46 protein-coding genes and 3 pseudogenes (1 of these 49 running past the window's edge) are annotated in these 57,671 nt (G+C 41.3%); 20 read left to right on the forward strand and 29 right to left on the reverse strand.

Annotation, left to right across the window (positions count from 1 at the left end):
• Positions 1–1,546, reverse strand: a 1,546-nt coding sequence (locus tag IQ246_RS04055; RefSeq protein ID WP_194000364.1) for a penicillin-binding protein 1C, incomplete at its 3' end; no start/stop codon positions are given.
• Between the two features lie 381 nt (positions 1,547–1,927).
• Here IQ246_RS04055 and IQ246_RS04060 point away from each other — a divergent pair.
• A pseudogene (locus tag IQ246_RS04060) lies at positions 1,928–7,432 on the forward strand (alpha-2-macroglobulin).
• Positions 7,433–7,580: 148 nt separating this feature from the next.
• Positions 7,581–8,048, forward strand: coding sequence for a hypothetical protein (locus IQ246_RS04065; protein WP_194000366.1), 468 nt, complete (start codon positions 7,581–7,583; stop codon positions 8,046–8,048).
• 185 nt (positions 8,049–8,233) lie between these two features.
• Here IQ246_RS04065 and IQ246_RS04070 read toward each other — a convergent pair whose 3' ends face one another.
• From IQ246_RS04070 to IQ246_RS04100, 7 genes are all read right to left on the reverse strand, one after another.
• The gene (locus IQ246_RS04070) at positions 8,234–8,899 is read right to left on the reverse strand and encodes a phosphoribosyltransferase (protein WP_194000368.1); all 666 of its coding nucleotides are present in this window, start codon (positions 8,897–8,899) and stop codon (positions 8,234–8,236) included.
• A 245-nt stretch (positions 8,900–9,144) separates the two neighbouring features.
• Positions 9,145–9,321 carry a hypothetical protein gene (locus IQ246_RS04075; protein WP_194000370.1) on the reverse strand — a complete coding sequence of 59 codons (177 nt, stop codon included), beginning with the start codon at positions 9,319–9,321 and terminating at the stop codon, positions 9,145–9,147.
• Between the two features lie 78 nt (positions 9,322–9,399).
• Positions 9,400–9,738 (reverse strand): hypothetical protein, encoded by a 339-nt coding sequence (locus IQ246_RS04080; protein WP_194000373.1) that lies wholly within the window; start codon positions 9,736–9,738, stop codon positions 9,400–9,402.
• A 368-nt stretch (positions 9,739–10,106) separates the two neighbouring features.
• On the reverse strand, positions 10,107–11,366 hold the full coding sequence (locus tag IQ246_RS04085; RefSeq protein ID WP_194000375.1) for a hypothetical protein: 1,260 nt from the start codon (positions 11,364–11,366) through the stop codon (positions 10,107–10,109).
• Between the two features lie 77 nt (positions 11,367–11,443).
• Positions 11,444–13,639, reverse strand: a complete 2,196-nt coding sequence (locus IQ246_RS04090) for an ATP-binding protein (protein ID WP_244141921.1) — start codon at positions 13,637–13,639, stop codon at positions 11,444–11,446.
• Positions 13,636–14,154 (reverse strand): hypothetical protein, encoded by a 519-nt coding sequence (locus IQ246_RS04095; protein ID WP_194000376.1) that lies wholly within the window; start codon positions 14,152–14,154, stop codon positions 13,636–13,638. Before IQ246_RS04095 ends, IQ246_RS04090 begins: the two co-directional genes overlap by 4 nt.
• A 93-nt stretch (positions 14,155–14,247) precedes the next feature.
• Positions 14,248–14,610, reverse strand: coding sequence for a Lin0512 family protein (locus IQ246_RS04100; RefSeq protein WP_194000454.1), 363 nt, complete (start codon positions 14,608–14,610; stop codon positions 14,248–14,250).
• A 53-nt stretch (positions 14,611–14,663) separates the two neighbouring features.
• Here IQ246_RS04100 and IQ246_RS04105 point away from each other — a divergent pair, with 53 nt between their 5' ends.
• Positions 14,664–15,053 carry a hypothetical protein gene (locus tag IQ246_RS04105; protein WP_194000378.1) on the forward strand — a complete coding sequence of 130 codons (390 nt, stop codon included), beginning with the start codon at positions 14,664–14,666 and terminating at the stop codon, positions 15,051–15,053.
• A 306-nt stretch (positions 15,054–15,359) separates the two neighbouring features.
• Positions 15,360–16,997, forward strand: a complete 1,638-nt coding sequence (locus IQ246_RS04110; protein ID WP_194000380.1) for an alpha-D-glucose phosphate-specific phosphoglucomutase — start codon at positions 15,360–15,362, stop codon at positions 16,995–16,997.
• A 60-nt stretch (positions 16,998–17,057) separates the two neighbouring features.
• Here IQ246_RS04110 and IQ246_RS04115 read toward each other — a convergent pair whose 3' ends face one another.
• Entirely contained in the window at positions 17,058–17,429 is a 372-nt protein-coding gene (locus tag IQ246_RS04115) for a hypothetical protein (RefSeq protein ID WP_194000382.1), read from the reverse strand.
• Between the two features lie 436 nt (positions 17,430–17,865).
• Positions 17,866–18,930, reverse strand: coding sequence for a YheT family hydrolase (locus IQ246_RS04120; protein ID WP_194000384.1), 1,065 nt, complete (start codon positions 18,928–18,930; stop codon positions 17,866–17,868).
• Positions 18,931–19,084: 154 nt separating this feature from the next.
• On the opposite strand from IQ246_RS04120, the gene IQ246_RS04125 reads away from it, so the two are divergent.
• A complete protein-coding gene (locus IQ246_RS04125; protein WP_194000386.1) occupies positions 19,085–19,828 on the forward strand; it encodes a response regulator transcription factor in 744 nt (247 codons plus the stop codon).
• 293 nt (positions 19,829–20,121) lie between these two features.
• Here IQ246_RS04125 and IQ246_RS04130 read toward each other — a convergent pair whose 3' ends face one another.
• The 3 genes from IQ246_RS04130 to IQ246_RS04140 form a co-directional block, all read right to left on the reverse strand.
• The gene (locus tag IQ246_RS04130; RefSeq protein WP_194000388.1) at positions 20,122–20,364 is read right to left on the reverse strand and encodes a hypothetical protein; all 243 of its coding nucleotides are present in this window, start codon (positions 20,362–20,364) and stop codon (positions 20,122–20,124) included.
• Between the two features lie 22 nt (positions 20,365–20,386).
• Positions 20,387–20,839: a hypothetical protein gene (locus tag IQ246_RS04135; protein WP_194000390.1), complete on the reverse strand. Its 453-nt coding sequence runs from the start codon at positions 20,837–20,839 to the stop codon at positions 20,387–20,389.
• 61 nt (positions 20,840–20,900) lie between these two features.
• Positions 20,901–21,683 carry a leucine-rich repeat domain-containing protein gene (locus tag IQ246_RS04140; protein WP_194000392.1) on the reverse strand — a complete coding sequence of 261 codons (783 nt, stop codon included), beginning with the start codon at positions 21,681–21,683 and terminating at the stop codon, positions 20,901–20,903.
• A 754-nt stretch (positions 21,684–22,437) separates the two neighbouring features.
• On the opposite strand from IQ246_RS04140, the gene IQ246_RS04145 reads away from it, so the two are divergent.
• From IQ246_RS04145 to IQ246_RS04155, 3 genes are all read left to right on the forward strand, one after another.
• Positions 22,438–22,578: a hypothetical protein gene (locus IQ246_RS04145; RefSeq protein WP_194000394.1), complete on the forward strand. Its 141-nt coding sequence runs from the start codon at positions 22,438–22,440 to the stop codon at positions 22,576–22,578.
• A gap of 133 nt (positions 22,579–22,711) precedes the next feature.
• Positions 22,712–23,932, forward strand: a complete 1,221-nt coding sequence (gene chlP, locus IQ246_RS04150; protein WP_194000396.1) for a geranylgeranyl reductase — start codon at positions 22,712–22,714, stop codon at positions 23,930–23,932.
• 832 nt (positions 23,933–24,764) lie between these two features.
• Positions 24,765–25,535 carry a pentapeptide repeat-containing protein gene (locus tag IQ246_RS04155; protein ID WP_194000399.1) on the forward strand — a complete coding sequence of 257 codons (771 nt, stop codon included), beginning with the start codon at positions 24,765–24,767 and terminating at the stop codon, positions 25,533–25,535.
• A gap of 135 nt (positions 25,536–25,670) precedes the next feature.
• Here IQ246_RS04155 and IQ246_RS04160 read toward each other — a convergent pair whose 3' ends face one another.
• Together IQ246_RS04160 and IQ246_RS04165 are read right to left on the reverse strand one after the other, a co-directional pair.
• The gene (locus IQ246_RS04160) at positions 25,671–26,114 is read right to left on the reverse strand and encodes a type II toxin-antitoxin system PemK/MazF family toxin (RefSeq protein WP_194000401.1); all 444 of its coding nucleotides are present in this window, start codon (positions 26,112–26,114) and stop codon (positions 25,671–25,673) included.
• The gene (locus IQ246_RS04165; RefSeq protein WP_194000404.1) at positions 26,108–26,350 is read right to left on the reverse strand and encodes an AbrB/MazE/SpoVT family DNA-binding domain-containing protein; all 243 of its coding nucleotides are present in this window, start codon (positions 26,348–26,350) and stop codon (positions 26,108–26,110) included. Before IQ246_RS04165 ends, IQ246_RS04160 begins: the two co-directional genes overlap by 7 nt.
• A gap of 167 nt (positions 26,351–26,517) precedes the next feature.
• On the opposite strand from IQ246_RS04165, the gene IQ246_RS04170 reads away from it, so the two are divergent.
• Entirely contained in the window at positions 26,518–27,141 is a 624-nt protein-coding gene (locus tag IQ246_RS04170; protein ID WP_194000406.1) for a TenA family protein, read from the forward strand.
• A gap of 330 nt (positions 27,142–27,471) precedes the next feature.
• On the opposite strand, the gene IQ246_RS04175 is transcribed toward IQ246_RS04170, so the two are convergent.
• The 3 genes from IQ246_RS04175 to IQ246_RS04185 form a co-directional block, all read right to left on the reverse strand.
• Positions 27,472–28,140 carry a glutathione S-transferase family protein gene (locus IQ246_RS04175; RefSeq protein WP_194000408.1) on the reverse strand — a complete coding sequence of 223 codons (669 nt, stop codon included), beginning with the start codon at positions 28,138–28,140 and terminating at the stop codon, positions 27,472–27,474.
• A gap of 205 nt (positions 28,141–28,345) precedes the next feature.
• Positions 28,346–29,446 carry a magnesium-protoporphyrin IX monomethyl ester (oxidative) cyclase gene (gene acsF / locus IQ246_RS04180; RefSeq protein WP_194000409.1) on the reverse strand — a complete coding sequence of 367 codons (1,101 nt, stop codon included), beginning with the start codon at positions 29,444–29,446 and terminating at the stop codon, positions 28,346–28,348.
• Between the two features lie 361 nt (positions 29,447–29,807).
• Positions 29,808–30,692 carry a LysR family transcriptional regulator gene (locus tag IQ246_RS04185; protein ID WP_194000411.1) on the reverse strand — a complete coding sequence of 295 codons (885 nt, stop codon included), beginning with the start codon at positions 30,690–30,692 and terminating at the stop codon, positions 29,808–29,810.
• A gap of 305 nt (positions 30,693–30,997) precedes the next feature.
• On the opposite strand from IQ246_RS04185, the gene ilvD reads away from it, so the two are divergent.
• Together ilvD and IQ246_RS04195 are read left to right on the forward strand one after the other, a co-directional pair.
• Complete coding sequence (gene ilvD / locus IQ246_RS04190; RefSeq protein ID WP_194000413.1) at positions 30,998–32,689, forward strand: dihydroxy-acid dehydratase; 1,692 nt, start codon at positions 30,998–31,000, stop codon at positions 32,687–32,689.
• A gap of 92 nt (positions 32,690–32,781) precedes the next feature.
• On the forward strand, positions 32,782–33,528 hold the full coding sequence (locus tag IQ246_RS04195) for a hypothetical protein (RefSeq protein WP_194000415.1): 747 nt from the start codon (positions 32,782–32,784) through the stop codon (positions 33,526–33,528).
• Here IQ246_RS04195 and urtE read toward each other — a convergent pair.
• The 7 genes from urtE to IQ246_RS04230 form a co-directional block, all read right to left on the reverse strand.
• Positions 33,491–34,189 (reverse strand): urea ABC transporter ATP-binding subunit UrtE, encoded by a 699-nt coding sequence (gene urtE, locus IQ246_RS04200; RefSeq protein ID WP_194000417.1) that lies wholly within the window; start codon positions 34,187–34,189, stop codon positions 33,491–33,493. The genes IQ246_RS04195 and urtE overlap by 38 nt on opposite strands.
• A gap of 10 nt (positions 34,190–34,199) precedes the next feature.
• The gene (locus IQ246_RS04205) at positions 34,200–34,421 is read right to left on the reverse strand and encodes a hypothetical protein (protein ID WP_194000419.1); all 222 of its coding nucleotides are present in this window, start codon (positions 34,419–34,421) and stop codon (positions 34,200–34,202) included.
• Between the two features lie 191 nt (positions 34,422–34,612).
• Entirely contained in the window at positions 34,613–35,359 is a 747-nt protein-coding gene (gene urtD, locus IQ246_RS04210; protein ID WP_194000421.1) for an urea ABC transporter ATP-binding protein UrtD, read from the reverse strand.
• Positions 35,334–36,455 (reverse strand): urea ABC transporter permease subunit UrtC, encoded by a 1,122-nt coding sequence (gene urtC, locus IQ246_RS04215; RefSeq protein ID WP_194000423.1) that lies wholly within the window; start codon positions 36,453–36,455, stop codon positions 35,334–35,336. Before urtC ends, urtD begins: the two co-directional genes overlap by 26 nt.
• Positions 36,456–36,473: 18 nt before the next feature.
• Entirely contained in the window at positions 36,474–37,634 is a 1,161-nt protein-coding gene (locus tag IQ246_RS04220; protein ID WP_194000425.1) for a branched-chain amino acid ABC transporter permease, read from the reverse strand.
• A gap of 67 nt (positions 37,635–37,701) precedes the next feature.
• Positions 37,702–39,018: an urea ABC transporter substrate-binding protein gene (gene urtA, locus IQ246_RS04225; RefSeq protein WP_194000426.1), complete on the reverse strand. Its 1,317-nt coding sequence runs from the start codon at positions 39,016–39,018 to the stop codon at positions 37,702–37,704.
• Between the two features lie 177 nt (positions 39,019–39,195).
• Positions 39,196–40,347 (reverse strand): FAD-binding oxidoreductase, encoded by a 1,152-nt coding sequence (locus IQ246_RS04230; protein ID WP_194000428.1) that lies wholly within the window; start codon positions 40,345–40,347, stop codon positions 39,196–39,198.
• 344 nt (positions 40,348–40,691) lie between these two features.
• Between IQ246_RS04230 and IQ246_RS04235 the strand changes: the two genes are divergently transcribed.
• The 4 genes and pseudogenes from IQ246_RS04235 to IQ246_RS04245 all read left to right on the forward strand — a co-directional run bounded on the left by IQ246_RS04235 (position 40,692) and on the right by IQ246_RS04245 (position 42,717).
• Positions 40,692–41,198, forward strand: coding sequence for a GNAT family N-acetyltransferase (locus tag IQ246_RS04235; RefSeq protein ID WP_194000430.1), 507 nt, complete (start codon positions 40,692–40,694; stop codon positions 41,196–41,198).
• A 153-nt stretch (positions 41,199–41,351) separates the two neighbouring features.
• Entirely contained in the window at positions 41,352–41,516 is a 165-nt protein-coding gene (locus IQ246_RS30145; protein WP_244141922.1) for a helix-turn-helix domain-containing protein, read from the forward strand.
• An 11-nt stretch (positions 41,517–41,527) separates the two neighbouring features.
• Positions 41,528–41,632: pseudogene (locus tag IQ246_RS30150) on the forward strand (IS607 family transposase); the annotation flags it as partial.
• Complete coding sequence (locus IQ246_RS04245) at positions 41,632–42,717, forward strand: RNA-guided endonuclease TnpB family protein (protein ID WP_194000432.1); 1,086 nt, start codon at positions 41,632–41,634, stop codon at positions 42,715–42,717. The pseudogene IQ246_RS30150 and the gene IQ246_RS04245, both read left to right, overlap by 1 nt.
• Positions 42,718–42,841: 124 nt before the next feature.
• Here the strand turns inward: IQ246_RS04245 and IQ246_RS04250 are convergent, their stop codons facing one another.
• Positions 42,842–43,513: a TetR/AcrR family transcriptional regulator gene (locus IQ246_RS04250; protein WP_244141923.1), complete on the reverse strand. Its 672-nt coding sequence runs from the start codon at positions 43,511–43,513 to the stop codon at positions 42,842–42,844.
• A 95-nt stretch (positions 43,514–43,608) separates the two neighbouring features.
• Between IQ246_RS04250 and IQ246_RS04255 the strand changes: the two genes are divergently transcribed.
• Together IQ246_RS04255 and IQ246_RS04260 are read left to right on the forward strand one after the other, a co-directional pair.
• The gene (locus tag IQ246_RS04255; protein WP_194000434.1) at positions 43,609–44,403 is read left to right on the forward strand and encodes a glutathione S-transferase family protein; all 795 of its coding nucleotides are present in this window, start codon (positions 43,609–43,611) and stop codon (positions 44,401–44,403) included.
• 200 nt (positions 44,404–44,603) lie between these two features.
• A complete protein-coding gene (locus tag IQ246_RS04260; protein ID WP_194000436.1) occupies positions 44,604–44,909 on the forward strand; it encodes a helix-turn-helix domain-containing protein in 306 nt (101 codons plus the stop codon).
• Positions 44,910–44,985: 76 nt separating this feature from the next.
• Here IQ246_RS04260 and IQ246_RS04265 read toward each other — a convergent pair whose 3' ends face one another.
• From IQ246_RS04265 to IQ246_RS04270, 3 genes and pseudogenes are all read right to left on the reverse strand, one after another.
• A complete protein-coding gene (locus tag IQ246_RS04265; RefSeq protein ID WP_244141924.1) occupies positions 44,986–45,150 on the reverse strand; it encodes a hypothetical protein in 165 nt (54 codons plus the stop codon).
• The gene (locus tag IQ246_RS30770) at positions 45,119–45,244 is read right to left on the reverse strand and encodes a hypothetical protein (protein ID WP_255515448.1); all 126 of its coding nucleotides are present in this window, start codon (positions 45,242–45,244) and stop codon (positions 45,119–45,121) included. Before IQ246_RS30770 ends, IQ246_RS04265 begins: the two co-directional genes overlap by 32 nt.
• Before the next feature lie 81 nt (positions 45,245–45,325).
• Positions 45,326–45,724, reverse strand: a pseudogene (locus IQ246_RS04270) (glutathione synthase); the annotation flags it as partial.
• 1,268 nt (positions 45,725–46,992) lie between these two features.
• On the opposite strand from IQ246_RS04270, the gene IQ246_RS04275 reads away from it, so the two are divergent.
• The 3 genes in view from IQ246_RS04275 to IQ246_RS04285 are tightly spaced (at most 14 nt apart) and all read left to right on the forward strand, a layout consistent with a single transcriptional unit that may run on beyond the window.
• Positions 46,993–49,164: an AMP-binding protein gene (locus IQ246_RS04275; protein ID WP_194000438.1), complete on the forward strand. Its 2,172-nt coding sequence runs from the start codon at positions 46,993–46,995 to the stop codon at positions 49,162–49,164.
• Between the two features lie 13 nt (positions 49,165–49,177).
• A complete protein-coding gene (locus tag IQ246_RS04280) occupies positions 49,178–50,440 on the forward strand; it encodes a cytochrome P450 (RefSeq protein WP_194000440.1) in 1,263 nt (420 codons plus the stop codon).
• 14 nt (positions 50,441–50,454) lie between these two features.
• Positions 50,455–57,671 carry the 5' portion of a non-ribosomal peptide synthetase/type I polyketide synthase gene (locus tag IQ246_RS04285; RefSeq protein WP_194000442.1) on the forward strand. Its footprint extends 1,783 nt past the window's final position, so 7,217 of the gene's 9,000 nt are visible here — the first part of the coding sequence; it begins with the start codon at positions 50,455–50,457; its stop codon lies off the right edge, out of view.

Raw genomic sequence — 57,671 nt, forward strand, 5'->3', positions numbered from 1 at the left:
ATAGGGCATGGGGCATGGGGCATGGGGCATAGGGCATGGGGGATGGGGCATGGGGAATTGTTGTTACTAATGGGGTGGCTTCTCCAAGTCGTGCAAGGGTGACGTAAGCTCTAGCTAATTCCCATAAACTGACTTCGCCACTACCAAGAGTCAGCCCTAAACCATAATGTTCTGCGGTTTGATTGAGGTGTTCAAACCCCAGTTGATGCAGATGTTCCAGGAAAGTCTGCACACCTACTTTTTCTAAAACTCTCACTGCTGGGACATTTAGGGAATTGGCTAAAGCGACTCGCACCCGTACAGGGCCAAGAAAACTTTCGGTGTAATCTGTGGGGCTATATAGTTTTGCGCCGGGAATGGCGTAGTGAGCAGGTACATCTGCCAGAATGGTATGTGGGCGAATTATACGTTTTTCTAAAGCTAATTCATATACAAAAGGCTTGAGGGTAGAACCTGGTTGACGCAAAGATTGTACTCCATCATTGCGTCCCAGTTTTGCTTCATTGAAGTAATCAGGCGAACCGACATAAGCTAAAACTTCGCCCGTGTGGTTGTTAATTACTAAAGCAGCTGCATCATGGACGTTGTTAGCCGCAAGGGAAGAAATTACTTGCTGCACTTGTGCTTCTACAAACTGTTGCAAGGGACGATTTATAGTAGTGCGGATGGGGGAGGAAATTTCTGGGGTTTGCGTCTCAGACAATTGACTGGCTAACCAAAATAAAAAATGTGGTGCAGCAATAATTCCTCGCTGACGAGACTGAAACACAACCTTTTCAGCGGATGTTCGTGCGATTAGGGGAGTAATATATCCATCTTGTACCATACGATTGAGGACATATTTCTGGCGTTGCTTCAACCGTTCCCAATGCCTATAAGGATTAAAGTAAGTGGGATTATTGGGAATAGCAGCCAGAAGAGTAGATTGAGCGAGGTTTAATTCACTGGCTGGGATGGAGAAATAAATACGGGCTGCTGCTTCCACACCATATATATTCCCTCCCATTGGCAGCCGATTGATGTATGCAGTAAGAATTTCATCTTTGTTCATCCCTGCTGCTAAGCGCCAAGATAACCAAATCTCACTCATTTTACCTGATAGAGTGCGAGGGACGGGATTTAACATCCGCGCTAACTGCATGGTAATTGTGGAAGCACCAGAAACTATTCTTTTGGCGTGAATGGCTTCTTTAATGGCGCGGATAATTGCTTTCATATCCAACGCCCCGTGTTCATAAAAGCTACCATCTTCGGCGGCTAAAATCGCATGGATAAACTGGGGGGAAACTTGATTTAGGGGTACTACTGCTGTATGCTCTTGGTCACGAGTGAGCAATGTTCCTAATGATAGTCCATTGCGATCGCTAAACTGCATTGCCAGCTGATTTTGTACAATGTCTGTGGCACGAATGGGCGCAAAATAAGGAAATAGGCGTACTACTAAGCAAATTAGTAGGATAGCCAGGATAACTTTACTAGTTTTGCGATTTATTTGATGCCTAAGTTTGTGCTTAATATAGATTAGCGATCGCGAAGTTAGTTTCATTAGATAATTCCCTAACTAAGAGAATTTACCTTAATTTTGACGCAGCGATTACAGATGTATCAGGCAATATGTCAAATAATTAACAATTCATTTTTAATACCTTTGTAGATAGAAATTATTATTTACACAAATTTATAGTCGTTCTTGTTTTGATGCAATACGCTGTACTAGCACACAGCTATGCGCCCTAACTTACATCATTAAGAATTGTAATTATTTTTAGGAACAAACATACTAGACTAGTTATCTATGTAAATAACGATAGTGTACTCAAAATTTAGGCACTTATAATTAGTCATATCGTAGTAGCTTAAGCATTGATCAAGCAATCGATAAATGCTAATTTTTGCTGACTATTTTTTTTGAATTAATTAAATAAATATGATTATCAGAATTTTAATCCAGTCTCTATTGCTCATTACACTTTTACTGGGAATATCAGGATGTAACTTGCTTAGTATTTCGCCAGGTAAGGAACAATTACCAGCAGTTTCGCCACTCACACCACCAAAGTTACCAGACTGGATTGAACAAATTAGTCCGATTGGAGATACTAAACCTCTTAATCAAATTCGCATCCGGTTTAAAGAGGCTTTAATACAAGTTGAGAGTCTTGATAGTCCAGAACAACAAAAGCTATTACAAAAATTTGAGCTTTGGCCGCCTTTACCCGGTCAATTTCGATTTTTGACACCGCGCATGGTGGGATTCCAAGCTGATAAAGCATTACCAAAAGCTACCCGATTTCAAGTTACTCTCAAAGCAGGTTTGGCAGATTTAACAAATCATCGATTAGATAAAGATTTAGCTTGGACTTTTAATACTGAACCTATCAAGCTGACTAATTTACCTGGTGTTAATCCTATTGAAAAAGCTGATGCTGAACCAATTGATTTACAGCAGAAGTTGCAATTTAACTCGAATGTAGAGCTAGATTTAGCTTCCGTACAAGAACATTTACGGTTTATTTCAGAAGGTAAAAATAAGAATGTGCGTTTCCAAGTTGAATTAGCTAAAGAAGAGGCATTAGAAAATGAAGACCCTTTAGAAAAATTTGACCCCTCGGCACATAATTGGATTTATAATCTTATTCCCCAGCCAAATCTTGAAAAAGCAACACGTTATCGCCTAGATTTTTCTCCGGGGATACTTCCAGCTTATGGCAATATACCCACAGATAAACAGTTTGCTAGTAAGTTAACCACTTATTTTCCTTTGACATTTCAGGGAATTAAGTTTTATGGACAGCCTGATGCTGCGGGAACCTATGGAAGATTTATCAAAGGTAGCCCTCAGCTAGAATTTAATAACATCCTAATAGCAAATGCAGCTAGAGAAAATATTAAAATTGAGCCAACGCCAAAAGCCATTCCGCGAATTGTAGAAGTAAATGATGAAGATAGAATTGTCAGTATTAACCCTTATGCTTTAGCCCCAGCCACTACTTATACAATTACTATTGGCGCAAATCTTAAAGATAAATTTGGTCAGACTTTGGGTAAACCTCTCACAATTAAATATGATAGTGGAGATTTAGCTGGGGATATCTGGACACCATCAGATTTGAATATTTTCCCCGCGGGGAAAGATTTGCAGCTAAATATTAGTACAGTAAATTTGCCAGAATCAAATTACAAAGCTGCTTATAAAGTAATTAAACCGACAGATTTAATTTATTTAAATTACGGTAATGATTTCTTACCAAAACCTTCTGAATGGCAAAGTTTCAAATTAGCAGGTAAGAAAAATCAATCAGTTGACGTTACAGTTCCTCTCCGAGAAAAAATAGGTGCTGCTACGGGAATGTTAGCTTATGGAGTGCAAGCACGCACTAATAAATATCAAGAGAATGGTAAAGAACTATGGCGTGAACCTGTGACTTATGGTTTGGTTGAATTGACAAATTTGGGCATATTTAGCCAATGGTTTCCAGAGTCAGGATTAATTCGCGTGAGTCATCTTAGTGATGGTTCGCCAGTTAAAGCTGCTGCTATCGAAATTTATCAATCAAAATTACAGGCAAAATCTCGCCCTGAACCAGTACCTTGTGCAACAGGTAAAACTGATGAAAATGGAACTTTTAGAATTAATCGTCAAGATTTACAGCAATGTTATCCAGGAAATAAAAGCTCTGTTAAATTACCTCAACTGTTAGTAATTGCGCGTGAAAATCAAGATTGGGCGTTTACTAGAACTGAGGAATATAGCGGTGTTTATGGATATGGTATTGATGCAGGTTGGCAAGATAGTAAGCCAGAATCGCGTGGGGTAATCTTCTCAGATAGACAGTTATATCAACCAGGAGAAAAAGCTTGGTTGACTGGTTTTGCTGACTACTTGCAAAATGGCACAATTCAACAAGATAAAAAAGCTGTTTACCAATTAACTTTGGTAAATTCCGATGGTAAAAAAACTGATTTGGGTACGCAAACTACAAACGAGTTTGGTACATTTTCTTTAGAATTGCCAATCAACAAGACTCAGCCTTTAGGGTACTATACAATTCAGGCTAAAGGTAAAAATGGGCAAGAAATTACTGGAGAATTTCGCATAGCTGAGTTTAAGCCCCCCAATTTTAAAGTCGAACTCAACTTAGATAAAGAATTTGCCTTGATTGACGAGAAAGTAGAGGCTAAAGCTACAAGTAATTATCTATTTGGTGCGCCTGTGGAAGGAGGTAAAGCTAAGTATTTTATTACTCGCCAGCAGACTAATTTTATCCCCAAAGGGTGGCAAGAATTTGCTTTTGGCAGGCAATGGTTATGGCCAGAGGAAAGTCCTTCTGTCCCTAGCGATGTGTTGCAAACTGATGCCCAGTTGGATGCTAATGGTAATATTAGTCAAACGGTAACTGTGGCTAAAGATTTGCCTTATCCGATGCTTTATCGGGTAGATGTGCAAGTTGCAGATGTTTCTAATCTATCTGTAGCGAATTCTCAAACTTTTACAGCGTTACCAAGTAATCGGCTTATCGGGTTAAAAAGTAATTTTGTTGCTGATCCGGGTAAAGCTTTTTCTCTTGAAGTTATTGTTACTGATCCTACAGGAAAACCAATAACAGGTCAACGGGTGCGCTTGGAATTACAACAAATGAAATATAGCAGTGTCACGCAATTAGTTGAAGGTAGCCGCACACTAAAAAATCAAGTTGAATATAAAACGGTAGGACAAACAGAAGTTATATCTGCTAGCAATCCACAATCAGTAACTCTTACACCAACTGAATCAGGTTCGTACCGCATTCGAGCTAATTTTAGCGATGGTTGTAGAGACGCTACATGTAATGTCTTTACAGATTTACAAATTTGGGTAACTGGAGGAAATCCCGTATTTTGGGGTTCGAGAGAGCGAAACATCCTGGAAGTTAAGCTTGATAAAACAGAGTTTAAACCAGGTGAAACTGCTACTGCACTAATTCAATCTCCCTATCCAGATGCCGAATTGTACTTTGCTATTGTTAAAGACAAACCTCTTTATCAGCAAATTACCAAAGTTAAGGGAGGAGCGCCACAAATTCAGTTTGAAGTAACACCAGAAATGCTGCCAAATGCGGCTTTTGAAGCTGTGTTGGTAAGACAAGGTACACCTATTAGCCAGGTAGAAGCTGGAAGTTTAGATAACTTGGTACGCATTGGCTTTGCACCCTTTAAAATCAACTTGGAAGATAAGTATTTAAAACTGCAAGTTAAGCCAGTGCAAACATCATTAGAACCTGGTGGAGAGGAAACGGTACAACTGGAACTTCAGGATAATCAAGGTAAACCCACCCAAGGACAGTTTACAGTCATGGTGGTGAATGAAGCGGTGCTACAACTTTCTGGTTATCGTCCTCCAAATTTAGTAGATACGGTTTATGCAGAACAACCGATATCTACTCGCTTTAGCGATAATCGATCGGATGTAATCTTACAACCCCAAGATGTCGCGAAACCCAAAGGCTGGGGTTATGGTGGTGGGTTGTCAACAGGTGCAGCAAATACGCGCGTCCGCAGAGATTTTCAAGCCTTAGCTTACTACAATGGTTCTGTGATTACTGATGCTAATGGTAAAGCACAGATTACCTTTAAATTACCGGATGACTTAACTACATGGCGAGTGATGGCTGTCGCCACTGATGGAAATCTGCGTTTTGGCAATGGCGATGCGACGTTTATCACAACTAAGCCACCCAGCTAAATGATACAGCAGATGCTTTTGAAGTACCTTTGGAAATTAAGCCGCTGGAAATTACAGAACAAGTTGTTGAAACTGGTGTCACCGAAAAACAAGTAAAGATTCCGCTGAATGTCGATAAAAATATCTTCCCGGAAGCCGGAGGTTTAAATATTCAATTAGCGAGTACCTTAATACCTGAGATTAAAGCACCAGCACAGCAGGTTTTAGCAGATGATGATTTACCATTTGCAGAACCAGCAGCAAGTCAACTAATAATTGCGGCTAATCTACAAACTCTTGGACAAAAATGGGGACTGGGGACTGGGGACTGGGAAATCTTCCCAATCCCTTTTGTCAGAATTTAATCCTAGCAACCAGGCAAATATAGCACTAGAAAAACTCCAAAAACTTCAAATATCAGATGGTGGTTTTGCTGCTTTCCCAGAACAAGAAAAATCCGACCCTTGGGTTTCTTCCTATGCAGCAGAGTCTTTGGTTAAAGCAAGTCAGGAATTCCCTGGTTTGGTAGATTCTGGAATACTTTCGCGCCTGAAAGGTTATTTGCAAAAAGTTCTAGCTAACCCCGGACAATTTGATTTTTGCAAACAGCAACTATGCAAAAATCAATTACAACTTAATGCCTTAATAGGCTTAGCAGAATTGGGAGATAAACGCAATAGTTTCCTAGCAGATATTTATCAACAGCGTAATAACTTTGATTTAGTAACTCAAATTAAACTAGCGCGATACTTATCTCAATTCTCAGAATGGCAAGATGAGTCACAACAAATGTTGACCAAGTTACAACAAAATATATATGAAACTGGTCGCACAGCAGTTATAAGTTTACCCCGTAGTTGGGGATGGATGAGTTCATCTACTACAGCACAAGCGCAAGCTTTACGCCTATTGATAGCCAAGCAAAGTAAACCAGAAATTATAGATAAGTTATTCCAAAGTCTTTTGGCATTGCGACGGGATGGTACATGGCAGACTAACTATAATAATGCTCAAGCTTTAACAGCTTTGGTTGAATATAGCCAACTACAACCGACACCGCCTAATTTTTTCACCACAGTCCAATTAGCTGGTAAGAAGTTAGGAGAAAATCGCTTTGATGGCTACCAAAATCCTAGCTTACAAATAAATGTGCCAATGAATAATTTACCCCGAGGGCGTCATGATTTACTACTAAAAAAAGCAGGTAAAGGCGCTTTACATTATTTAGTTGCCTATAATTATCGCTTGCAAGGAAATCAACCAGGCAGGTTTAATGGTTTACGAGTATCACGAGAAATTCGCAGTGTGAATCAGGAAAAAGTATTGCAAAAGTTAGGTCTTTATGCATTTGATAAACCATTAACTTTAGAAAGTGGACAGGTGTTTGATATTGGATTGGAAATTATTGTCGATCACTCTGTAGATCATTTAGTAATTAAAGACCCTTTACCAGCAGGATTTGAGGCGGTGGATGCAAGTTTTCAAACTGCTACAGCAGCATTACAAGCAAAAGCAGATAGCTGGGAACTTGGGTTTAAAATTATCCATCGCGATCGCATTATCGCCTACGCTGACCACCTGGAACCAGGTGTTTATAGCCTGCATTACTTAGTACGTTCTGTTACTCCCGGTACATTCCTTTGGCCTGGTGCTGAAGTTCATCTGCAATATGCACCAGAAGAATTTGGGCGATCGGCTGAGTCTACACTAATACTGGAGGAGCGTAATTAACTCATAATTGAAGGCGATCGCGCATATAGAATAATTGTGATCGCCTATGCAGAATCGAAACCAGTAAGGCGTAGAAAAGTGTATTGTAGTGTGTTTAACTTTAATGTATAATTCCATTAATTCCTTTGACTTAGTAGGAGAACTTACTATGTTCAATAAGTATTTCGGATTACTTATTACAGTTGCCCTTACTTCCGCCCCATTGTCAGCATTTGCACAGCAAGTTGATGATGCGAACACTCAACAAGAGATTAACTATCTCACTGAGATGTTACAGGGCGCGATGAACGGCACACTTCCTATCGATGGTTCCTATCGTCCTGCTGGCTCGCCCATACAACCAACTAACAATGCGGTGGGGAACTTTAACCAATCCTCTCAATCGATTATTGACAACTACCAAAGAACTGTAAATAACATTGAAGCACAATCTGCTGCTTCTCCTGGCTATCAAGCCCCATCAACTACATGTAACTTCAACGTACATACGCCATCCGCTAACAATAGCACTTCTACCAATGCTGCATTTTCCTGGGTGAACGCGTTTAATAATTTTGGAGGTAAATGGATGCCTCGCATTACGGGTAAAACAACACAACAACTATACGGCTGTTAGTGTATAAAATACTTTTAGAGCGGGTAATGCGGGGTTTTGTCAAATTAAACTCTCAATCGCTCTCTCTGGGTTCGGCAGTTGGTGCAACATAATGCGATCGCATATCGCCTACGCTGTCTATAACCAGGAGTTTATAGCCTGAATTACTTAGTAAGTTCCTGTTACTCCCAAGCGCCAAAGTTTATTTACTTCCCTGAAGATAATAATTGATAGTTGTTCGTAGCTTTGGTAAGTAGGTTACGAACTTCTTCATCTGTGGTTTGGGGAAAATTGTCGTACCAGAGACTAACGCTGTAGAAGGGGCTAGGTGTCGCAATATATACCATTTCATCTACCTCAGCTTCCAACACTTGGCAGGTTTCGAGTGCAGCCACCGGCACAGCAACTACAATCTTAGCGGGTTGCTGTTTTCGCACAGCTACAATAGCAGCCCACATAGTTGCACCTGTTGCTAAGCCGTCATCTACCAAGATGACAGTGCGTCCCCATAAATTTACATCGGGTTTATCGCCCCGATATAGGCGTTCCCGGCGCTCTAGCTCTCGTTGTTCTTGCACCGCAATCCTGGCTATTACTTCATCGGATATCTTGACTTCGTTGACAATATACTCATTCAGTATCTGCACACCACCAGAGGCGATCGCCCCCATTGCAAGTTCCTCTTGCTCCGGTACACCTAATTTCCTTACCACCAAAACATCTAAGGGAGCATTTAACGCTTGGCAAACCTCAAAGGCAACGGGTACGCCACCCCTCGGCAGCCCTAATACTACCACGTCTGGACGGTTAGCATAAGCCGCTAACTCCCCAGCTAAAAACTCACCCGCTAACCTTCGGTCTTGGAATAACATGGTATGACACTCCTATAAGTTATCTTAAATAAATTAAATATTTACACGCACTTTTCCTGGCCTCCCTGCTTCAAACAACGAGTCGAATGATGGTGGGAATTCAGAGAAAGCCAAAAGAAGTTTACTAATGTCAGTCGTTTTTGATATTCTGAACTAATTTTAGAAAGTTACAAATTCTGTGCCCTCTGACTAACGAGGCGACATCTTCAATATACCGTTCTGCCTAACGGATGAGTTAGTTATGGTCAACGGTCATCTTCACATCTTGATTGAAAGCGACGGGAACTCCATCCCCAGGTGTCTGTAGAGAGATAGTCGCCCCGCTGTTTTGGGCGAATGGCACTTGTACTGAGCGACTCGTGCCGAGCAAAGCCCAGGTAAGCCAAGTATAGGGCATTGGTAGCTTCTTTCCCATGCCCCATTGCCCCTTATCCCCAGAGAAGGCCCCGAGTTTCCCATGCCCAAAAACTCCATCTACTAGTGGATGGACTTTTTCATTTTTAGTCTTCGTCAAGTGCTGGAAAAGCTTCCTCAAACTGCCACAACCTATCTTTATTTTCGACGAACCAAATGCGGGTTTCTGGAGTTAATTGACTCCAAATGATTTCAACAGGAATGTGAGGAGAAGCATATTGGTATTGCTCACCAAGTGATTTTAAATTGTCTGCTACATCATCAGGAATCCCGAATTGATGCCAGTCAACTTCTATATTTCTTCCTGAGACTCCCGCTGTGGGATCGAAAATCAATTGTGCAGCTCTAACTAAGTCAGCAAAGTGCTTCAGTTTAAGTTTGGTTATTTGCTGAACGTGGAGTGATTGGTTATGCTCTTGAGACATGTCGCTGGAGTGATGAAGATTAATGGTGTCTTGAACTTACTGCCAGAGATTTTTATCCCAATAGCTCTATTCTAAGTTACTAGGCAATAGTTACCAAAGCAACTGCGAACATAAAAGCAAAAACTATCGCTATTTCTATCTTAGAACTATTTGCAAGTATCGCTACAGCAGTTATAGCGAAAGACTTAGATTCCCGACTTCTCTAATAAGTCGGGAATCTTGTTGTTCACAAATGCTCTGAATCTAAAACTAATCTAAAGCTGCTATAAGTTGTTAAGTAATCGGACAGCAATATTTACACATTAGGTTTTAGGCTACATAAGGGTTTCAGGTCGAAATTTGTGTAATTAGTTTTGTCTTACTACTTATCAATCACCACGCCCAGGAATTCTAGGTGGTTGCCGACGACGAAAGGGATCAAAAGAACCAAAAGGATCAAAAGGAGTAATAGTAGGCTCAGGAGTAGCTCGCTCAGCAGACTGACAGAAATCTGAGCGATAACCTTGCAGTTGATTGTTAACCTCCTGTGGCCAGTTGTCACTGTTTAAGAACTCCTGAACTGGCTGCGATTTAAGTCTACTAGAACAGTCTGTGATCTTAGTAACAGTATTTTCCCGTAGGCGATATCTGAACCCTTTTTGTACCTTTAATCCATTTGGTTTTGCAGTCGATACGATGTTGACAGAGCCAACCAAAACATTAATTTCTACATTGCCACCGATATCATTAGTTTGGATTAAGGTAAGCTCATCCTTAGCGGGTGAAACAATCAGTTCGTTAGGGTGGTAGATACCAGCCACACAGTTAATACCTCTAACAGCTTGAGACATCTGCTCTAGTTCTGACAGCAATTTATCTATCACCGAGCCATTACCTCGGTCAGTACGTGCCAAAATCTCAGTAGTTTTATTACTAGCGCACTGCATCGATACTACTAAATCAGGATCTTTGACACTCCACTCGCCCAAGCTCGCCACTACACATTTGCTACCTGTACTTGCTTCACATTTTTGGGTTGCTTCCTGACAAGCAACATCTGGTGAAAGTAAACCTGCTGAAGTAATCCACTGACCTATTTTTGAGTTTGCTACTGTACTACAGTAATATTTGACTAAATCAGTAGAAGCTTGAGCTTTCAGGAGATTTTTAGAGGCTATGGCAGTGTCAGTATTTGAAGATGGAACTTTAGAGCCTTGCAACTCCGGGCCTACTGGTACTACCCATAATCCATTACTACATGAACCGCCATGCTGTCGCCAGCCATATAATACAGAACCACTTACCTTACAAGGAAATGTGTAAACAGAAGTGATAGAAGCAGGGCCAGCTTTTACTAACGCTCCAATTTGCCCATCTGTTTGGTTTCGCAGACTAAGCCGTGACAGGGATGTCTTAGACCCAGGAACTCCTACAGCATCTTTATACTGCTGCATTCGCTGTCCTGGCTTAGCCCTGCCAGAGTCTGTAGCACCTAGAAGCATCCTCACTCCAGGGTCGGATACATGGTGAATCACCGCAGTTTTGGGAACTTCAGCATAGATTGTGGCACAAGTTGCCAAAATATACAAAGGAATTAATACCGCTGGTGTAGCAGGTTTTAGCCGATTTAAATGGTTTGTATTGTTCATACGATTTTGTTGTGAAGGTTTCAAATAGAATTTTTTTAATTGAAATATATCTAAAAGAATTAAAAATTCTGGTATTTTTAGGTACTTAATTTAAGTGTTTTATCAAATTTTTGATAACAGAAGTCAATACGTTTAAGCGCATAATCATAGGGAAATTCAAATATTGCAGTTGTGAGCGTTTCTTTACCTAGTTTCATACAATTTGGAGCTTGATAGGGAGAGCCTGTTCCATACCAATCACAATGATTCTGGGTATATTTAAGCCACAAATTTCTGATTGCAATTAAAGTTTTACAAGGGATCATATCTGCCTCGTCTAGACTATCTAGCCGACGACTATTATTCAGATCAGCCCCTGCTCCAATGTTATCTGGCATTAAAATGTCATAAGTTTTTTTTAGCGCATCATCATAATGACCATTCTTTAAGTCATTCTCAAGGTTTTTAATTAACTTCGCTTCAATTGCTTGCGCTAAAGATTCCTCAGACCTATCCGATAATTTTTGAATTTCTAATTTTTCTTCTGGACTTTCCTTGAAGTTCCTGAGAAGTTTGACAGTCTCTGCTCTGACTCGGCGGTAATAAGGTAGCGATCGCTCTATATTTCCTTTATCCTTAAGCTTGTCTGCTTCTGTGAGGAAATCGGGTAAGGAGTTAAGAATTTTTGTCGTCTCTGCACTGAGGAAAACAGCTTCAATGGTTTGTTTAGATTGCTGCTGCTGCCACACATACAATACTCCACCAATTGCTATGATGACTGCAAAAGTGATTCCCACTGCAATTTTCCGTCTTTGCAGGCGATCGCGCAACCCAACACTAGCATCAACAAACTGATTCGCAGCAGGACTAAACCCACCTAACAGTTGATTAAACGTGGAGTCCTTTCGCAATTCTAAAACTTGCTCTAACTTTGAACCAGCCCACAATTCATCTTCTGCTTTCCTTGCTTGCCAGTGTGCTACATCATCATTGAGCCTGTTACGTAGAGCTATAGCCTGACGATTTTCCCGAATCCAAATATTTAGAATAGTCCAAGAAGTAAGCAGTGTTTCATGAGTAATTTCCACTGTAGATTCTGGAGATTTTAACTGGCGATTGCTAACCAATAAATTCTCATTAATCAACTTCACCAGCACCGTCCGCTCAAGTTCATTGCTAAACTCAGACATCGACGCCCTTCTGCGAAGTGGCTTCCATTCAGTACCAGATTCAGAATCCTTACCTATATCAACCAGTTTCAGAAAGATTCCCTGAGTAGCCAACTTTTCTTGTTCAGGTAACGCTCCATAAATGCTATCTACCCGTTGTTGCAGCGCACCCCTAACACCACCCAACTGGCGGTAGGTACTGGTGTTCAAGGTGCGGTCTTGGATACTGCCACTTTTTACTTCTGTTTCCCAAAGTAAATTCAAAGTGTACTGTAATAGAGGTAAATAGCCTGCCTGTCCCTGAATATCTTTGATAATTTCCTCTACCATTCCAGTTTCATAGACTACACCGTGATGGGCCGCAGGTTGTTCAATTGCCAACCGCAATTCATCTACTTGCATTTCTGCAATCAGCGGACGATGCTTCTCTGTAGCTTTTACTAGCTGGGGAAAGGGGCTTAATCTATCAAGAAAATCAGCCCGCATTGTCGCCACAATTTTGACGGAATGCTCCTTGTTTTTGCTCAATCTCACCAAGCTGGCAATAAACTGAGCACACTTTTGGGGCTGAGTGGTGGTGAACAACTCTTCAAACTGGTCAATGAAAATAAGCCAGTAAGACTCAGGCTGCTTCAACCTCGTCACCACCTGAGTTAGGGTGTCAGCTTTAGCTTCACGGGCAATTTGGGCTTCTGTTTGCCTATATTTACTGAGTAAGCTGCCATAAAAAGATTCAAACGGGTCACTATCTGGGGTAAACATGAAGTTAACTAATTGTGACCCCTTTTCTTGTAAGAGCCAGGGAATTAAACCCGCACGCACAACCGATGATTTGCCGCTACCACTAGCTCCCAATAGCAAAATCAGGTTGGTATGTTCTAGTTCATTTACCAAACCCGTGAGAAATTGGTCACGTCCAAAAAATAAGTCTTTATCTTCTGGCTCGAATTTTTTTAAGCCTTTGTATGGTGAAGTTTCTCTAAATTGACGGGTCTTAATCTCCTCAACAGAGATTTGTAGAATCTGAGTTTGGTTAAAGGTGACAACGTTGCGCTCACCTGTTATCGAAATATCACTAACATTTTGACTAGCTTTATTCTCGCTACTAGGAAATTCCTGGCTCATATTCCCGCCCATACCTTAGCAACCAAAGGTGCTAGTTTCAACACTGGGTCAGCTAGCTCCGCCACCCCAGTTAACCCTTTTTTCAGTGATGTAATTCCTTGCTCCACTAGGCTCTTATCTGGCTTTGGCTTTTTCAATTCCTGTTCAATTGTTTGTAGCGGGACTTCTAAAGTTCTTTTCTCAATCGGGTTCAATGCATTACTTGCACCAATATCCTGTTTCAATTTTGAGAGCAACTTTAGGGCTTCCTCGACATCAGCATTCTGAAGTGTAGCTTGAGTTCTATTTTGATTTGCCCTGCTTCCCCGATCTGCCTGAAATTGATTAAATGCAATATCTGAGTTCCCGCTACCAATATTGATCCCCTCAACATTCTGAGAATGAGATTCCATAGTTTTAGCAGTAGCAGCCATAGTACCTAAAATATTGGATAGAGACTGTTGCAATTCCAACTTTTCTTCGGCTGTGAGGTTTTTGATAATCTCTAAAACTTCGCTAACACTGTACTTTGGCATACGAGGTGCATCTCATTCATTTATGTTGCAACATAACAAAATTCACAGGCAAATCGAAGTATTTCGGATTATTTTTAGAATTGATATGAGCTACTAATTTTCGATCAGAACCGTAACAGCAGCGATCGCAATTAGCATTTCATCATTTTTATCGTTGAGTTCGGGAATTGCTCGCCCTTGAACCACCATCCCCCCAGATTCTACGGTGAGCGTTTTACGACCAAAGGGTAGTACAGCTAGTACCTCCTCTTCTCTTACTTGTTCTGGATATGGTACTGCTATTTGAACTTCCACAATCATTTCATTAGGGTCGCTCAAACCAGCGACTTCCCAAACACCGGGTAAAGCATTGTGCGCGATCGCATTACGTACCGCCCTAGCCGCTGCTACTGTGGGTTCTTGTCCATGCTGGTCTATTCCCATCCCCATCTCGATAATCAAGCGTTTACGCACCATTCCTACTTCCGCCAAATCCTGCACTTCTCACTCTATCGCTTCATGAGGTGGCAATGTTCTCTTGCTCACGCCAGCAGATATTAAATGCTTACTGTGTTGATTTGCGATCGCTTAATATCAATTCAATTAATCATTGCAACAAATCCTTTGGTAGAGACGTTGCAATGCAACGTCTCTACAATGCAATGCAACGTCTCTACAATGGTCTGTCTGTGATATTCTTTTTTTTTAATCGGTATAAATATAGATTTTGGCGTTCTGATCTCGAAATTCCGAGTTTGGAAGTTGAAATTCCAAGTTTGGAAGTTGAAATTCCGAGTCCTGATCTCGAAATTCCGAGTTTGGAAGTTGAAATTCCAAGTTTGGAAGTTGAAATTCCGAGTTTGGAAGTTGAAGTTTTAAGGTCAGAACTTAAAACTCTGAGCTATGAGGTTGAACAATAGTGTTATTAAGGCAATTGCTTTACTTAAATGAAAACTGCCAAGACGAGATATGTTCAACACCTTTGCTCTATAATTTTACCCTGATGCACATTTTTTCTAACGCAGCCGCCACTACTCGAAAATGTTCATCTTGTTAAAGCTTGACGATTAACTGCTTAGCTTGGGGTCTTGACAGCCACAGAGAGCGATCGCTGTTTGCCATCGGTTTTAGCAAAAAGATAGGCAAATGTTTAAAGCATGGTAATTTTTTTCGCTACGAACTTATGCAAAGCTGGATAGAGAGAAAAGCTTTGTTAAATATTATCTATGAATACCCGTCAGCAGATCTCTACTACTCCCTTTTTTGATCAGAAGCCTGGTACTTCTGGGTTGCGAAAAGCAGTCACCGTCTTTAAGCAACCCCATTACCTGGAAAATTTTATCCAATCCATCTTCGATACTATAGGAAACTTACGGGGACAAACCATAGTCTTGGGTGGTGATGGTCGTTACTACAATCGCCAAGCCATTCAAACCATTTTAAAAATGGCGGCAGCCAATGGTATTGAGCGGATTAAAGTTGGTAAGGGGGGAATTTTGTCCACTCCTGCAACATCCTGCATTATTCGCAAGTACCAGGCATTAGGTGGCATTATTTTATCTGCTAGCCATAATCCGGGCGGCCCAGAGGGTGACTTTGGCGTGAAGTACAATACCAGCAACGGGGGCCCAGCGCCGGAAAAAGTCACAGAGGCGATGTACGCTCAGAGCAAAGTAATTGAGCGCTACCTAATCCTGGAAGCACCAAATGTGGATTTAGAAACTCTGGGTGAGTCTCGGATGGGAGACATGGTAGTTGAAGTCATTGACTCCGTGCAAGATTATGAAAAGTTAATGGAGTCTCTGTTTGATTTTGCTCGCATTCGCCAACTCCTGACTTCTGGAAATTTCCGCATGAGCATGGATCCATTACATGCGGTGGCTGGCCCCTATGCTCATGCCATCTTTGAGCAGCGCTTGGGCGCACCAGCGGGAACTGTGCGTAATGGTATACCCTTAGAAGACTTTGGTGGTGGGCATCCTGACCCGAATCTAGTTTATGCCCATGAGTTGGTAGATATCTTATACGGCGAGAATGCACCAGATTTTGGAGCAGCTTCTGATGGAGATGGCGATCGCAATATGATCTTAGGACGTAAGTTCTTCGTCACCCCTAGCGATAGCCTAGCCGTGTTGGCTGCAAATGCCAAGCTAGTCCCAGGTTATAGCTCAGGTTTGGCAGGAGTAGCACGATCAATGCCCACCAGTCAAGCAGTAGATCGAGTTGCTGCTCAGATTGGCATTGAATGCTATGAAACGCCCACAGGTTGGAAGTTTTTCGGCAACCTTTTAGATGCAGATAAAGCTACTCTCTGCGGTGAAGAAAGCTTTGGCACTGGCTCTAACCATGTGCGCGAAAAAGATGGGCTATGGGCTGTTTTATTCTGGCTGAATATTTTGGCAGTGCGACAGCAATCTGTTGAGCAAATTGTGCGGGAACACTGGAAAACTTATGGCCGCAATTATTACTCTCGCCATGACTATGAAGGCGTAGATACAGATCAAGCCAACACCTTGATGGAAAACTTGCGTTCTTTAGTGCCAACCCTCAAAGGAAAGCAATTCGGTAACTATCAAGTCGCATACGGTGATGACTTCAGCTACACTGACCCTGTTGATGGTAGCGTTAGCAATAAACAAGGCATTCGTATCGGCTTCACCGATGGCTCCCGCATCGTGGTGCGACTTTCGGGTACAGGTACTCAAGGTGCAACACTAAGAATTTATCTAGAAAGCTACGAGCCAGATCCTACCAAGCATGACCTCGATTCACAACAAGCACTTGCTTCGTTAATTACCCTTGCTGATCAGATAGGTCAGATTCGCAACTCCATAGGCCGGGAGCAGCCAACTGTAATTACCTAAAAGAATGGATGGGCTGCGTACCTCAGCCCATCCTACCGCGCTTGAGTGCAAACGACATTCTTATTTCTGTTTGCAGCTTGCGGTAAGTTCTATATTGTAGAAAGTCCCTGGTTTGGGATTAATTGAACGCAACTCCTTGATAAAAGCATTAAATCTTGTATTGCTTGTGCCGAACCCAGCTTCAGCACAAGCAGATAAACCTCCTTCGATGGGAATAGGAGATCCCACCGTGGGACTATATACAATGAATTTATCGACGGTGCTAGTGCCGACTGCAAACCCTATAACCTGGCGAATTGTTCGCAAAGCAGCATTATCTAAGGGACCACCAATACTGCCAACACTGATATTAACTGCACGATTTTCAGCAAAGGCCGGCGCACTAATCGACAATACTGCGCCGACAATAATGAAACAGGTGAACTTGTTCATTTTCCTCTCCTCCAAAAACTTGAAAAACTAATAATGCTGAGTTTTCTTTTGAGTCTACGAGATGTCCCTCCGCAGACTTTAAACAAGTACCAAAAAGTATGTTGTACTTAAGTACCGCTAGAATTTTACCCATTCACGCAGACAACAGAAAAATGTATATTCTTGAATGGAAACCCATATTCTGGATTGTCTAGGTTCCTTGTAAAACCAGCATTTTATGCTTTGTCTATACTTATTTACAATAACATTAACTGTGGTATTTCTCTTAAGAAAGATAATGAATATGAGTCATATTTCGACATAGTAATTAATGTTTTTAAATATTAATTACTATCTCTCCCCACTCCCGCGCATTCATCTGACACTCCTAATTTCTCTGTTCCCGCGAAGCACGCACACTGGAATCACAGGACCCAGCAATGACGCTTGCTGTGAATTACATTACCGAAGATGATTTTTGTTCCAACCATTGAAAAACTCGATTCCATGCCCACCAAGGATCAGGATCATTTGCTTGGCGCTGACACTCTTTGCTACTCAAATAGCCAACATGACCCCCGTAACGAGTGAGTAATAAATCTATTACAGGATTGCCAGCACAGGCAGCTTCCAAATCAGGTATAATTCCTGGGTGAAAAAGTGGGTCATCGGCAGCATATATAATCAAAGTCGGTTTAGAAAGCTGTGGCAATATTTGTAATGCACTACTAGCCTCGTAATATGCTTCTACAGAAGCAAAACCTAGTCGGCTAATTACCAGTTCCTTGTCAAAATCCCAAATACTATTCGCCCTTTCAATTGCCGCTGGCTCAATAGCTCCAGGATGAGCATCATGGATTCGCCATGCCAGTTTTTTCAAATTCCGGGCAATCCCAGCTTCCAAATATTTGCCAAGGGGCCTTTTGACTAAATAAGATAGCGATCGCAAAGAATCTAAACTTGGACAAATCACCGCACCACCAGCAATATCGCTGTCTTTTAGCCCTAAATATTCACCGCCCTTAGTCAATTGTGCAGCAGTTTTCACCCCCCATAACGCTAATTGCCCCCCTAAAGAAAACCCCGTGAACCAAAATTTCTTCGGGCATCCCATTTCCGCAGCCGTAGCCGCAATCCTGACAAAATCTTCTCCCTCGTACAACCCATCAGAAGTCAAAGTCGGGGATAATTCAGCAGTTTTGCCGTGAGCACGCCAATCAAATAACACTACAGCGTATCCTAGAGCGTATGCCTTTTGTCCCAGAACTTTCAAAAACCATTCTGTATCTAGCTCCCCTGTAATGCCATAAGTCCCCACAATTGTGCTATGAGCATTTTCAGGAATAGCAACCCAACCGAAAATTGGCACACCTTGCCCACCTGTAAAGATTTTTTTATGGTATAACGGCTCAGGATATTGATTAATGTCCCAGTATCTTCTTCCCCACAAAGCCGTGTAAACAGTCATTGCCATACCGTTTTGCAAAAACTTGGGCGGTTTGTAGGGACAGTGACACATCATAGCTAGATTTTCCTGTAATTTAGTCTTGATTTCACAATTCTTTCATCTTAAGATTTATGTTAGATTTAAAATCTTTTTTATAATCTGTGCAGAAATCTTTGTATCTACCAAAGGTTCTTCTTTATCCTTAATAAGTAGTAATAATTTTTTAAGAATGCCGAGGATTCTTGTCATAGACGATGACCCAGCTATTTCAGAACTCGTTGCCGTCAACTTGGAAATGGCCGGCTACGATGTTAGTCAAGCTGAGGACGGCATCAAAGGTCAGGCGCTGGCGCTCCAGTTACAACCAGACTTGATCATGCTCGATCTAATGTTGCCAAGGGTAGATGGATTTACCGTTTGTCAACGCCTACGCCGGGACGATCGCACCTCTGAAATTCCCGTGTTAATGTTGACGGCTCTAAGCCAAACTCAAGATAAGGTAGAAGGCTTCAATGCTGGCGCAGATGACTACCTTACCAAACCCTTTGAAGTTGAAGAAATGCTGGCGCGAGTACGCGCACTATTGCGGCGTACTGACCGCATTCCCCAAGCAGCGAAGCACAGCGAGATTCTCAACTATGGATCACTAACCCTCGTTCCCGAAAGATTTGAGGCAATATGGTTCGATGAGACGGTGAAACTAACTCACTTGGAGTTTGAGCTACTTCACTGCTTGCTTCAACGCCATGGTCAGACAGTTTCCCCTAGCGAAATCCTTAGAGAAGTCTGGGGCTACGATCCAGATGATGACATTGAAACAATTCGGGTGCATATCCGCCACTTGAGAACCAAGCTAGAACCAGATCCCCGCCATCCCCGTTACATTAAAACCGTATATGGTGCGGGGTATTGTCTGGAGTTACCCGGTATACCTCCATCAACTGAAGGAGCTTCCGCATCGGTGGTTGAGTAAAATCAGGAGCTAGGAGTCAGGAGCTAGGAGCAAGAATGTATAGTTATTCTGACTTCTGACTCCTTAGACAAGCGCGTATTGTTGGTAATAATTCTGTAGTACTAGCACCAACCTTTGATTTCATTGAAAGCGACGGGAAACTTCATCCCCAGAGGGGCCCCTAGCTCCCCATGCCCAAAAACTCCATCCACTAGTAGATGGAGTTTTTCATCCTAATTTCATTTTTGGCTGTCAAACTATATAAGTGCCGCAGTTAGGTTTTGAGCAGCCAGTTATCTAGGTGATTTTATTACTTAAGCAAAAAACAAATACATGGAATTCCATTGAGCAATTAACAAACTATCCCCACCAATAATGAATTGCTGGGGAATAGGATTCATGTCTGCGAATCTCAGAAGTTGCTCAGGTAGAGTGCGTCCGTAAGCCACGTTATGACTACTGCATCCATCCAGGTAATGCCTCCTACAAATGGCAAATAGAACAGCGATCGCAACAGATAATTCCCCAAACACTCCAACAGCGGGGAAATTTACCAACTATTCATCTGGGTCACGTCGTTTAAATTTGAAATTGAAAATCCTTAATGTTAGGATGATCACTCATGCGAGCGTGTCTCTTAGTAAATTCTCCAACAGAAGGATTTCCTTGAGGATGAATCACTCCAGTTGCTTGTTGCCAAACTTCTGTTGGTGCTAGTGACACTTCGTATATCTGCGCTTGCGATGAATGAAATGCCCCCTGTTGAGCTTTTTTGATGTGATACCACTTGGTTTGTTGGCACTGATCGCACCAGAATGCTTCTAACCATTCTCCAACTAGAGGAACCGCGGTTTGAGTTGTGAGCAAAATCAAAGACTTACGTCTGTTAATTCCTCTTTGTTGCAGTTGTCCAACTGTATCAGCATACAATCTATACTTTTGGCTGACGCTATCCAGGCAACATCCGTGAACTGGACACAAGATAGCCCGCCGCTTTGAACGTTTCCGATTTCGGTCACACCTTTGATTCATTTTGATCTCACTTAATCTGGTAATCAAAATCTAAATAATGCTAAATCCACATCCTACATTGTTAGGTGATGGAAGTGGAGGTTAAGCTCATTTGTACATTCAAATTAGAGCGTTGTCCTATCTCGGCTGCTAATATCATCAGTTGCTCGTCGAGCAGGCAAAGGAAATTTAAGTTGAGGAGTTGACCAATTTCTGCTGGTAATGTCGTCAGTTGATTCTCATTAAGGTAAAGTTCTTTGAGGTTGGTAAGTTGACCAATCTCTGCTGGTAATGTCGTTAGTTGATTCTCGCTCAAGTAAAGCACATTTAGGTTGGTAAGTTGACCAATTTCTGCGGGTAATGTCGTTAGTTGATTCTCGTTAAGGTAAAGTTCTTTGAGGTTGGTAAGTTGACCAATCTCTGCTGGCAATGTCCTGAGTTGATTACAAACAAGATAAAACTCTTTGAGGTTGGTAAGTTGACCAATCTCTGCCGGTAATGTCCTGAGTTGGTTACAAACAAGATAAAACTCTTTGAGGTTGGTAAGTTGACCAATCTCTGCTGGCAATGTCCTGAGTTGATTGGATATGAGATCAAGTAAGTTCAGATTAGTAAGTTGACCAATCTCTGATGGTAATACGCTGAGTTGATTTCTGCTCAGGTAAAGCTCTTGGAGATTTGTCATCTGACCAATTTCTGTTGGTAGTGAGGTTAAGCAATTTCTACTCAGGTAAAGCTTTCTCAGATTAGTGAGTTGACCAATCTCTGCTGGCAATGTTGTTAAGCTTTTACCAGAAATGTTTAGTATCTTCACTTTATCTAGTGCAGCTTGAGAGATAATTTGCAACAGTTCTTCATCAGTCATAATCGGGTTTTGCTCTTGGAGAATGCGGTTTATTAATAATTAACACGTCAGAACTATCAGTATTCGCATACTGAATCAACCAGAACACACAAAGAGCTATTTAATGACAAGATTTAGCCGATTTTTTGGGATATCAGGCTATTATTGGAGTCTGAATATATCAGAGAAAGTTTAATTCACAATCTGAAAAGTTTATTTACAATTGTAGACATTTACTTGCTATCCATTAACCACATACTAGCTTGAATTGAACTAATCTTCGTGAAAATAACCAACAGATATCATTTAGCTTTACTAGATCAAAAGCTACAACTCCTGATGGAAGTATTTGATTTCATCAGACTAAAGATAGATGACAAAAATCAAATTTTATAGTTTTTGACTAAGATAAAAAAGTGTCCCGACGTATAGCAACAAGGTGAATACCAATGGTGTGTTATGGATAACAATGATCTTTTTGGCAAAACCCAAGTATTGTAGCACTTTCGCCCAGAGAGCTTTAGAGATGGAGAATTGAACAGGCTTATTACCGAGTTATCCGTGCCGAGAAAGCCTCTAAATTCCATGATGTTGGTTTGAACTACTTTTTGACCGATAGCGACGGGAATCTTGTTGAGAATCCTAGGCATTTGAGAAAGTCGGAAAAATCACTAATCGTCTCTGGAGATATCGACCTCTGCACGGGTGGGGAAACTCCTCCGGGTAAGTTGAGTCGTGGAAAGAGAAAATCTAAGAAGGCAACTTCTTAGAATCCTTGCCATTTATGGCTGGGGTGGATGTCAAGTGGTTAAACGTTTATCGCATTTCTTTGGAGATGATTTTTCGTGTTAGTGTCGCCGATGACAAAGGCAAAGCTGAAGACTCTGTTCAGTATTTCGCTGTCCCCAATCACTGATCCCCAATCTCTATTCGTATCGAAATATTAAGGAATATTGCATTTCAGTCGAAACCTGAAGGTTGAGCGCAAAATCAGCCAAAAGAGCGTGATACGATGCTTTCGGTAAATGTGAAGATTGGGAGAAAGACCTTTGACACTACGGGTTGCTGTTATTGGGTCAGGCCCTGCTGGTTCATCTGCCGCTGAAACACTGGCTGCATCAGGGATTGAAACCTACCTGTTTGAGCGGAAGCTAGACAATGCTAAGCCTTGTGGGGGCGCAATTCCCCTCTGTATGGTGAGTGAGTTTGACTTACCACCAGAAATTATTGACCGTCGAGTCCGGAAGATGAAAATGATTTCGCCCTCGAATCGCGAGGTTGATATCAATCTAGTAAAAGAAGATGAATATATAGGAATGTGCCGCCGTGAGGTGCTGGATGGCTTCCTGCGGAATCGCGCGGCCAAACTAGGCGCAAGTTTAATTAATGCCACTGTTCATAAACTCGATATACCCACAAACAACACTGACCCCTATACCATCCATTACATTGACCATACAGAAGGCGGCGCACAAGGCATTGCCAAAACCCTGAAAGTTGATTTAATCATTGGAGCAGATGGGGCAAATTCCCGTATTGCCAAAGAAATGGACGCTGGGGATTACAATTATGCGATCGCTTTCCAAGAGCGAATTCGCTTACCCCAAGACAAAATGGCGTACTATAACGACCTCGCCGAAATGTATGTCGGTGATGACGTTTCTACTGACTTCTACGCTTGGGTTTTCCCCAAATATGACCACGTAGCTGTAGGTACTGGCACAATGCACGTTAATAAAGCCAGCATCAAACAGTTACAAGCTGGTATCCGGGCCCGTGCTTCCGAGAAACTAGCAGGTGGACAAATTATCAAAGTAGAAGCGCACCCCATTCCCGAACATCCCCGTCCTCGTCGCGTTGTCGGTCGCATAGCCTTAATCGGAGATGCTGCTGGCTACGTTACCAAGTCTTCTGGCGAAGGTATTTACTTTGCCGCTAAGTCTGGGCGGATGTGTGCTGAGGTCATTGTAGAAGCGTCTAACAGTGGCAACCGTATTCCCACAGAAGGAGATCTCAAGATTTATCTGAAGCGTTGGGATAAAAAATACGGACTCACTTACAAGGTGTTGGACATCCTGCAAAGCGTGTTCTATCGTTCTGACGCCACCCGCGAAGCATTTGTAGAAATGTGTGGTGATCTCGATGTGCAGCGGTTAACATTCGATAGTTATTTATATAAGACTGTTGTCCCAGCTAATCCCATCACTCAAATGAAAATTACTGCCAAAACTATTGGTAGTTTAATTCGGGGTAACGCCCTTGCTCCCTAATTGAGTTCTGCGTGCTGTTAGCGATAGCGGGGCGTTTAGCCCGTGCTAAATAATGAGATAGGAGCAGAGAATTTACAACTTGGAATTGTGAATTCTCTGCTCCTCTGCTATTTTTGTCTACAAGAGTAAAGACGTTGCAATGCAACGTCTCTACCGAGGATTTGTTGCAATCATTAATTGAATTGGTATTAACCATAGGACTTACGCAACTGGCACACAAGGCTTCTGGTATAAGGGTCAAGGGGAGCCACTGCGCCCTTGCGGCTCTGCCGACTTGTTCGCGCAGCGTCTTTGACAGGAGAAGCAAGTGGCGTTCAACAATCAAGGTTTTTTGGACTTTTGACCTTTGACTCTGGACAACCTCAACGAAAAAAATATGACACTTGCGTAAGTCCTGAACCAATTGAGCGATCGCACAACCATAACGCAAACAGAAATTAACGCCTAAAAGGTTTGTAACAACTGTGCGATCGCCTCATACTTTAATAAAAACCCCCGGTAGCTAACCAGGGGTAATGCAAGTCAGTACTTTTCGCATGGAATATATCCACTTAAATACCATAGCAACCCTCTAATCTGGAGGTCTGCCATTTTGCCAAGCAAAAAAGTCCTCGGTAATCAACCAAGGACTGGTCTTTTTAGATAGCGGTAATATACAAAGTTGTTATTCCCAGCTAACCAGCTAAGAGGGGAAATTATACCATCACAGTCTTATTTGAACTGATATGAGCAACTACAGAGGGCAAAATATTCATATTACTCATATCATAAGCTGAAGTATAAATTAGTCTCAGCTATTGTTGAATATTAAGAGATTATAGTGACACCGAATATGAAGAACCACATTTTTGCCACAGCCACATTTATAGCCACAATCAGCTTAACAACAACCGTTCAAGCAGCGAATTCTGAGCATGTAAGGCAGTTATTGGCAACCAAACAATGTCAAAACTGTGACTTAACCAGTGCAGGTTTAGTATTGGCTGAATTATCTGGAGCTAATTTGAGCGGCGCTAATCTCACAGGTGCTAACCTCAGCCGTGCAAACTTGAGCGGTGCTGATTTGAGGGGTGCAAACTTGAGCGGTGCTGGTTTATTTGGTGTTAACTTGAGCGAGGCTCAACTCAGTGGTGCAAATCTGGCGGGTGCTGATTTGAGAAATACTTATCTAGCGAATGCAGAATTTAAAGGTACTTACCTGAATGGCGCTAACTTCCAAGGCGCAGTTGGTATACCATCACAAATTGCCACACCAGAGGAATTCTACGCTTGGGGTGTAGCAGAAGCAGAAAAAGGCAACCAACAGCAAGCAATTAGTTATTTCAGTCAAGCGATCGCTATTAAACCTGAATATGCGGGTGCTTATTTAGCTCGTGGTGTCGCCCGCTACCAAGCTTTGGACAGACAAGGTGCATTTCAAGATGCTCAAATTGCTGAAAAAATGTTTACAACCCAAAATAATGGGCCTGGAATGCAAACTGCACAGGCTTTTATCAAAGAACTGCAAACACCCCCAACAGAAAAGGTAAGTACTGGTAAACCCAGTTTTTTCGACTTTTTGGGAAGTCTTGGCTCAGTTTTGCTCCAGTTTCTCCCCTTTTAGTGAGGATGGGGGAGTAGCCAAGAGGCATTTAGCCAGTTGAATTTTCGGTAGATTTGGCGATCGCCGAATGGAGACAGCACAAAACCGAGATCCGCTACTTTGAAGTCTTGCGGCTTATCGCTAAACTAAATTTTTTTATAAAATCAATGTTTCTAGCTTTGCCTGTACTTCTTCTATTAAATCTTGTGCAACACTCTCAACAAATTTTACCTTTCTAGCTCTCCAATCTAGTGTTTTAATTTGGTCGGCTAATACAACTCCTTTGGTTTGCATTCCTTCAGTAAGTGGAACTTCAAAACTAAGCCCTTTTTGATGGCTAGTTATGGGACACGCTAAAACTAAAGAAGCCATTCGATTATATTTAATTGGAGATATAACAAGAACAGGGCGGTAGCCAAATTGCTCACGCCCTTGTTGTTGTAATTCATTGCTTAATGTCCTAGCAATATCATCAAATGACATTCCTGATGCTTGAAGGGCAAATGCACGCCGAATCGAATCAGCCGTAAACTGCTGTGCAGTACCAAATGCTAATTTGATAATATTTCCTCTGTCAGGAAAATACGGATTAACTACCAATCTTCATTCCCCACAGCATTTCCTGTTTCCAATTCAGGATGAAATTTATCAGGAGTCATACCTTCAAGCAACTCATCAAGCGTATATTTTTTTCTTTTTTGTGGCCTAATTACAATACTGTTACCTTCCACACTAAAATCTATACCTGTCCCTTCAGTTATGTGTGCTTGTTCAGCTATTGCTTTTGGAATCCGAATAGCTAAACTGTTTCCCCATTTAGCAACAAATGCTGTCATAGCTATCTCCAAATATTTTGTTAGATATTTACACGCCTGAACTTTAGATTTTTGGAGTAAAACACTTTTAACGATTTTGTTTTACGTATATACTTTGAAGATACATATTTAATTGTTGGGTGTCAACACATCTTTGTAAATGACAAATGACTAATGACCATTAAATCATGAGTTTATCCAGCGAATTGTGGACAGCAAATCAAGACTTAGCCCAAGCGTGTCTAAAGCATCCTTTTGTTCAAGGCATTGGTGACGGTAGACTTGAACACTCGAAGTTTGCTTACTACGTAGGGCAAGATACTTTTTTCTTGGAAGCCTTTGCCCGTGCGTACAGCATAGCCGCAGCTAAAGCACCAGATTGGCAAGGTTTCACCACCTTTCATAACCTAGCTGGTGGAGTCTTAGAAGAACTGCGGCTACATGAAAGCTATGCTTCACAGTGGGAAGTCAATTTGCACTCTGTGGAGCCTGGAGCCGCTACCCGCCGCTACACTGACTTTTTGTTAGCCACTGCTTGGGGTGGAGATGTGGGTTTAACTGCTGCGGCCATGTCTCCCTGTATGCGTCTGTATGCCTTTTTGGGTGAAAGTTTAGCTAGTGATGGCATCCCCAATCATCAATATGCAAACTGGATTCGGACTTATAGTAGCGCAGATTTTCAACCACTGGCGCAACAATTAGAAAGTTTGGTTGACAATTACGCTACTGTTACAGCTTTAGTCCATTCAACTTATCGCTATGCTATGTTTTGCGAGCGAGACTTTTTCCAAGCTGCATGGGCAGAATCATGATGGGGAAGAAAATAACTCTTGACTTTTGACCTTTAACCCTTCCATTAAGTGATACAAGTGCTTACAGCATTTCCGGCGGCTATGAGGTACATCCTCATAGCTGAAAGCTATGATAGGAGAGGGGTAAGAGGAAAATTGTATTGCATAATAGCCGGAAGCGCTGTATTGTCAGATTTGGGCGGTTCTAGAACACCGATTCAGTATTCAAGATAGGGGCGAGAAAAACCGATTATTTCGTAGAGACGTTGCAATGCAACGTCTCTAAAGTCAACGATAATTGGTCGTTTTACCGAAAAGAAATCAGGTTTTTGCGATTACTGAATCGATGCTCTAGGTTTCGTTCTCGACCTCAGCCTCCATCAGCTTGGCGATCGCTGGACGCTCGCTACAGCGCTGTAGCCATCCCGTGACGTTGGGGAACGGTGTCAAATCGACCTCCATCGTCCCGATCCAGCCGACGAAGCCTTGCAGATGCGTGTCCACAAGACTGTAGTCGCCGAGCAAGAACGATTTCCCCTCTAGTCCGCTGTCGAGAATTCTGAGACAGGTAGCAAGGTCTGCTTTTGCCTTCTCCACTGCGCTCGCGCTGCGCTGTTCGGAGGACACCCAGTCCAACGAGTTAGACTGGACTGCTCCTTCACTGCTAGTCGGCAACGACGCGGACAATCGTCCGGCTGCTTCGGCGAGCGTGACGTTGCTCCAGGCGATCCACTTCATCGCTTCGCCGCGCTTTAGTCCCGGCTCTGGGTAAAGCTTGGATTCTACGCCGAAGACCTCACCGAGGTACATTGTGATGGCGGATGACTCCCAAATCGGCGTCCCCTCATGCACGATCACGGGAACCCTTCCGTTCGGGTTAACCTTGAGGAAGTCTGGCTTTCTAGTATCGCCCGCGCTGATGTCGAGCTTCACGCGCTCACACGGCGTGCCAAGCTCTGCAAGAACGGCTTCGGTGATACTCGATGTAGACATGGGAACGTAATAAAACGTTATGCTCATCGATGGCTTCTCCTAATCTTTGATTGTCAACTGTGGGTCGAAAGCAGCCGATGACGCTAGCTGTCGTCTGCGCCGCATAACGGCCTGCGCCTCACCGCACGGGAAAAATGTTTGCATCACAACAACAGTGTAAATCTCCGTTCCGAGTGCGGGCGCTTGTTAGGCTTGGCAGAGGCTACACCAGTGCCCAAGAATCTGTAGGTTATTAATCCGCATCTTCTAATCCTAGACCATTCTCTACAGTAGTATTATTTGATTTCATGCAAAATAGACTTAGAAAAATTAATAGAAGAGAAAAATAATGCGGAATTTTCCTAATTATGTGAAATAATTTAGGCTGACTTAATACATTTATCCTTTCATTCTCTGCAATATGTAAAATGCAATTATCCAGTTTTTGAAAAAAATACGGATTTTCAACATCAAGAGTTGTCGGCAAATCCTTTTTAATAGTTTGATTAAGTTTCTTGATTACGAGAATACTGTATTCGCGAGCATCTAAACCAAGCAACATATAGAATTCACTATGATGTTTATAATTTAAGTAAATCATGCTGAAGGTCAATAGCAAAAAGAACTTGCATGATAATCTTGCCTTTAAACCATCAGAAAGCTGTGATTGTGATTTTATGATTGCCCCGAAAAAGTCTCCATGCCTATTCTCATCTTCACTCCATGCCTTATAAAATTTAAAAAGAGGATAGATAGAGTATTCAGGGTAGGCTTCTAGATGCTCGAAAACTGTTATGTAATAACAACTAGAAATTCTCTCAGATAAATAAGTAGGATAAATAAACCACGAAAATGGTAGGGAAGTATACTTTCTTCTTCCTTTTTTCAGGAAGTCTAAACAAGGTTTGATATGAAAATCGAGGAAAGCCTGATTCAGAAAACCAGCATGACGGGCTTCGTCTCTAGACATCAAGGAAAATCCGTCTGAAAGGATGCTGTTTGTCTCCTGAAGTTGATGGGATAGCTCTTTATATAATATGAAGCCAGAGTACTCAGAAGCACAAAATCTTTCTAGAAGCTCAATTATGAGGTTTCGGACTTCGCCTGGAATTTGATCCCAAGACTGATTAAATTCTTCATTACGTATAAATTTCTTTTTGCTATGATCGTTTTTTAATTCACCAATAACCTTATTAAATGCTTCCTGACACACTGAAGGATCAATTTTGGACATTTTCCTAAGATTAGTTGTATAAAATCTTGGGAAAATGGAAGTTTCTTTCGCTAGAACCTTAGTGATAGGATCTGAAGCTTCAAAGTTAACCGTATTTATTTTCTTTGAAAGGTCTTTCATTTCAGCAAAAGATATATTTCTCTACATTCGATGATACATAATTTCCCTGATTGATTGAGAACTAACGATAATTTTCAGCCTAACTATTTATTCTATGGAAAGTTTCCATATAATCTTTTTCTTACAGCGATCGCCTAATAGAGCAATAGAGCAATGCTGCGTGCAGTTGGTTTTAAAGATGAAGATTTCAATAAAGCCATTGTGGGTATTGCCAATGGCTATTGATTCGCTTTGCTTATAATGTGGCCCAAAGCAAGTTGTCAAAAAAGTGTACTCAGCAAAATTTTGGTTTGTTAACTACTCAGAGCGATCGCTACGAGAGGATCTCAGATTTGCAAATATCGCCTTTTTAACTGATTAATTAATCACAGACACTTCTGACAACTTGCAAAAACTCGCCTAGTACAGGTGTCATCTCCTCTTCCCGCCAGACTACAGCCGTTTCTACTAATGGTGTTTTTTCTTCTAAAGCGCGATAAACTACACCAGATCTTTGAAGATTTTGCAAAGAAGACGGGACGATGGCAATCCCCATTCCCGCTGATACTAACCCAATAATTGTCTGCATTTGGATTGCTTCCTGAGTCACTTTTGGGCTGAAATTTCCTTGCTGGCAAAGACTCAGAATTTGATCATAAAGTCCAGGGCCCAAATGGCGGGGGAACATAATAAAATTTTCGTCCAAGAGCGATCGCACTGAGATACGTTCTTGTTTAGCTAAGAAATGAGTTTCCAACAAAGCTACAATTAGTGCTTCTTGCTGAATGTACTGTTGATTAAGAGTGTTATCTTCCAAAGGTGGATGGGCAAAACCTACATGGATACGGCGATTGAACAGCGCTTGTTCCTGCTGAGTTGTCGTTAATTCCTGCAATACCAACTTTACCTCTGGAAACTGTTCTCGAAACCGCCGCAAAATCACAGGAAGCAAATCGTAAGTTACTAAGCTAGTGAAACCCACTTGCAGTTGTCCTCTCTCACCCTTTCCTGTCTTTTGAGTCAACTCAATTGCTTTTTCCAGTTGAGCTAAAAGTTGATAAGCCTCTTGCAAAAACACTTGTCCAGCTTCCGTTAGCTGTACCTGTCGTTTGGTTTTGCGGTGAAAAAGTTCTACTCCCAGTTCCGTTTCTAGCTGCTGAATTTGCTGGCTTAAGGGAGGTTGAGCAATGTGCAGTCGTTCTGCGGCTCTACTGAAGTGCAGTTCCTCGGCTACAGCGATAAAGTAGCGCAGGTGTCGCAGTTCCATATTTTTGATATTTTATAAGTCTCAATTTTGCATAAATATATATTGGACATCTAAAAAATACCTGCCTATGATACTCATACATAGATATCGGAGGTAGTTAGAGCTATGTCACAAAAGTATACTCCAGTAACTGCACGCTCAATATTCAGGTTGTGTTTAACCCTGGAATTAGCAACAAATGCACGTTGTAAATATGAAATACAGAGAATTTGCAATACTGACTGATACTCTATTATGTGTCGTATTTTGAGAAAATCAGGTAATACAATCGCAACACAAGCGATGATGGCAGGGAAGGAAAAAAGATGTCAGAGAATTTAAGAAGCCAAGTTGTGACGCAAGGAGTGCAGCGATCGCCTAATAGAGCAATGCTGCGTGCAGTTGGTTTTAAAGATGAAGATTTCAATAAAGCCATTGTGGGTATTGCCAATGGCTACAGCACTATCACCCCCTGCAATATGGGCATCAATCAACTCGCACAAAGGGCAGAAGTTGCTGTTAAAAATGCTGGGGCGATGCCGCAAGTGTTTGGCACTATTACCATCAGCGACGGTATTTCCATGGGAACTGAAGGGATGAAATATTCCCTAGTGTCGCGGGAAGTAATTGCTGACTCCATTGAAACCGCCTGTACAGGGCAAAGTATGGATGGTGTATTGGCTATTGGCGGTTGCGATAAGAATATGCCAGGGGCAATGCTGGCGATCGCACGGATGAATATCCCCGCTATCTTTGTTTATGGTGGCACTATTAAACCCGGACACTACAACGGACGCGATTTAACTGTTGTCAGTTCTTTTGAAGCTGTGGGTCAATACAGCGCTGGTAAAATTGACGAGAAAGAATTATTAGAAGTAGAAAGCCGTGCTTGTCCTGGTGCTGGTTCCTGCGGTGGAATGTTCACAGCTAACACTATGTCTTCAGCGTTTGAGGCGCTGGGAATGAGCTTACCTTATTCTTCAACAATGGCAGCGGAAGATGCTGAAAAAGCTGATAGTACTGAAAAATCGGCATTTGTTTTAGTCGAAGCCATTCGCAAGCAAATCTTACCCCGCCAAATTATTACTCGCCAATCTATAGAGAATGCGATTTCTGTAATTATGGCGGTAGGTGGTTCGACTAATGCTGTATTGCATTTTCTTGCGATCGCTCGCGCCGCGAATGTAGAGTTAACCCTGGATGACTTTGAAACTATCCGCGCTCGTGTCCCCGTTTTGTGCGATTTAAAACCCAGTGGCAAGTATGTAGCAACTGATTTACATAAAGCTGGTGGTATTCCCCAGGTGATGAAAATGTTACTTATGCATGATTTGCTACACACTGACTGCCTCACTATCAGTGGTCAAACAATTGCAGAAGTCTTGGCAGATATACCAGCAGAACCACGCGCCAACCAAGATGTGATTCGGACTTGGAATAACCCGATGTATCCCCAAGGACACTTAGCTATTCTTAGAGGCAATTTGGCAACAGAAGGGGCTGTCGCTAAAATTACCGGGGTGAAAAAGCCTGTAATTACCGGCCCTGCACGGGTGTTTGAATCGGAAGAAGCCTCTTTAGATGCGATTTTGGCGGGTAAAATTCAACCGGGTGATATTCTCGTCATCCGCTATGAAGGGCCTAAGGGTGGCCCCGGTATGCGGGAAATGCTGGCTCCTACCTCAGCAATTATCGGTGCTGGTTTAGGTGATGCAGTGGGATTAATTACCGACGGGCGGTTTTCTGGTGGTACTTATGGTATGGTAGTGGGTCATGTTGCTCCAGAAGCAGCAGTTGGGGGTGCGATCGCTCTTGTACAAGAAGGCGATAGTATTACCATTGATGCACCTGCACGCCTCTTGCAGTTAAACATATCTGAGTCAGAATTAGCGCGTCGTCGTGCCAATTGGCAACCACCTGCACCACGTTACACTAAAGGTGTATTGGCAAAATATGCCAAGTTGGTATCTTCTAGCAGTCTCGGTGCAGTAACGGATTTAGACTTGTTTGATAATTAATCATTAATTATTGACTTTTAGTTAGAGATGAGTGGGGATTCCAACTCATCTCTTAAAGTATTTCTCTTCAAGTTCTTAAAATATTTTAATGAATGATTCAAATAGATATACATTTGCCCAACAGAGTTTTACAACCTTTGCAAAACGTAAAAGATTTTGTGAGCCAAAACGTTAGCTCTCTAACTAACTCAGCGCAGCAAGCTGGGGAGTCGTTGAAGGAAACTGCAAGTACAACAACCGATAGAGCAATTAATTCAGTTACAACAACCTTAGAACAAAGTTGGCAAACGGCTGAGCAAATTAAAAGTACAACATCGGGAGCAGTTACAACTGCTATCGCTTCCTCTGCGAGTGAATGGCTGACAAAACATCCGGGATTTTTTAGGTTAGTTCAAATACTAACTTGGGCGACTAATCACCCAATTATTAGTTTAGTGATTCTGCTTTTCGGACTTGCTTTACTTTGGAGTATCATCAAAGCAATTGTGCGCTTGATTGAGACAGCTAGTTGGTCAGTACTTCAAGTACCTTTAAAATTAATTCAGGCTTTTATTAAAGTTAGCTTTATCTCTTTAACTAAAGTTAGTAGTTTTGCTGTTCAACGAATTATAGGCAATAAAGAGACTGATAATACGCCAGCTTTAATACCTGAAAATTATCTAACGATTTACAAAGATAAACAACAACGCTTGGCAGAAATTTCTAGTCGCTTAGAGGCTATTCAAAAAGAACAAAATGAGCTTTTACAAGAAGCAGCAGACTTGATTGCTTCAGATACAATCGAAGTAAAAAACTCAGAAATTAAACCGCTAAAAACCTTTGAATCACATCTTGGCTAAGTTCATCAGTGGAACCAGAGGCGACAATCCCGCCTTTTTGCATAGCGTAATAGTAATCAGCCTGACGGACAAAGTGCAAGTGTTGCTCTACCAATAAGACAGAAATACCTGTGGTTTCAACAATGCGACGGACTGCGGCTTCAATTTCTAGGATAATTGAGGGTTGAATACCTTCGGTAGGTTCATCCAATACGAGTAATTGGGGTTGTCCCATTAAAGCACGTGCGATCGCTAATTGTTGCTGCTGTCCCCCACTTAAATCACCACCCATCCGCGAAAGCATGGTTTTTAACACCGGGAATAAACTAAAAACTTCCTCTGGAATTTCTGCTTTTTTTACTTGCTTCCTTCTGGCTTCTAACCCCAACAGCAGATTTTCTTTTACAGTCAAGCGAGGGATAATCTCTCGCCCTTGGGGAACATAACCAATTCCCAACTTTGCCCTTTTATCAGGAGATTTGGAGTTAATTAATTCTCCAGCAAAGTTAATTGTACCACTACGAGGTTTTAATAATCCTATAATTGTTTTGAGCATGGTTGTTTTACCTACGCCATTGCGTCCAATCAGGCATACCATTTGCCCAGATGGTACGTTTAAATCTACATCACGTAGAATGTGGCTTTCGCCGTAGTAAACATTAAGGTTAGAGATTTTTAGCATTATAAATTACCTAAATGTAACCCAAGCTAATTGCACCTGCATAACTAAGTAACCGTTGACTTGCTTCTTCTGGCTGAGCTTCTGGTTGTTTAGCAACAGTCAAAAGACGATTCTGCTCATCAACAACAGATGTAACAATCAATTCTGCTACCGAAAGTCCGACGGCATCAGCTTGCTGCTGTAAAGTTGCATAAACATCATCACTGAATTCCAGTGTTAGCAGTTGGCTCATTATGAATAAACGATTTCAACTAAAGCTAGAGCAATTATAGCTTTTCTCCACAAATATTCTGAAGCGGTTCGGCTCACTCACAGATGAATTAGAGCGTTGGCTTTGCAATAAATTATATTTCACAATTGTTGAAAAGTTTCTGTACTATGGTCGCCTAATACTCAAGCTAGAATACCTTGTGAGGTAAAAATTTAGTCTTGCTGTTTTCCTAGATATACTTCAATAACGCGGGAGTCATTTTGAACTTCCTCAAAACTGCCTTCACATAGTACTGAACCTTCATGTAAAACTGTAACTTTGCGGGCAATTTGACGCACAAATTCCATATCATGTTCAATTACTAAAATGGAATGACTCTGGGCTAATGCTAAGAGTAATTCGCCAATATTGTACGTTTCTTCGTCTGTTAAACCAGCAACTGGTTCATCAACAAGTAATAGGTCGGGTGACTGTGCTACTAACATTCCAATTTCTAAACGTTGCTTTTCGCCGTGGGAAAGTAACTTTGATGGGATGTCAGCTTTAAGACTTAAACCAATGGTTTCTAATAACCCTTTAATACTATTTTTTTCAGCAGCATGAGGACGCCCAAACAAAGTAGAAAAGGCATTTTTATTGCGGTTACTAGTAATTTCTAAATTTTCACGGGGCGTTAAGTTCAGGTAAATTCGAGGCGTTTGAAACTTGCGTCCAATACCCAAGCGTGCAATTTGATGTTCAGGTAAAGAACGCAGATTTTTTCCTTTAAATAGAACTCGTCCAACGGTTGGTTGCACTTTACCCGTAATCACATCAAGAAATGTTGTTTTTCCAGCACCATTGGGGCCAATTACTACCCGTAATTCACCTAAATCCATGCTAAAATTCAGCTGGTTTAGTGCCTTAAAACCATCAAAACTAACAGTTACATTTTCAGTTTCTAAGATTTTGGCGTTCATGTTGCACTTGGGCGTCTTCTTCCAAGGTGGGATATGTAGGAATTTGTTGAGGACGGTTAAAAAGAGGAATGTTTTGACTACGCAACCATCCCACTATGCCATCAGGAAGCACTGTGACGACTATCAAAAACAGCGCCCCCTGGAAAAATAACCAAATTTCGGCAAATTGTTCACTTAAAAAAGCGCGAGCATAATTTACTAACAAAGCTCCGACAATTGCCCCAATTAAAGTAGCACGTCCCCCCACCGCTACCCAAATTACCATTTCAATCGAGAAAGCAATATCCATTGCTCTAGGTGATACAGAACCACTTTGGAGAGTGTAAAATGCTCCTGCTATGCCTGCGATCGCACCTGAAACTGCAAACACCACTACCTTAAAATCTGTAGGGTCATATCCTGAAAATCTTACCCGACTTTCATCATCACGAATAGCTATCAACAATCTACCAAAGCGTCCACTTGTCAACCAACGACAAACACCGTAGGTGATTGCGAGAAACACTACCGTCAGGATGTAGAAAACAAATTGCGTTTTTGCATCACTAACAGTTGTACCAAACAAAGTGGTGAAATCTATCAGTCCGTTCGTACCATTAAAAAGTTGTTGTTGACCATTAAAAAAGTTGAAAAATACAATAGTTGCGGCTTGAGTCAAGATCGAAAAATAAACTCCCTTCAGCCGATTGCGAAATACTAAATATCCTAATATTCCCGCTAATAACCCTGGAATTAGTACCACAGCAACTATTGTAAAAGGAAACGAATAGAAAGGGTGCCAAAACCAGGGAAGTTCCGTTACCCCATAAAGACTCATGAAATCAGGTAACTCACCACTAGGGACTTGCAGTTTCAGGTACATTGCGATCGCATATCCACCCAAACCAAAGAAAATTCCATGTCCCAAACTCAGTAAACCAGTATAACCCCAAATCAAATCAATTCCCAAAGCCACAATTGCCAGAGATAGAAATCGCCCCAGCAAATTCAGGCGAAACTCCGAAAGCATCACTGGCATAATTAAAATGAGGACGAGTGCGATCGCAAGCACCACCCCCACCTCAATTAAAATTAACCTTCCTCCCTTCCTTCTCATTCTCTGCGCCTCTGCCGTTTAAACATCAACAGTACGGCCCTTTTGCGGAAAAATCCCCCCAGGCTTCCACTGCAAAAACACAATAATCAACGCAAATACCATCACCTTAGCCATACTCGTCGTAGCAAAAAAAGTAAAGAAATCTGCTAAAGGCTTAACAGGAATCAACAACAAAGCCACAGTACCAGAACCAATCAAGTAATTAACAGTACCAATCCCCAAGGCTGCGACAATAGTACCTGCTAAGTTCCCCACACCGCCAACGACAACAACCATAAAAGTATCGATAATATAATTCTGTCCCGTATTTGGGCCGACAGAACCAAGCAAACTAATAGCACATCCAGCCACACCAGCTAAACCGGAACCCAGAGCAAAAGTAATAGCATCAACTTTTTGAGTTGGAATACCCAAACAAGCACTCATACTCCGATTTTGTGTAACAGCCCGAATTCTTAATCCCCAATTAGAACGTTGTAAGAATAGATAAATGCCTGCTACACAAATTATCGTCAAAGCAATAATAAATAACCTAGCAAATGGCAATTGCACACCACCCAGAGATATCCCAGTTTGTAACCAACTAGGAGCTGTTACATCTACATTTTGAGCACCAAACCAAGGTTGAGTTACTGCTTGCTGATAAGTTTGACTCAATAAGTTGCTTACTGCTATTGTTACCCCCAACGATAGCAACAATATCACCGCCACAATCCAGTTACGAACTCTACCCAAATTTGTACGGGAATTTAAAATCCATAAACCTCCAAAAAATAGCAGAGAAAACAGAGCTATACCAATTACCAATATCCAATTCACGCTGCGGACAAACTGTTGAAAAATCAAACTTACTCCCCAAGTTGCTAAGAGAGTTTCTAAAGGGCGTCCATAGAGATAACGAATCACGCCTCTTTCTAGAATTAATCCCACAGCAGCCGTGAATATAAAAGCGATGATTAACGCCAAAAATATATAAACTTCAAACCACAATCCACCTAATTGTTTACAGATATTTTGGACAACAAATGTTGCATAAGCACCGAACATCATCAATTCACCATGCGCCATATTGATGACACCCATCAATCCAAATATAATAGCTAGTCCCAACGCCGCTATCAATAATACCGCGCCAATACTAACACCATTAAATACAGCTTCTAAGAAACCTGCTAACATTTTTTCTCCACAACAGCATACTAATTTGTAATTCGTAATTAACGACGAATTACGAATTACGAATTATTTAGGCTTTCTTATATTTACCACCCTTAGCTGGGTCAGACCAATCACAAGCAAATCCTTTAGTCTCTTTCACAAACTGATTCCAAGGAATTGGCTCAACTGGTGCAGGGGTAGCATAGACAATATCAAACAAACCATCTTGCCTTACTTGACCAATCCGCACAATTTTGGATATGTGATTATTGGTGTTCATTGTGACTTTACCTTCAGGCGCATCTATGGTTTGACCATAAGCCGCAGCACGCACTTTTGCTAAGTCAGTACTGCCGGCTTTTTCTACTGATTGCTTCCACAAATAAACTGCAATATATGCTGCTTCCATTGGGTCATTTGTTACCCGATTTTCACCGTATTCTTTCTTAAAAGCTGCGACAAACTTCTTATTAGCAGGTGTGTCTACTGTTTGAAAGTAGTTCCAAGCAGCGTAATGACCTTGAAGATACTCTATACCAATTGCTTTGACTTCTTCTTCGGCAATACTTACAGACATTGAGGGATATTTTTCTGGTGTTAATCCAGCCCCTTTTAATTGTTTGAAAAAAGCAACATTACTATCACCATTTAGAGTGTTGTAAATTACGCCACCGTTAGGCAATTTTTGCTTAATTTTAGTGATAATAGATGTAACTTCTGTGTTACCTAGTGGTAAATAATCCTCACCAACTGTTGTTCCACCAAGAGCTTCTAATTGAGATTTAACTATTGTATTAGCAGTGCGTGGAAAAACGTAGTCAGAGCCAACTAAGAAGAATTGTTTACCTTTATTTTTCAACAGCCAATCAACAGATGGTTCGATTTGTTGATTTGGAGCAGCACCTGTGTAGAAAATGTTTTTAGAACACTCTTGACCTTCATACTGCACAGGATACCAGAGCATGTGGTTTTTGCTCTCAAATACTGGCTTAACATTCTTGCGGCTAGCAGAAGTCCAACAACCAAAAACTACAGCTACTTTATCTTGATCAATTAGCTTGGTTGCCTTTTCTCTAAAAGTATCCCAGTTAGAAGCACCATCTTCAGTAATTGCTGCAATTTGTTTACCTAAAACACCACCAGCAGCGTTAATTTCTTTAATTGCTAGTTTTTCAGCATCGACAACGCTTTTTTCACTAATAGCCATTGTGCCACTGAGGGAATGCAAAATTCCAACTTTGATCGTGTCACCAGTAGCAGCAGCGACAGGAGAAGCAGTAGGAGAGGCGGCTGGACTCTGTGTAGCTGTTGGAGAGTTATTAGCACAAGCTTTTAGAAAAATGCTGCTACCAAAAGTTACAGAACCGTAAATTAAAAACCTACGTCGATTGAATTGTCTACTCATCTTTGTTATGAATTTTCCTCTCAATGAATCAGCTAGCTAATAGGAAGCTGACAATATAAACCTTTAAACTGTGATATTAGTGCGTTATTTGACAATTAAAAAGTTATTTTTGATACAATTTGTTTGGTTTTGTTAACCTGAAATTAACCGGGTTAAGAAGAATGAATATTTGTAAAATTATTTCTGGCGGTTAGGAGATAGCTGGGCAATAATTTCGTCTTCTTTGCCGTCTGCAAAGTTAGCAAAACGTGCTGCTAAAGGTGGTACGATCACCAGGGGGTTGCTAAATCCAGAGAAAACATGAATATTATCAAACTCGGCGATCGCACCAATTAAAGGAAGTTTATCGCTACTAAATGCCACTAAACAGTGATGCCAAGTTCCTGGTAGGTTTCCCAAGGTTGGTAACGTTTGAGCAATGTTTTTTTGTAGCCATTTTTCACTTTCTTTTGAGTTTACCTTGCCATGAGGATCTGTGAGGACGCGGCTAATTTGACCTAACCGCAAGCTCCCATCTTGAAACTGAACCACACCAGCATCTAAAATCGGCGGTAATAACTCATTGCCTAGTTCATTCCACAATTCGTCAACTTGCGTAGATTCGGCTTCTAATTTAAACCGTTGCAGATGAGCGGGCATAACTAAAGTCTGTAGCCTCATATCAACGGGTGGGGTTTCAATGATTTCTGCATGGGTAAAATACAGCTTGATGGGGATACCAGCGGATTTTAGTAGCTGTCGGCTAAGTCCACCGGCACAAATGACAACGTTAGCACTGTGGTAAGTTGTAGCAGTTGTTTTTACACCATCTTGCAGTATTTGCAATACTTGGGTAATCTGCATTTCACCCCCAGTGCGTAAAAAGGCTTGGATGTATGCTTGTGCTGTTTTTTCTGGATGAATATGACCATGTTTGACAGTTAAAGCAGCAGATATCGCCTCTCGATTCAGTAGTGGTTCCAACTCACAAGCTTCTTGTACACTGAGTAAACGAGGTGAAATGGCAACATGACCGTATGATGCAGCAGCTTCTTCTGGGTTGCTGTCGGCTGGAATAGTTAGTAATAAGTCTAATTCACGAAATTGGATATCAGCGTCTAACTCTTGAGACAGGATGTGATAAAGTGCGATCGCCTCTTCACACAATTGGCAAGTTAGCGGCGTAGTACCTGACCAATAAGCAAGACCACCATAACTATAGCGAGTTGCGTTTTGTGGTGTGGCGTATTGCTCCAACAAAAGCACAGAAAAGCCTGTTTTCGCTAGTTCATAGGCGAGTGTAGCACCCGTAATTCCACCACCAACAACAATCCAGTCGTAAGTTTTCATACTACATAGTACTAATTTTCCAAGATTAGGGTACAGATTCTATAGCAGTCTTGCTGGAGGCGGGAGGTAAAAGCATTACTATTGCTGGTATTTACGCTTTCAAAATATTTTAATCTATATGCTATAGTAATCCGATTTGATTCGTGAACTGACTTGTAGAGACACCGAATGGGGGATAGGGGATAGGGAATGGGAAAAAAGGGAGTTAGAGGTGTACGCAGTTCTTTCAAAAATCAAATAGGAATCCTATATGAGTTATAAGATGCGATCGCATTGTCAGCCGATACAATAACAACTCGTATTATTCTCAATAACAGGGTTTTTATGGAATTGATTCTAAAATCATGAATATCCGTAGTGAAACTCTACTAGACTACCCAGCAATAGCTGAGGTGAATACACTAGCCTTTGGGCAGGAGAACGAGGCTAAACTCGTTGAGGAAATTCGCCGTTCTGACCATTATATTGGAGAGTTATCAATGGTTGCTGAGGTTGAGGGTGTTGTGGTAGGTCACATTCTCTTCAGCTACATTGACTTAGTGGGTGCAGAAACACTACAGGTACTCGGTTTAGCACCTATTGCAGTTTGTCCACAGTTTCAAAGGCAGGGAATTGGTAGCAAATTGGTACAAGCAGGGTTAGAAAGAGCAAATGTAAGAGGAGAAGCTATGGTAATTGTACTTGGTCATCCCCAGTTCTACCCTCGTTTTGGCTTCAAGCCATCAGTTGATTATGAAATCGAGTCTCCCTTTCCAGTTCCAGAGGATGTCTTTATGGTCAAACCACTGCAAAACTATCAGGAAAAGTATAAAGGGAAGGTTGTTTATCCACCTGCTTTTGATGGAGTATAGTATTATCCTCGCGTAAAATTTCCAATAAACTAGCGAGTACACTAACGAGTTATCAGCGGTGGGGTACGGAACTGAAAGATATTTCTTAGACACACCTTAACATTCTTTCCGAAATGGGTAACTATTGATCTGTAGTCTAGATCATCAAACAATATGGAGAACATTTCAGAGGTGACTATTTCAATTGGGGACGCTGCTAAAGAGTTAGGCGTTTCCACCAAGACTCTAAGAAGGTGGACAGATACCGGAAAAATTAAGTTTGAGCGATCGCCTACAGGACAAAGACGTTTCTTTTTGGCTGATATAAACAGGAATTAGTTCAAGACATGATTGAACTAATCACAGTGTTTTCAGCACGTCTTTATGGTTCACGTTCTCAGAAAAACAAAAAGTTAATTGATGGTATGGCTCAAGTAGTTAAGGAGGTTCAATAATGTTACTTGGTTTCAAAACAGAATTGAAACTAAATAATAAACAACGCACTGAGTTAAAGAAACATTGTGGTGTAGCTAGACATGCCTGGAATTGGGGATTAAGACTAACAAAGCAAATACTAGATCACAACAAAGCTAATCCCGATTCTCAAATTAAGTTTCCTACTTCTATTGATTTGCATAAGTGGTTAGTGGCGTTAGTAAAACCTGAATATCCTTGGTATTACGAATGTTCCAAGTCCGCACCACAAGAAGCTTTGAGAGCCTTGAAAACAGCCTGGGATAGATGTTTCAAGAAAACCGCAGGCGTTCCGAGGTTCAAAAAGAAAGGACAGCATGATAACTTTACTTTAGAAGGTGCTGTTAAAATTCTTGGTACTAATAAAATTCAAGTTCCTAAGATTGGCATCCTAAAAACCTATGAGCAACTACCGCAAGTTAAACCTAAATCAGTTTCAATTAGCCGCCAGGCTGACAGATGGTTTATTAGTTTTCGTTTTGATGTTGAGCAACAACAGTCAATATTTAATAGTGTTGTTGGCGTTGACTTAGGTGTAAAAACTCTAGCTACTTTCTCAACTGGTGAAGTAGTTTTAGGTGCTAAGTCTTACAATAAATTCGAGGCTAAACTGTCTAGAATGCAATGGTTAAATCGTCAAAAAATCAAAGGTTCTGCTAATTGGAAAAAAGCTAATTTACAAATTGCTCGACTTCATAGAAAGATTGCTAACATTCGCAAAGACACATTACACAAACTCACTACATTCTTGGCTAAGAACCACGGCACAGTAGTAATTGAGGATCTTAATGTATCTGGAATGTTGGCTAATCACAAATTGGCTAAGGCAATTGCAGATATGAGCTTCTTTGAGTTTCGTCGTCAACTGACCTACAAATGCGAACTGTATGGATCTAAGTTGATAGTCGCTGATCGTTGGTTTCCATCCAGTAGAACCTGCTCAAACTGTGGAATCACAAAGGAAACACTCTCGCTATCACAAAGAGTGTTTGATTGCAGCCATTGCAATTTCAGTCTAGATCGCGATTTGAACGCCGCAATCAATTTGTCAAGAGTCGTCAGTTAGACGATGCTAGCCTGTGGACTGGTTGAAGCCGACTTCTCCAGAGTGAAGCAGGAAGTAAGCTGCAAAGTCCAATACTAGAATCAGCGAGTAACTAATTCTAGCATTGTCCAACTTTGTCTAAGTCTTATGTAACGGTATGGAATCCATTCTCGATTACGCCAACAGTGAGGAGTAAAGTTTTAATATATCGTCGTACAAGATATCGCTGCTGGTCTGGATGAAATTGTTCAGGATTAATGACAAATCCTGTCCCAATACCATCGACGAGTGCTATCAGTGCATTTGCTTCAAGCGTTAAGTCAATATCTTCTCGAATCAGCTTTGTTGTTTGCAAATCAGTCAACTCTTGGTAAATGGACTGATGCAGTGATTCATAGCGTTTTCGATGTTCCTGAATTAGCTTTTCACGCCCAATTGCATACCCTAGAAAAGCAATCCAAATTTGCCAACCTTGCTCGCCACTAGGTTCAAAAGGCAGTGCTGCGAAAATCATTTGCTCAAACCGCTCAATTCCATGCAGCCCTTCTGTACAAGCTTTTATATCTCTAAATAGGTTTTCAAACACTCGCTCCAGTACAAATAGCGTCAGTTCGTCTTTATCTCGAAAATAGTGGGTGAGAACACCTGTAGTACAGCCAAGCTCTTGAGCAATCGCACGCATACTAGCGCGATCGAGTCCTTCGCGAATAATCACGCGCCATGTTGCTTCAGTCACTTCGAGACGGCGATCACTGTAACCCATTGTTTTGCTAGCGTTCCAAGAGTAAGTAGAAAATAAGATTAAATCTATTGACATTCTATCACAACAGTTGTTATCTTATTTTTGATAACAACTGTTGTCATTTGAATATAATGTCAATGTCACGAGCATGAGAAGAGAAGTAAATTAAAATGCTTGAACTCTACTACTTTCCGGGTTCACTCTGCTCTCAAAAGGTAAAACTAGTCCTGGCCGAGAAAAAGCTCAAATGGAGCGATCGCCTGATTAATCTTCTGACTTTTGAAAACTTGCAGCCTAACTACATCCGTCTCAATCCTAAAGGCGTTGTTCCAACTCTAGTTCATGATGGCAAAGTAATTTGTGATTCAGCCATGATTATTCGTTACTTGGATGAAGAATTTCCGAATCCGAGTTTGATTCCGAATGAATTAGTTTTGCGAAAAAGAATGGATGTATGGGTTGATCTCCAGAATCGTTTTCCTATGCGAGAAGTGATGTACGGCAACTACAAAGGAATTGATGGCATCGTGTTGCAACGCTCAGTTCAAATTAAAGAAAAGCTTATTCCTCAACTGATGCAAGCGAATCCTGAATTGAAAGAAAGATATGCTGCTAAGTTGGAAGATGTGAAACAGTGGAACCAAACTATTCGTGATTCCCAGAAAATTGCTGATATCAATGCACAAATTGAACCGTTGTTGGAGCAACTAGAACACCAATTGAGTCAAACTGAATGGTTGTGCGGTGAAACCTATTCCCTAGCTGATGTTGTATGGACAGCTGTTCTCAATCGCTTAAATGAATTGAATTTTGGCTATCTATGGAAAGACAATTCACAATCTAAAATTGCAAGATATTTTCAATGTCTAAAAGATCGCCCTAGCTTTCAGGCAGCAATTCAGCAGGATAAGATGCCATTGTTCATGATTACAGCCGGTTTAAGACGAATTTTTTTGGGTTTTTGATGTTATTAACAATGGTATAACAGCTTGATTCGACTAGCGAGATAGACTTTCATCAAAACCAGGCTTTCAAGTTCAGATAAACCTCGCTCATTTCAGTAAGATGCTCATAATCCTTGCTGAGACGACGAGACTAGTAGTCTACTATAGGACATTGCTAGGTAGTGTATTACTGATAAGCTACTTAAAAATCAGGAAAGAGCATGGTAAAGAAGTACATTGTTGATTTAAGTGAGGAAGAAGTTTATCAATTACAAACGCTAATTAAAAAAGGTAAGCATAAAGCACGAACCATAACCCGTGCTTACATTCTTCTAATGGCTTCTGAAGGCAAAATAGATCAAGTGATCGCTTCTACTGTTCGAGTCCATATCTCAACAGTGGAGCGGACACGAGAGAAATTCGTCATAGGTGGGTTAGACTTCGCACTGAACGAACGCCCTCATCCGCCGAAACCTCACAAACTTGAAGATAAACAAGAAGCGTTTTTAAGCCATAGCCTCTTCTGAACCACCCTCTGGGCGTGTGCGATGGACAATGCAACTGTTGGCAGATCATTATATTCCGATACGTTTTTGCTAACATTTATTCACAAATCCGCCGCTTTGCCTTTTTAGACATTTGAGATGTTTCAAAAGTTGGCAGCAAAATCATATCAAAGTTATCGACCAAAAATCGAGCAGTTTTCTTGTGCAATTCATCTACAAGGTTTTTGATTTTACCTCGCAGTGAACTCGCAGCAAGTTTCATTATTCAAAATCCATCGGTAGACATCAATCACCCAATGCTGCAAATCTTTGCCGCGATCGCCGCCATCAACCCAAATTGTGATTAGTCGGCGCAAGCGATCTTGTCCAGCTATAAAGTTAACTTTTGCAAGAAGTCTATTGATTGAGCAAAGGTGTTTTTTGCTGATTACACCCCTTTAAAAAGTTACCTGCTCGACCCATTGAATAATCTGATGAACAAGGCGAGTATCATCTAATCGGTAGATTTCACGAACTCCGGTTGGACTAGTGACGTTGACTTCGGTAAGGTAGCCACCTATAACGTCAATACCAACAAAAATTAAGCCATCTTTGCGTAATCTTTCAGCTAATTGAACGCAGATTTCATGCTCTCTTAGGGTAATTTTAGTTTGAGCGACTGTACCACCTGCTGCCATATTATTGCGAAAATCATTTCCACTAGAAAGACAATTGAGAGCAGCAATAGGTTCGCCATTAAGCAGGATAATTCGTTTGTCTCCCTGTTTTGCCTCTGGTAGATAGGTTTGTATCATAGCTGGTACTCTCCAAGGTCGAGTACTGAGTTCAATTAGATTAAGCCTAGGTTATGAAATGTTTATTAAACTTAACCTGATTTTGATTTAATTTAAAAAACTAATTTTAGCAGAAATATTTTTAAAATCGAATCATTGGAGTAATTTAAGTTTAGATACTAAGCATAGATATTTATTATTCTGATGAATCAAACTATTTTGATAGTCTAGAAAGACTACTTTGATGGGTTAATAGCAACGATGGAAATCCCTTTGTCTCAATATTTACCCAGCTTCTTATGTTTCTCTTTACCCAGCATTTTTAGGTTGGTCGAGTACTAGATTAGATGCTTAAAAAGTAGACTTAAATTTCTAAAACTCTCTCAATCTGTACAAATTTAATTTTTTTTTTAATAAATTCAAATTTTTCCTTAGCTTTTAGTCTAAATAATTATGCATATCATAATTATTTCTCATATCTTTATAATATAAAACTTAGAAACTAATTGTAATAAAAAATACAACATTTATTTTCGTGGCTATTTAATTACTATACTAATTTCAATCTTTTTCATATTTTAATACTTAAATAGCGCGAACACGAGTATATCTTTATACATTCTTGAAAAGAAAACATATTTAAAATATAAATAAGTACTATTTGATACGCCCATAATTGGGTAGTTTTTTACAAAGCAGCAAGCTACACTTAGGTAGTAACAGCTTGATTCAATTCATCAGTTCATTAAAACCATATTGCAAACCTTAATTCTGGTTTTGCATGTTTAGGAAAACATTTTTGGTTTTGTACCATAGCTAGATAAACAGAGGTATCTAGCCAAGTAACATTCAAGCCATATCTGTTCTTAAGATCTGTAAAAGTTGTAAAAAAAAAGAACAACAGAATTGCTTTTTCTCAAGATGTGTCGTGAATTTGCTGATATTCATTTTCATCTGCAAATTTCCTCAATTACAGTAAAACATCAATAGCTGAAGTTATCAAATTTCAGGAAAAATAGGTTGAAATTTTACTCAAGCTATAAATTTTTCAATCTAAACCAATACGCTTATATATTTCATGGTTTGGCCTTTTTTATGTTAAGGCAGTCAATAGGTAAAAGTCTAGAGTCTAAAGTGACCTTGACTTTTGACTATATTCACGTGTGTGCAATATATATGTGCAAATAAATAGGTAACAACTCATCACCTTTGAATGTTTATAACTTGGTCGTGCTTTGGACAAGAAGTATGTACTTTCAAAAAATATTTAGGTTGTAAGTGAGCAAAAAATTTTAGTTTTTAGTTCAATTACCTTAGTAGGCTAAACAAAAATGGTACATTGCTTTGATGAGTCAAAATATTTCACTTTAGTAGACATCTTGCGCTGTAGAGCATTCAATCAGCCTCAAAAAGTAGGTTTTACTTTTCTAGAAGATGGAGAAACCGAAAAGTCAAGTTTAACCTATCAAGAATTGGATCAACAGGCACGTGCGATCGCTAGCTATATACAATCTGTTGTCCCTACAGGCTCCCGAATTTTACTACTCTACCCATCTGGTTTAGAATTCATTTCTGCCTTTTTTGGATGCTTGTATGCGGGGGTTATAGCAGTTCCAGCTTACCCTCCTAAGCGAAATCAAAAGATGTCTAGGTTATTAGCGATCGCCACAAATGCTCAAGCAGCGATCATTCTAACTACCAAAGAATTATTAGTAAATATAGAAAATCGCTTTAGCGAAAATCCAGAATTAGCGAAACTGCCAGTAATCGCCACAGATAGCATAGCTCTAGAGAAAGCGCAGTCATGGAAAGAACCTTCCTTGAACCAAAATACCCTGGCTTTTCTTCAGTACACTTCCGGCTCTACAGGTATACCAAAAGGAGTAATGGTCAGTCATGGGAACTTGCTGCATAATGAGCGAATGATACAACACGCCTTCGGTCATTTTTCAGAAGAAGTGATTGTTGGTTGGCTACCTTTATTCCACGATATGGGACTTGTAGGCAATCTGTTGCAGCCTCTGTGTCTGGGTATGCCAAGTATTTTGATGTCTCCAGAGGCTTTTTTGATGAAGCCTGTAAAGTGGTTACAGATTATTAGTCGCTACAAAGCAACTACTAGTGGTGGGCCCAATTTTGCTTATGATTTATGCGTTCGTAAAGTTACCCCTGAACAACGAGCAAATCTTGATTTAAGCAGCTGGAAATTAGCTTTTAATGGTTCAGAGCCTTTACGAGCGCAGACATTGGAGCAGTTTGCTCGTTCCTTCGCTGATTGTGGTTTTCGCAAACAAGCATTCTATCCTTGCTATGGAATGGCTGAAACAACTCTATTAGTGTCAGGTGGTTTAAAAACAGACTCTCCTGTTGTTTGCACAGTTCAAGATGCGGCTTTAAAGCAAAACCGGGTCGTGGAAAGTATAGGTGACGAGAAAGAATCCAGAAAAATTGTTGGCTGTGGTCAAGTATGGTTAGACCAAAAAGTAGTGATAGTTGACCCAGAAAACTTAACACAATGTCCTCCTGAGCAAGTAGGAGAAATTTGGTTTTCTAGCCCCAGTGTAGCGCAGGGCTATTGGAACCGAAACGAGGAGACACAACAAACTTTCCAAGCCTATTTGGCAGATACAAACGTTAACGACACATTGGCAACATCAAACGCGTCAGGCCCATTTTTACGTACAGGAGATCTAGGCTTCCTACAATGTAACGAGCTGTTTGTGACTGGACGACTAAAAGACTTAATTATTATCCGAGGTACAAACCATTATCCTCAAGATATTGAACTGACAATAGAACAAAGCCATTCAGCACTTCGTAGCGGGTGTGGTGCAGCTTTTGCTATTGAAGTAGATGGAGTGGAAAGACTGGCGATCGCACAAGAAGTAGAGCGAACTTATTTACGTAAGTTAAATGTAGATGAGGTAATTGGAGCTATACGGAAATCAGTATCAGAGATCCATGATCTGCAAGTATACGCTGTTTTGCTTCTCAAGCCTGCCAGCATACCGAAAACTTCTAGTGGTAAAATTCAGCGCCATGCTTGTCAGGCTGGTTTTGTAGAGGGAAGCCTGGATGTGATAAGTAAGTGGATTGCTAAACCTCAAGAAATCGACTTAGTGCAATTACAGACAGATATCGAATTCATCTGGGAACAGGTGCAAAATTCAGTCCAACAATCTGAAGAAGTAGTTGCAATTAACAGCAGTAATAATATTCCTCAGTCTAGCTATATTACAGAAGAGAAGATTCAAGCTTGGTTGATTTCTCATCTGTCTTCGGAATTGAAAGTAGCAGCAAAAGAAATAGACATTCAGGAATCCTTTGCCTACTACGGTATGGATTCAGCAACAGCAGTGAACACAGTTGGTCAATTGATGGATTGGCTAGGCTGTGAACTAGAACCAACTCTTTTTTGGGAATACCCTAACATAGAGTCTCTAACTAAACACTTAGTAGAACGATACAACTTATTGCTTACAACTTCTCAAGTAGGTTCTTAAGGAAATAGTGCAAATGGCGCAAATTACTCCTCGAAATAACAAAACTGTTACCCCAAATAGGGACAATAGTTCAGTAGCGACAAAAATTAATTTTAACCCTTTCTTGCCTGAATTTTACCTGAATCCCTATCTAATTTATCGTCAACTCCAAGCGGAAGATCCTGTTCATTTAAGTTCGATGGGAGCGTGGGTAATTACTGGCTATGCAGATGTAGCCAAAGCTTTGCGCGATCCTCGACTTAGCTCTAAGCCATCAGAGATTTCCAGCTATTCTCAGCGTCAAGAAGGTAATTCTCTGGTTGCATCTTTTATTAGTGATATTTTGTTTTTCCGCGATCCTCCCGACCACACTAGATTAAGAAGGCTTATAGGTAAAGTCTTCAATACTCGTGTAGTAGAAGAAATGCGTCCACGCATTCAACAAATTGTCAATGAGTTAATAAATCGGATAGAAGAAAAAGGCGATTTGGATATTATTGCTGATTTCGCTAAACCATTACCAGTAACGGTAATCTCTCATATCCTGGGAATACCTCCTGAAGACCGCTACAAACTGAAGCAATGGTCTCACTGGTTGGGCTATATTTTTGACCCCATGAAAGCGTCAGATGTATCCCAACAACTTACACAGTCAATTGTAGAGTTTAGGGAATATTTGACTCAACTGATTGCTAAAAGACGGCAAAAGCCTGAACAAGATTTAATCACCGCTCTTATTCAAGCTAGAGATGAGCACGATAAGCTGAGTGAGGAAGAATTGTTAGTGACATGTATGTTATTATTTGCTAGTGGTGAAGAAACCACAGTAAATTTAATTGGCAATGCAGTAATATCTCTGCTGCGTCACCCAGATCAATTAGCAAAACTGCGGCAAAACCCCTCATTAATTCAAAGTGCAGTTGAAGAGTTTCTAAGATACGAAAGTCCTTTACAAATCAGTGGCAGAACAGCAATTGAAGACATAGAAATTGGTGGTAAACTCATCAAAAAAGGCCCACCAGTTTTTCTAATTCTCGGAGCAGCTAACCGAGATCCTGCTCAGTTTCACAATCCTGACCAGCTTGATATCACTCGTACTAACAACGACCACTTTGCCTTTGGGGATGGGATTCACTATTGTATGGGATCTGCTCTAGCAAGGACTCAAGGTCAAATTGCCATCAGCGCATTAGTTCAAAAACTACCTAACTTACAACTTCAAACCAACAACCTGGAGTGGCGAGAAAACGTTTTTTTACGAGGGTTGAAGACTCTTCCAGTTAGCTTCGGTAATTAAAGTGATATTTAAGGATGAGCAACATGGATAGGGAACCGATCGCAATTATCGGTATAAGTTGTCGCTTTCCCGGAGCTAAAAATAAAGAAGCTTTTTGGCATTTATTGCGGGAAGGAGTGGATGCTATTACTGAAATACCACCAGAACGTTGGGACGCCAATGCTTCCTACGGACAAGATGCAGAAACAGCAGTAAATACTGGTTGGGGCGGGTTCTTGGAGGATCTAGATCAATTTGATCCTCAATTTTTCAAGATTTCTCCTAGGGAAGCTGTCAGTATTGACCCTCAGCAACGTCTTTTACTAGAGTTAGCTTGGGAAGCTCTAGAAGATGCTGGACAAAAACCAGAGCGTCTGGCAGGTACAAAAGCTGGTGTATTCATGGGTATCAATGGCTTTGACTACTACACGCTGTTGATGGATAACCCTGCTCATAACATTGATGCCTATGTGGGTACAGGTAACACTAACTGCATTGCAGCTAACCGCATCTCTTACTTGTTTGATTTCACTGGGCCAAGTCTAGGAATTGATACAGCCTGTTCCTCTTCTCTAGTTGCAGTTCATCTCGCCTGCCAAAGTATTTGGAATGGAGAATCGAGCCTCGCATTAGCAGGAGGGGTGCGAATTGTTTTATCGCCTTGGATTGCAGTTAGCTTTAGTAAAGCAGGCTTTATGGCTCCTGACGGTCGTTGTAAAACGTTTGACAGCCGGGCCAATGGCTATGTTCGGAGTGAGGGTGCTGGTGTTGTCCTTCTAAAACCTCTTTCCCAAGCTCTAGTTGATGGTGATCCAATCTATGCCGCGATCAGAAGTAGCGTAGTGAATCAGGATGGACGCAGCAATGGTTTAACTGCACCCAACCCTTGGGCGCAAGAAGCACTGTTACGAGAAGCCTATCGGCAAGCTGGCATTTCTCCCCATCAAGTCCAATACATAGAAGCTCACGGCACAGGTACGCAACTAGGTGATCCCATAGAAATGAAGGCTCTTGGTAAAGTATTGGCAGAAGGCCGCTCTCCAGACAATGATTGTGTAGTGGGTTCAGTTAAGACTAATATTGGACATTTGGAAGCAGCAGCTGGTATTGCTAGTTTAATTAAAGTTGCGCTCTCACTCCAAAATCGCCAAATTCCACCTAGCCTGCATTTCCAACAACCTAATCCTTACATTCCTTTTGCTAATCTGCCGTTACGCGTACCAAGCACTTTAGAACCATGGCCAGAAACAAAAGATCTAACAATTGCTGGCGTCAGTTCCTTTAGTTTTGGGGGTACTAACGCTCATATAGTGTTGGAAGCAGTACCTAAAGTTGAGAAAGAACAAGTAGCTGCTGATAGTCTTTGGCACATACTGACTTTATCAGCTAAAAGTGAGAAGGCACTACAAGATATAGCTCGGCGCTACCTAGAGTTTTTTGCATTTCATCCTACAGTTTCCTTAGGGGATGTTTGCTTTACAGCTAGTACAGGACGTTCTCATTTTGAGCATCGCTTGGCGATCGCGGCTGAATCAACTCAGCAATTAATGCAACGACTGGACAGTTTCTGTCAAGGGCAAACACCTGTAGGTTTAGCTAGTGGTCATCTTCACAGCAAGCAACGGCGAAAGATTGCTTTTCTGTTTACTGGACAAGGTGCTCAATATGCGAATATGGGGCAGCAGCTATACAATACCCAACCTACATTTCGCAGAACTTTAGAGCAATGCGATCGCCTGCTGCAACCGTATCTAGAAAAATCGCTGTTGTCGGTTTTATTTGCAGATTCCCCAGATGCTCAAATCTTAAACCAGACCGCTTATACTCAACCTGCTCTGTTTGCTCTGGAATATGCACTCTTCCAAATGTGGCAATCATGGGGAATCGTCCCTGACATAGTTATGGGCCACAGCGTCGGAGAGTATGTAGCTGCTTGTGTAGCAGGAGTCTTCAGTCTGGAAGATGGGCTGAAATTCATAGCTGCACGTGGACAGCAAATGCAAGCTCTACCTCCACTGGGCATGATGGCAGCCATATTTGCAACACAGGAGCAAGTTATAGATGCAATTCTTCCCTATCAATCTCAAGTTAGCATTGCAGCTGTTAATGGGCCTAAACATACAGTGATTTCTGGAGAACGAAACTCTGTAGAGTTGGTAATTCAGCAGTTGCAAGCTGAAGGAATTGAAGTTCGCCCTTTGCAAGTATCTCACGCTTTCCACTCGCCATTAATGAATCCCATGCTCGACCAATTCGAGCAATTAGCTAGTCAATTTCAATATCATTACCCACGTATTCCTATTGTTTCTAACCTCACAGGCAATATTCTCACAGAACAAGCAAGTGTTGATGCTACTTATTGGCGACACCATGCCCGTGAAGCAGTGCAATTTGCCGCCGGTACACAAACTCTGATTGATCAGGGCTACGACCTATTTCTGGAAATAGGGCCTCATCCTGTTCTGTCATCAATGGGTAAGCGAGGTTTAGAAACAGAAAACACCATTTGGTTGCCTTCAATGCAAAGAGATCAAGATGACTGGTGGTTAATCTTGAACAGTCTCAGTAGATTGTATGCCAGTGGTATAGAAATAGACTGGATAAGCTTTCATCAAGACTATCAGCCTTCTAAGATCCATTTACCAAATTACCCTTTTCAGCGCAAACGTTATTGGATTGAATCTGTTGAAACTATGAATACACCTTTAAAAATGAATAAATCACATTCCAAAGTAACTAATGTACAAAATGATATGCCGCATCAAGTAAATTTTGAAAATGAGACAAATAGTTCTACTAAAAGAGAAAAAATTAGCTCTGTCTTGTTTCCTTTAATAAGTCGTTGGTTAAATATAAAAAGTCCTTCTCAGTTAGATATTCATACTAATTTTTTAGACCTTGGTGCTGACTCAATTAGTCTTCTAGAAGCTGTTAAGAGTTTAGAAAAGACATTTGGACTTAAAGTTGAAATTCGTCAGTTTTTTGAAGAATTACAAACTATTGATGGTCTAATTACATACCTTGATCAACATCTCTCCGCAGATTGGGGTGCAAAAGTTGCACCCCAATCAAAATTAAAAACTACCGAACAATCTTCAATATCTCAGATTGAACCTATTAATCAACTCTTTCAATCTGTTGAGCAACCAGTTCAACATACTCGACCAACTCCAAGTATAGATACAAACTTTGATGACATAACAAAAAAGCAAATGATTCAGTTAAGATCAGAATCGCCACTAACAGGAATTGTCGAGCAACAACTGCACTTAATGTCCCAGCAGATGGAACTTTTACGCAGCGAGTTTTTACAGCCAAAACAGTTATTAGGAACGGCTACCACATTAGCTGAAGTCGAATCATCTCAGTCTCTATTGGCATCTTCAAAAATAACCGATGTTTCTGCTAGTCAAGCTTCACCCCAACCAACAGTTATTCATGTTCAATCTAACGATAAACTGTCTGCGCCTTCTCAATCTACTACTTCTTTAGGACGTGGAAGTGATTTAACTCCTGAGCAGCAACTATATTTGGATTCCTTTATTGCTCGGTATACCAATCGTACTACCAGTTCCAAAAAGGAAAAACAAGCCTATCATCGTGTGTTAGCAGACAGAAGAAATGCTGCTCGATTTCGTCATCTGACTAAGGAGATAATTTATCCCATAGTCGGCAAAGGCTCACAAGGATCTAAAATTTGGGATTTAGACAGCAACCAATATATTGATCTATCAATGGGGTTTGGAGTACATCTATTTGGTCATTCTTCATCTTTCATTATCGATGCTATAGAAGCTCAAATTCAAGAGGGCATTCAAATTGGCCCACAGTCGAGATGGGCAGGTGAGGTAGCTGAACTAATCTGTGAATTAACAGGTATGGATAGGGCTGCATTCTGTAATACAGGTACAGAAGCAGTTATGATAGCGCTCCGCTTAGCACGTGGTGTCACAGGTCGCTCGAAGATTGCCTTTTTTTCTGGCTCTTACCACGGGCAGTATGATGGATCTTTACTAGTTTTATCGCAGACCGAAGACGGTAAATCCACTGCTCTGCCGCTGACTGGCATTCCACAATCTTTAGCGGAAGATACATTGATCCTTAAATATGGTGATCCCCAATCCCTGGAATTGGTTCGGGAACATGCTGGAGAACTGGCAGCTGTAATCGTTGAACCAGTACAGAGCGATCACCCAGACGTACAGCCGAAAGAGTTTTTACAAGATTTAAGGGAACTGACTAAAGCTCACAACATTATATTGATTTTTGATGAAGTGATTACAGGTTTCCGCCTTCACCTTGGTGGCGCTCAAGCGTGGTACGGTATCAATGCAGATATAGCTACTTATGGAAAAGTCGTAGGTGGCGGGATGCCGATTGGCATTGTTGCTGGTAGATCTGAGTATATGGATGGAATGGATGGTGGAGCTTGGAATTATAGTGACCAGTCACGTCCTCGCCCTGGAACTATTTTCTACGGAGGAACCTTCAATAAAAATCCTTTGACCACAGCTGCCGCTCTAGCTGTCCTCAAGTATCTTAAACAGCAAGGACCTGAATTACAACAAAATTTAAATCAGCGCACTACGAAGTTAGCGGCAAAAATTAATGCTTACTTCCAACAACAGCAAGTGCCTATCCAAATTCTTCATTGTGGATCGCTCTTTCGCTTTGCTCTTGTGCAGAATTCAACGAGTTCGGCAGCCGTAGATCGGTCGTCGGATCTGAATTTGGAACTAGATTTGTTCCACTATCACATGATTGAAAAAGGAATTTACATTTGGGAAGGTCGAAATCTGTTCTTGTCTACTTCTCACACTGATGAAGATATTAATTATGTAATTCAGGCTGTGAGGCAGAGTGTCGAGGATATGCGATCAGGTGGTTTTTTTTTAACTACTCTTGAGTCATCACTGAATGATAAACAACACCTTGAAAGTATAAACAAAACAACTGCTGCTCCTCATCTGAAAGTTGCAGATGTCGATCATCAGATACATCAAGAAATAACAACACCAGACAATGAGCTTTCGGCATTGAAAGTCATACCAGTGCCAGAGCAACGACATCTGCCTTTTCCTCTCACAGATATTCAGCAAGCATATTGGCTGGGACAGAGTAGGGTATTTGAGCTAGGCAATTTGAGAGCGCATACCTACGATGAGTACGAAGTTTACGATTTGGATACCAACCGATGCCAGCGAGTTTTGCAAAGGTTGATTGAGCGACATGACATGTTACGGGCAATTATTTTGCCAGATGGACAACAGCAAATTTTAGAGCAAGTTCCAAACTATGAAATTGAGGTTGTTGACTTGCAAGATCAGGAGCCAGAAGTAGTTACATCTCACTTAGAATCTGTACGACAGTATATGATTCAGCATGGCCCAAGGACTGACGAATGGCCGTTGTTTGAAATTAAAATTCATCGTCTTGATAAACAGTGTTTTAGGGTTCATTTCAGCGTTAGTTTAATGATTTTAGATGGTATATCAGATGGAATTGCCACACAAGAATTTTGCCAACTGTATCAGCATCCAGATGTCTATCTTCCTGATCTAGAATTATCCTATCGAGACTATGTATTAGCACTGAGCAAATTAGAAATTTCTGATACTTATCAACGCTCTTTGGCATATTGGCAAAATCGCCTGTCAACCCTACCCTCTGCTCCAGAATTACCTTTGGTCAAAAATACTGCTTCCGTATTACAGTCGCAATTTGTACGCCGAACTGGCAGACTGGAACCAGAAACTTGGCAACAGTTGAAAACTAGAGCTACTCGGTTAGGACTAACACCTACAAATGCACTCTGTGCAGTTTATTGTGAAGTGCTAGCGGCTTGGAGCAAAACCCGTGATTTTACTCTCAACATCCTATTTTTTAATCGTCTGCCTTTGCATCCTCAAGTTTATGATGTAGTGGGGAATTTTAGCTCCACCATTTTGCTGGAAGTAAATTATTCAGAATTTGCGGTTTTTGCCACTAGAGCGAAACGTCTGCAAAGCCAATTGTTCAATGACCTAGAACATAGTAATGTCAGTGGTATAAAAGTATTACGCGAACAGAGCCGCACACAAACCAAGACTTCCAAAGCCGCGATGCCAATAGTTTTTACCAGCAGTTTGAATTTGAATGCACAGGCTAACGAAACGGTTTGGGTGCCACTATCAGGTAAATTAATCTGTAACGCCCTGCAAACACCCCAAGTGCAGATTGACCATGAGGTTTCCGAACAAAATGGAGCACTGCTATTCAACTGGGATGTGTTAGAAGAGATATTCCCTGCCGGGATGATAGAGGATATGTTTAACGCCTATACTCGTCTTCTCCAGTTTTTAGCTAATGAAGAAGAAGCATGGCAAGAAAAGTCCTTTCAACTAACACCAGCAGCACAGATACAACAACGAATGGTTGTTAACGCTACTGATGCACATATAACAGAGACAATGCTGCACACTCTATTTGCAGCCCAAGTACCTGAGCGATCGCATCAAGCAGCAGTAGTTGCAGCACGCAAGACCTTAACTTATCAGGAATTATATCGCCGCTCTAATCAAGTAGCACGCTGGCTCAGGCAGTTAGGTGCTCGCCCCAACGTACTGGTGGCTGTAGTGATGGAGAAAGGTTGGGAGCAAGTTGTTGCCGTTTTGGGAGTGCTTCAGTCTGGAGCTGCTTACTTACCAATCGATCCAGCCCTACCTCAAGAGCGTGTTGAGTATCTTCTTGCACAAAGCGAAGTTGGTTTAGTACTTACTCAATCCTGGCTCAATGAAAAACTAGAATGGCCCGCAAATATCCAACGACTGTTTGTAGATGGCGAGGATGTGGAAAAATTAGATCCTCAGCCCCTAGAACTAATTCAACAACCAGAAGACCTAGCCTACGTTATCTTTACATCAGGCTCTACAGGTCTGCCCAAGGGTGTGATGATCGATCATTGTGGTGCAGTGAACACGATTTGTGATGTTACCCAACGCTTTGGGGTTGGGTCTGAGGATCGAGTTCTGGCCTTATCTTCCTTAAGTTTTGACTTGTCGGTATATGATATTTTTGGCACTCTGTCGGTTGGCGGCACAATTATTCTCCCAAATGCCGATGCACTCAGAGATCCTGCCCATTGGACAGAATTGATAGTACGAGAAAAAGTTACAATCTGGAATTCCGTACCTGCTCTGATGCAGATGCTGATTGATTATGTCTCTAGCCGCAAGGACTTATCAGCCTGTCCTCTACGCCTAGTGCTTTTGAG

This window comes from aff. Roholtiella sp. LEGE 12411, assembly GCF_015206995.1.
Lineage (GTDB): Bacteria > Cyanobacteriota > Cyanobacteriia > Cyanobacteriales > Nostocaceae > Komarekiella.

Bases quoted from the DNA above. Each gene is read 5' to 3' on its own strand.
- IQ246_RS04065 (WP_194000366.1), top strand. From the start codon at position 7,581: ATGTTCAATAAGTATTTCGGATTACTTATTACAGTTGCCCTTACTTCC.
- IQ246_RS04070 (WP_194000368.1), bottom strand. From the start codon at position 8,899: ATGTTATTCCAAGACCGAAGGTTAGCGGGTGAGTTTTTAGCTGGGGAG.
- IQ246_RS04075 (WP_194000370.1), bottom strand. From the start codon at position 9,321: ATGGGGCATGGGAAAGAAGCTACCAATGCCCTATACTTGGCTTACCTG.
- IQ246_RS04080 (WP_194000373.1), bottom strand. From the start codon at position 9,738: ATGTCTCAAGAGCATAACCAATCACTCCACGTTCAGCAAATAACCAAA.
- IQ246_RS04085 (WP_194000375.1), bottom strand. From the start codon at position 11,366: ATGAACAATACAAACCATTTAAATCGGCTAAAACCTGCTACACCAGCG.
- IQ246_RS04090 (WP_244141921.1), bottom strand. From the start codon at position 13,639: ATGAGCCAGGAATTTCCTAGTAGCGAGAATAAAGCTAGTCAAAATGTT.
- IQ246_RS04095 (WP_194000376.1), bottom strand. From the start codon at position 14,154: ATGCCAAAGTACAGTGTTAGCGAAGTTTTAGAGATTATCAAAAACCTC.
- IQ246_RS04100 (WP_194000454.1), bottom strand. From the start codon at position 14,610: ATGGTGCGTAAACGCTTGATTATCGAGATGGGGATGGGAATAGACCAG.
- IQ246_RS04105 (WP_194000378.1), top strand. From the start codon at position 14,664: ATGTTCTCTTGCTCACGCCAGCAGATATTAAATGCTTACTGTGTTGAT.
- IQ246_RS04110 (WP_194000380.1), top strand. From the start codon at position 15,360: ATGAATACCCGTCAGCAGATCTCTACTACTCCCTTTTTTGATCAGAAG.
- IQ246_RS04115 (WP_194000382.1), bottom strand. From the start codon at position 17,429: ATGAACAAGTTCACCTGTTTCATTATTGTCGGCGCAGTATTGTCGATT.
- IQ246_RS04120 (WP_194000384.1), bottom strand. From the start codon at position 18,930: ATGATGTGTCACTGTCCCTACAAACCGCCCAAGTTTTTGCAAAACGGT.
- IQ246_RS04125 (WP_194000386.1), top strand. From the start codon at position 19,085: ATGCCGAGGATTCTTGTCATAGACGATGACCCAGCTATTTCAGAACTC.
- IQ246_RS04135 (WP_194000390.1), bottom strand. From the start codon at position 20,839: ATGAATCAAAGGTGTGACCGAAATCGGAAACGTTCAAAGCGGCGGGCT.
- IQ246_RS04140 (WP_194000392.1), bottom strand. From the start codon at position 21,683: ATGACTGATGAAGAACTGTTGCAAATTATCTCTCAAGCTGCACTAGAT.
- IQ246_RS04155 (WP_194000399.1), top strand. From the start codon at position 24,765: ATGAAGAACCACATTTTTGCCACAGCCACATTTATAGCCACAATCAGC.
- IQ246_RS04165 (WP_194000404.1), bottom strand. From the start codon at position 26,350: ATGACAGCATTTGTTGCTAAATGGGGAAACAGTTTAGCTATTCGGATT.
- IQ246_RS04170 (WP_194000406.1), top strand. From the start codon at position 26,518: ATGAGTTTATCCAGCGAATTGTGGACAGCAAATCAAGACTTAGCCCAA.
- IQ246_RS04175 (WP_194000408.1), bottom strand. From the start codon at position 28,140: ATGAGCATAACGTTTTATTACGTTCCCATGTCTACATCGAGTATCACC.
- acsF (WP_194000409.1), bottom strand. From the start codon at position 29,446: ATGAAAGACCTTTCAAAGAAAATAAATACGGTTAACTTTGAAGCTTCA.
- IQ246_RS04185 (WP_194000411.1), bottom strand. From the start codon at position 30,692: ATGGAACTGCGACACCTGCGCTACTTTATCGCTGTAGCCGAGGAACTG.
- ilvD (WP_194000413.1), top strand. From the start codon at position 30,998: ATGTCAGAGAATTTAAGAAGCCAAGTTGTGACGCAAGGAGTGCAGCGA.
- IQ246_RS04195 (WP_194000415.1), top strand. From the start codon at position 32,782: ATGATTCAAATAGATATACATTTGCCCAACAGAGTTTTACAACCTTTG.
- urtE (WP_194000417.1), bottom strand. From the start codon at position 34,189: ATGCTAAAAATCTCTAACCTTAATGTTTACTACGGCGAAAGCCACATT.
- IQ246_RS04205 (WP_194000419.1), bottom strand. From the start codon at position 34,421: ATGAGCCAACTGCTAACACTGGAATTCAGTGATGATGTTTATGCAACT.
- urtD (WP_194000421.1), bottom strand. From the start codon at position 35,359: ATGAACGCCAAAATCTTAGAAACTGAAAATGTAACTGTTAGTTTTGAT.
- urtC (WP_194000423.1), bottom strand. From the start codon at position 36,455: ATGAGAAGGAAGGGAGGAAGGTTAATTTTAATTGAGGTGGGGGTGGTG.
- IQ246_RS04220 (WP_194000425.1), bottom strand. From the start codon at position 37,634: ATGTTAGCAGGTTTCTTAGAAGCTGTATTTAATGGTGTTAGTATTGGC.
- urtA (WP_194000426.1), bottom strand. From the start codon at position 39,018: ATGAGTAGACAATTCAATCGACGTAGGTTTTTAATTTACGGTTCTGTA.
- IQ246_RS04230 (WP_194000428.1), bottom strand. From the start codon at position 40,347: ATGAAAACTTACGACTGGATTGTTGTTGGTGGTGGAATTACGGGTGCT.
- IQ246_RS04235 (WP_194000430.1), top strand. From the start codon at position 40,692: ATGAATATCCGTAGTGAAACTCTACTAGACTACCCAGCAATAGCTGAG.
- IQ246_RS30145 (WP_244141922.1), top strand. From the start codon at position 41,352: ATGGAGAACATTTCAGAGGTGACTATTTCAATTGGGGACGCTGCTAAA.
- IQ246_RS04245 (WP_194000432.1), top strand. From the start codon at position 41,632: ATGTTACTTGGTTTCAAAACAGAATTGAAACTAAATAATAAACAACGC.
- IQ246_RS04250 (WP_244141923.1), bottom strand. From the start codon at position 43,513: ATGTCAATAGATTTAATCTTATTTTCTACTTACTCTTGGAACGCTAGC.
- IQ246_RS04255 (WP_194000434.1), top strand. From the start codon at position 43,609: ATGCTTGAACTCTACTACTTTCCGGGTTCACTCTGCTCTCAAAAGGTA.
- IQ246_RS04260 (WP_194000436.1), top strand. From the start codon at position 44,604: ATGGTAAAGAAGTACATTGTTGATTTAAGTGAGGAAGAAGTTTATCAA.
- IQ246_RS04265 (WP_244141924.1), bottom strand. From the start codon at position 45,150: ATGAAACTTGCTGCGAGTTCACTGCGAGGTAAAATCAAAAACCTTGTA.
- IQ246_RS04275 (WP_194000438.1), top strand. From the start codon at position 46,993: ATGGTACATTGCTTTGATGAGTCAAAATATTTCACTTTAGTAGACATC.
- IQ246_RS04280 (WP_194000440.1), top strand. From the start codon at position 49,178: ATGGCGCAAATTACTCCTCGAAATAACAAAACTGTTACCCCAAATAGG.